The organism is Ornithinibacillus sp. 4-3, assembly GCF_040958695.1.
Lineage (GTDB): Bacteria > Bacillota > Bacilli > Bacillales > Amphibacillaceae > CALAMD01.
Map to the genome: position 1 here is coordinate 3,633,297 of NZ_CP162599.1, position 57,671 is coordinate 3,690,967.

The following is a 57,671-nucleotide window of genomic DNA, read 5'->3' on the forward strand; positions in this document are numbered from 1 at the left end:
TGTGATCGTCTCGCGCACTTTATTTATTAATCTGCTTCGTTCTGTTAGGATGGGGTCAAATGTCGGTTGAAAGTATCTCGTAAAGTGAATTGGTTTGTCCATCTCTTTAACAAAATAACTAGCTGCTTCTACCTGTTTAATCTCTGCTGTTAATGTATATGGGCTTGGAACATATTGATAAGTTAAATAATGCTGCAATGCATCTGTATCCATTGCTGATTCATCAGTGAGTGCTAATAAATTTTGCTTATCTGTTGCAAAGCTTATGTCTTTCTCATGATTGGTATAGTATAGAGATTCCATTCCGAAGCAATCTCTCGCTCCATATAATGTTTTTGTCTCACGATCCCAAATTAAGATGGCAAAAGCACCTCGAAGACGCGAAAACATTTGCACACCTTCTTGAATAAATAAGGCGCCAAGCACTTCTAAATCAGATCCTGTTTGACATGTAACTTCGCACTCCTCCAAGGAAGCGCGAAGTTCTGAAATATTATAAATTGTTCCATTAAATAAGAGAACATAACGATTCTGCTGAAAATGATATAGCTGATCCAACTCTTGAGAGCTGAACGCAATAGGTACATCAATATAATCTAAATTACTATCCTGGTTATCAGAATGGACTACTCTTAATTTCTTTTGCATATCTTCAAACATTTTTTCATTAAAGGGATAATCATTTTCATGTAATAAAGCTAGAAATCCACTCATTGTCTATTCATCCTTTGTCTGTTTTAATTTGGAACAACCTCAAATGTTTCTAACATATAATGAAATCTTGCCCCATGTCCCTCTTCTCCTATTTCGAAATACATCTGTTTAATAATGAATACTTGCCCATTTCCAGCTTCTGTCACATAGTAAACATGAACAGGGCTATCTGGTTCAGCTGGATTCCCTTGTTCTACTGCCCGAATACGTGTAGCTGTAAGAGGCTCTGTTACTTCTTCCGAATAATCGATTTCCATTCCTTCACTTGCAATCTCTTCCTCTACCTCAGCTAACGCACCTTCTAAGCTTTCTTGTGATGCTGGCTTGATTTCCATTGCCACTTCTGGATACATACCTTCTGGATCTCCAGTGAATTCAATTCTGTCAATACCTTCTCCTGGAACAAATTGATAACGCTCCATATCCACATAAATGATATAACGAAGTTCTTCATTTACTGCTAATTCCATCGTGACTTCTTCGGGAATTCCTTCAATTCCTATCTCTACTTCTATTTCCTGTTCAAACATATCCGCTAAGCTTTGTTCCGGTTCCTCAGTTTCATTAGGATCTTCCCTGTTATCATCTTCTGGCAAATCTGTATCTTCTCCCGGTATGATAACTTCTGTATCCTCACCTTCTCCTACTTCATTATTTCCATTCATAATATGGAGTAATAATGAAGTAAATATACCTAAAAGCAGGATGGAAGCTAACACTGGTAAGAACTTTAAACTTTTTCTTTTTCTAGGTGCTGATTGCTTTATTTCTGATAAGTTTATGGCTAATTTTTTTCTATTTTCTACTTGTCGTTCTTCTTTCCAATGCATCTGATGATTCAAATCAGATAATAATTGATCTATGTTATCATGACGTGCCATGCATAAAACCCCCTTTTACTAATTGTTTCTCTAAGGCGTGTAAAGCACGAAATAATGTTGATTTCACTTTGCTTTCTGACCAATTCAAAATACTTGCTGTATCAGCAATGGAAAACTCTTCTATTTTACGAAGTATGATCACTTGTTTATAGGCTGGCTTTAGCTTGCGTATCGCTAAAAACAACTCCTTTGATTCCTCACGCACTTCCATAATATCTTCTACAGAAGCTCCCTCATCCTTCGCAAATAGCTCCTTTACAAAATCAATTGGTTTTTGTTTCCGTAAATAATCAATTGTTACATTATGGGCAATACGAAATAAAAATGTCTTCGGATATTGAATTTGATTTTTCTCTATATATTGAAATGCTTTTAAAAAGGTTTCTTGCATAATATCTTCTGCTTGATAGCCGTCTTTTATCATACTCGCGATATACTTCACGATCAGGTCACTGTACTCGTCATACCAACTCAATATAAGTTCTCTATTTTCTGTTTGGATCGACATACATAGACCTCCTTCCTTTCCTGCTCTGTTCATTGTATAGACGGGACATCCATATGAAAGTTGCGTTTTTCGATTTATTTTTCACAAAAAAATCAAGCGAGGTAAAAAAGCTATAGATGCTTTTTACTCTCGCTTGATTTATTCTTTATCCATATTTGGCGGTTGGGTAATTTCCTCACGCACTTTATTATCATCAATATGCACTTGTGAGGTTATACCTTTACATACAAATTTAAATACTCCGTTATTAAAATCTGTTCCTATTTCCTTATAGAAAATACCTTCATATTCATTTCGCTTTGATCTAGTAAAGCTTAACTCATAGCCTTCTTCCGTATATTGCAGGAATCCACGAACTCCTTTTTCATATTGAGTATCCGAGTTACTCTTAATTGAACGATCCACTGAAACAATATGTAGATCAATAAATGAAGAAATTTCTCGCTGCAAAGCACTCACAAATGAACCTTTTGTAATTTCTTCCCAACGATTTATTGGTGTTTGCCCAATCACAATTTGTGTCACATGATGACTATAGGCCACTTCTTTAATGACTTTTACAGCTGGTCGTGACTCATTGTCCATTAAAATAAATTCATCAACTTCCAATTCCTCACATAGCTCTTTCCAACGGTCAATGTATTCAGCTTTTTCCGCATCAAACTCATCAAGCGGTAATGGATCAACGGTTAATACATACATTGGACAATTTATAAGCTGTGCCAATATGTGACCTCGTTTAATTAGTCGTTCCCCATTTGGACCATAGTACACACACACTAGAATACTCTCGTCCACATGGTCATTAAATTTGACCACTACTTGTTCACCTCTTCTATCCTTTGCATCTGTGAATCTTTCTCCCAGCTATGCATCTTTTTTGAGACTGAGTCAAAAGTTTTCTATGTTAGTTTTTCCAAACATAATTACTATAAACCCTCATTTTATTTGGGAATCGTTTGATTTTTAAACTAATGGTGTAGCTTTTGCTCTGTTCTCTTTTTTAACTTTCATTCTAGCATAATCTATTCTTTCTTATTTGACTAGGGGATTTTCAAAGAAAAAATTGGTTTCTTTATCGTATGAAGTGCATACATACCTTGTTTAGTATATAATTGAAAAAGAAAATTTTTCTATGATACCTTTATAGTTAAATACCTTCGACACCAATTCACAATTCCCTTTATTTTTTTGCATAATAATTAAAATTATAAATGCAAAAGAAAGTTTAGCTTACTAAACTTTCTTTAAACATGTAAAAAAACAATCCCCTCCCTGATTTGGGAAAAAATGGTTCTTGCTTTTTAGCAAAATATATTCATTGGAGGGTTGCCCTTGTTAACTATACATTTGGCTATTTTAATTCCATTTTTAGCCGCAATCTGTATTCCGATATTCCATAAACTAATCTCACGGATACATATCGGCTGGTTTATACTCATTATCCCAGCTAGTTTATTTATTGTTCTTGTTCGCTATATTCCATCCATAGCAAATGGAGATACTTTTTCACATACTATTCAGTGGATTCCTTCCTTTAGCATAAACTTTACAACTTACTTAGATGGCTTAAGCATGATTTTTGGATTGCTTATTACAGGGATTGGTGCGCTTGTTATTCTATATTCCATCTATTATATGTCCAAAGAAGAATCATTGAAGCATTTTTACTTCTATTTATTATTATTTATGGGAAGTATGCTCGGTGTAGTCTTCTCAGATAATATTTTTGTTTTATATGTGTTTTGGGAATTGACTAGTATTGCTTCTTTCTTATTAATTGCATTTTGGTATCAAAGAAAAGGCTCCAGATATGGGGCAAAAAAAGCACTACTTATTACGATGAGCGGTGGCTTTGCGATGCTCGTTGGATTTATCATGCTAGTTTATATGACAGGAACTACAAGTGTTCGGGAAATCATTGTAAGTGTGAGTACGTTGACAGACCATACTTTATTTGTGCCAGTCATGCTACTGATTCTCTTAGGTGCATTTACTAAATCCGCACAATTTCCATTCCATATTTGGCTGCCGGATGCGATGGAAGCACCGACACCTATTAGTGCGTATCTGCACTCGGCAACGATGGTTAAAGCAGGAATTTTCATTGTTGCACGATTTACACCTGCTTTCGGAGGGGAAGCTCTCTGGTTCTGGCTTGTCTGTGGAGTTGGTTTAACAACCTTATTTTGGGGATCCTTCCAAGCTGTCAGGCAAACTGATTTAAAAGCCTTACTTGCCTATTCAACAATAAGTCAGCTCGGGTTAATTATGAGTTTACTGGGTGTTAGTTCGCTTGCCTTCTATCACGGTCTTAGTGTAGAAAAAACGCTTTTAACACAGGCTGGTTTTGCAGCATTATTCCATTTAGTAAATCACTCTACATTTAAAGGTGCATTATTTATGATTGTCGGAATCCTTGATTTCCAAGTAGGGACAAGGGATGTTCGCCGCTTAGGTGGTTTAATGGCTATTATGCCTGTTTCATTTACGGTTGCGTTAATTGGTAGCTTTTCCATGGCAGGATTACCTCCATTTAATGGTTTTTTAAGTAAGGAAATGTTCTTTACAGCCATGCTACAAGTAAAACAACTGGAGTTCTTTTCCTTAGACTCATTTGGAGCATTATTACCAGTTGTCGCATGGGTAGCGAGTGTATTTACTTTCGTGTACAGCTTAATTATTGTTTTCCAAACATTCTTTGGGCCTCACCAGCAAGAAAAACTCGAAACAGAAACGAAAGAGGCTTCTATTGGGATGATCATTGCACCAGTGACTTTAGCTGCTTTAGTGGTTGGAATTTTCTTCTTCCCAAATGTACTTGGAGACAATATTATTCGCCCAGCGATGGCCAGTATCTTTGCAACATTACCTGCATCTGATTATTATATGAAACCTATTTCTGCATGGCATGGATTTAATACCGAGCTAATGATGACTATTGCTATTGTGATCGTTGGAGTTTCCTTGTATATGCTTTATAAATATTGGAGCAGAGTATATAGTTTCTTCCCGAAATCACGATCATTCGATGCTTTATATAATAATTTAGTTCTTTATATTGAAAAAATAACCTCACGAATTACGAATTCTTATATGACAGGATTTTTACGAGATTACTTTGTATATATATTCCTTTTCTTTATTTTCGTTTTAGGTGGTGCATTGTTATTTACTGACGCTATTTCCATTGATTTTTCTGGAGATACGCCTATTAGTACGTTCGTTTGGATTATTTCTGTTGTTATGGCATTAACAACGATAGCTATTTTATTTGTTAAATCACGCCTTTCTGCTATCGTTCTAACTGGTCTACTCGGGTTCGGGATGGGAATGCTATTCGTTTTGTTCCGAGCACCAGACCTAGCATTAACACAAATTATTGTTGAATCAGTAACAACAGCGCTATTTTTGCTATGTTTCACTTTCCTACCTAAATGGGAAACAGAAGTTCGCAAGCTTCGTACGAAAATACTTCATATAGCAATTTCCGTTTCTGTTGGAGCAATCTTCATCATTATTGCTTTAACAGTTAAGAGTGGGGCACTATTCGATTCCATTTCCGTCTATTTTGAAGATGCTTATGAGCTTGCTGGTGGGAAAAATATTGTTAACACTATTTTAGGAGATTTCCGTGCCTTTGATACAATGCTTGAGGCTGTTGTATTATTTATTGCTGGAATTGGTGTTTATACATTAACAAAATTTAAAAATGGCAAGGAGGCTAAAAATCTTGAAGATTAATGACGTCATTTTACAAACCATTACTCGAGTCGTTGTTTTCATTATTTTAACCTTAGCTATTTATTTGTTCTTCTCAGGTCATTATGATCCAGGGGGCGGGTTTATTGGCGGACTTGTCCTTGCTTCTGCAATTGTATTATTATTCTTAGCTTTTGATATTGAAACGGTGCGTATTGGTATTCCGATTAATTTTAGAGTTGTGGCTGCAATAGGGGCGTTTATTGTTGTAGCTACAGGAATAGGGGCAACCGTTTTTGGAACTCCTTTTTTGAACCAAGCATTTAAAACATTTAATATTCCCTTCTTTGGGGAAGTAGAGCTTTCTACTGTTACTCTCTTTGAAGCAGGAGTTGCTTTAGCAGTAGTTGGTGTCGTTGTAACCATTATTTTAAGTATAAGTAAGGATGGGTGATGTATGGAAACATTAATTATTATTTTGGCAGGCGTACTAGTATCAGTAGCAACCTATTTATTGTTGTCCAAAAATGTTATTCGCGTCATATTAGGTACAGCAATCCTCACCCATGCTGCACATTTACTATTAATGGCTATGGGAGGATTTCATAATAAAAGTGTACCAATTATTGATGGGAATGGAACGGACTATGTGGATGCTTTACCACAAGCATTGATTTTAACCTCTATTGTAATTAGCTTTGCTGTTACAGCATTTTTCCTTGTTTTAGCATATCGTGCATACCAGGAACTAGGTACAGATAATTTATATAAATTGCGAGGTAGTCGCAGATGAATAATATCATTGTATTCCCTATGGTCATTCCTGTTTTAACTGGTATCTTCCTATTATTTCTAAGACGACATATTATTTTGCAACGTTGGGTTATTATACTATCCTTACTTGCAACAATGATTATTAGCTTTATTATCCTTGGACAAATTCAAACAGAAGGAATTTTACGACTTGATTTCGGGGACTGGAAACCGCCTTTTGGTATTTTATTTGTGGCAGACTCCTTCTCCATGTTGCTTGTTCTAACAGCAAGCTTTGTAGCTACTGCTTGTTTAATTTATGCTTTCTTTTCCATTGGGGAAGCCTATGAAAAAATGTTTTTCTATCCATTCGTTAGTTTACTTATTGGTGGAGTAAATGGATCGTTTCTAACAGGCGACTTATTTAACCTCTTTGTCTGCTTTGAAGTAATGCTACTAGCTTCCTATGCACTTATTGCTTTAGGTGGGAAGAAGCTGCAGCTAAGAGAATCTATTAAATATATGGCGATTAATGTTGTATCATCATGGATTTTTCTAGTTGCCATTGCTTATTTATACGGAACACTTGGAACATTAAATATGGCTCATCTTTCTGTTCGTATTGCAGAAGTAGGGCAAACACCGATCTTAACGGTTATTAGTATTTTATTCTTAATTGTATTTTCTTTAAAAGCTGGACTATTGTTATATCAATGGTTACCTGGGTCCTATAGCGCTCCGCCTCCAGCTGTCGCTGCAATATTTGGTGCTTTGCTGACAAAGGTTGGTATTTATGCGTTATTCCGCATCTTTACACTCATGTTCTATCACGAGCCGTCGATTACACATACGATGATTGGAATCATGGCTGCTATTACGATTATTGGGGGTAGCATTGGGGCAATAGCTTATAATGACATTCGTCAAATCATCTCTTATAATGTCGTCATTGCTGTTGGATTCATTCTTATTGGTCTGGCAGTAGGAACAAACATTGCATTTGAAGGATCTATTTATTATTTAATCCATGATATGGTCGTAAAAGCATTGCTCTTCTTACTTGCTGGTACGATGATTATCTTAACAGGTACAGAGCAAATTAATCGAGTTAGTGGTTTAATCCGAAATTACCCTGTACTTGGTTGGCTATTCTTTGTCGTTATGCTTTCCTTAGCGGGAATTCCGCCGCTTAGCGGATTCCTTGGAAAAGTATTAGTCGGTCAAGGTGCTATAGAATCTGGATCTTATGTTCTACTTGCATTAGGATTTTTATCTACTTTGTTCGTGCTATATTCCTTATTACGTGTCTTCCTTAATAGTTTTTGGGGAGAAACAATGATTATGGTAGATGATGAAAAGCCATTACGAAAAGGCTTGGTCATCCCTTGCTTAATTCTTACTTTAGCAACTGTTGGATTAGGCGTTGGTGCAGAAGGAATATCTGTTTACGTAATCGACGCAGCAAAGACACTTTCTAATCCAGAAATTTATATTAATGCTGTACTTAATAATTAATAGACATTTACATAACGGTATTGTTGAATACACCTTGACCGTTGATATTTCGGAGGTGAAATAAATGTCTTTCCAATTTTTGTTGAATCTTTTTATCGCCTTTCTATGGGTTTTCTTCAATGATGAAAGCTATTTTCGATTTCAAACCTTTGTTGCTGGATTTCTAGTTGGAATTGTAATTGTATTTCTGATGCGACGATTTTTCGGTGGACGTTTTTATTTACACCGCCTGTTTTCAGTTATTAAATTAATTTATGTGTTTATTGTCGAAATGATATTATCTACCGTGGTAGTAATTAAAGAAATTATAAGTCCAAAAATAAATATAAAACCTGGGATTTTCCGCTATGAAACATGTTTACACAGTGATTGGGAAATAACAGCATTAGCTTTACTGCTGACGTTGACTCCTGGATCTGTTGTAATGGAAGTAACTCCTGAAGGAAATGTTTTTTACATTCATGCAATGGATATAGAAAGATTTCGCGGCGATTTAGAGCGCTCCTTAGCTCGATTTGAGAAAGCCATTATGGAGGTGACTAGATAATGATACAAATCATGCTTGTGACTTCACTGATCTTATTTGGAGTGGCTATAGCTATTACATTTATCCGTGTTGTTATTGGTCCAACATTTCCTGATCGAGTGGTTGCCATGGATACGATTGGTGTAAATTTAATTTCGGCAATTGCTATTGTTTCTATTTTATTTCAAACGAAAGCATTTCTTGAAGTAATTCTCATTTTAGGAATTCTAGCATTTATTAGTACGATTTCATTCTCGAAGTTTTTAGAAAGGGGCGTTATTATTGAGCGTAAGCGAGATTCTTGAATTTATTATCGCCCTGATCATTTTATTCGGTGGTGTTCTTAGTGTTCTTAGTGCCATTGGCATGATTCGTTTCCCTGATATATATACACGTGCCCATGCAGCAACAAAAACAACAACAGTAGCTGTTCTAATCACTTTAATTGGTGTATTTTTATATTTCTGGCTTACAGAAGGCTTTGTTAGTATTCGATTAATTCTCGGAATTGTTTTCGTATTCATTACTGCTCCAGTTGCCGGACATCTTATCTTACGTGCTGCCTATCGTGCGAAAGTTAAAATGACTGATGCAACGATAGAGGATGAATTAAAGGATTACTTAGCCCAAGAAGAAAAGTCTGAAGGATCATTAAAAAAAGAAAATGAAGTAATTGAATAATAAGGAAAACTCCAATTAACAGGATTTTAAGCCTTGTTAATTGGAGTTTTTAATTTACTATTTTTTAGCTGCTTGTTGCTTCTTTAATTGTTTGCTTCTTAATTGACCACAAGCCGCATCAATGTCTGCACCTTGCTCCCAACGAACACCGCAGTTAATTCCTCTTCCTTTTAATGTCTCATAAAACTTCTGGATGGACTCTTTCGTACTGCGTTGATATTGAATATGTTCATCGACTGTGTTATAAGGAATTAAATTCACATATGCTAAATGGCGATGATTATAAAGCAGGTTAGCTAATTGCTCTGCCTCCTGTTTATGATCATTCACATCCTGCAATAAAATATATTCATATGTGATACGACGATTTGTTTTATCTAAATAATACTTAACAGATTCCATTAATTTTTCAATAGAAAATGCACGATTGATTTTCATAATACTTGTGCGTAGCTCATTATTTGGCGCATGTAAGGAAATAGCCAGATTCACTTGAATATCCTTATCCGCAAACTCATAAATTTTATGTGCTAGCCCACTTGTTGAGACAGTAATATGTCTCGCACCAATATTTAGTCCTTGAGAGTCATTCATAATATAAAGGAAGTTCATTAAATGATCGAAATTATCAAATGGTTCGCCTATTCCCATAACCACGATATGGCTAACGCGCTCACCTTTTCCTTTTTCATCTAAAAACTTCTGTACATGCATGATTTGTTCCACAATTTCTCCTGCAGTTAAATCACGACTCTTAGTTAATAAACCACTTGCACAGAAGGAACATCCAATATTACAACCAACCTGTGTAGTTACACAAACAGAAAGACCATAATGAAAACGCATTAAGACCGTTTCAATAATATTTCCATCCGCTAATTTAAATAAAAATTTATTTGTTCCATCAGAAGATTCTTGACGGATTTCCTGCTCAAGTGTTGTCATATGAAAATGTGTCTCTAATAATTCGACACAGTCTTTATTTAAATTCTTCATCCCTGTAAAGCTATCTACACGCTTCTTATATAACCAATCCCACACTTGCTGTGCGCGAAATCGTAATTGACCATGTTCTACTAACCAAGCTTGTAATTCTGAAAACGTTAATCCATAAATGGATGTTTTACTCATTTTCTAATCCTCTTCTCTTCACTAATTCTGTTCCTACTATATAGAAGAATTCCTTATGTATCAACTAGTTTGTGAGAGATTTTTTGATATTTTTACTGGAAAGAGTGAAATCATCATCAGCTATTAGGTCAAAAGCAGATGATTGGACGTAATTGCTTGAAGCACGTATATTGACAGTTAAAAGAACCATCTGAATCTGATACATTTTTTAGATGGCGATAGATGAGGTGATAGGATGACTAGAACATTTCAAGGAACTCCACTATCTGTACTAGATTTAGCCCCTATTAATGAAGGGCATTCAGCTAGTGAGTCATTTCAAAATAGTGTACAGCTTGCTCAACATGTAGAAAAGTGGGGATTTAACCGCTATTGGTTAGCAGAACATCATAATATGCCAGGGATAGCAAGCTCAGCAACTTCTGTTGTCATTGGACATATTGCTGGAGCAACGAAGCATATTCGTGTTGGTGCAGGGGGAATTATGCTACCAAATCACGCAACACTTGTCATTGCAGAACAGTTCGGAACATTAGAGGCCATGTATCCCGGACGCATTGACCTTGGTTTAGGACGTGCTCCTGGTACAGATCAATATACGGCTTACGCTTTACGCCGAACATTAAACCAGCATGTGGAAGAATTTCCAACCCAAGTAGAAGAATTACAAAAGTATTTTGCAGGTGATCCCAATGCATATGTACGTGCAATTCCAGGTGAAGGTGCTGATGTTCCAATTTGGTTGCTAGGCTCTAGTGATTTTGGTGCTCGACTAGCGGCTAAGATGGGATTACCTTATGCTTTTGCTAGCCATTTTTCACCTGAATATACGATTCCAGCTTTACGCTTGTATAAAGAAAGATTCGAGCCTTCTGAAGTATTATCTGAGCCTTATGCGATGGTTGGCGTAAATGTTATTGCAGCAGATACTGTTGATCAAGCCAATTATGTTGCCACCTCCATGCAGCAGCAATTTTTAAATTTACGAAAAGGTAAACCTGCTAAACTACAGGCACCAATAGATAATATTGACATAGCCTGGTCCTTAGCTGATAAAGAAGCTACACAGAATCGAAGCAAATCCAATTCTACAATGATTGGTGATGCTGCAATGGTAAAAGAAAAGCTTGCAAAATTTATCGAGGAAACAGGTGCCAACGAAGTAATCATTAATTCACAAATATATCACCTAGAGGATCGTTTACGCTCTTATGAAATCATTTCAGAAATGATGGAGTAAACCAAGGAATAATCCATCTGTGGATAAGTTTTTTATCATTATATCCACAAGTGGATTATTTTTTATCTGTCTATGCTTTAAAATTATCTGGCATAACTACTGCTTCTACTACCCCTTTTGCACATTGTATATCCTCTGCGAAGACTTCAATATGTACACGCCAACGCTTTGGATGTACTTCCTCCAATGTCCCAACTGCTTTTAAGGTCGTATTGAGAGGAGTTGGTCTTAGGAAGTCTACATGTAAGGAAGCTGTTACAAATCTTGGTGGTTCTATTCCGTCACCAGGCTCATGCCCGTTTTTCCGATGTAGTGCAAGAGATGCTGATCCTGTTCCATGACAATCAATCAATGAAGCAAGTAAACCACCATAAACAAAACCAGGAATAGCTGTATGCTCTGCTCGAGGTTCGTAATAAGTTACAGTCTGTTCATCTTGCCACAATGTTTTAAAATGTAAGCCAGATTCATTTAATCTCCCACATCCATAACACCACGCATAATCATCTGCATAATCATTTTGAATCGCTACATGTTTTTTATTTTCCATCTTACGTCCCTCCACTTTCTTCGTAAGTATATCATAAGAAAAACTGTAAATCTGCCTCATCAATCTGATGATTTACAAAGTTCTTTCTTTTTTTGAGTGAAATGCAAGATTTTTTTAGTTATTTCTGATAATCTTTAAGTAAAATGTTACACTTTTGTAAAAATTTAGAGGCTTGCATAATCGGTTTACCGATTACATCGAGGAGTACTAAATCAAATATATGATTTAGGCTGAGACAGAAAGAAGGATAATAAATGGTAACAAAAGCAGCAAAACTCTCTAAACCGGGAGCACAAGGTCACACCGCATATGCCATTCTTTTCATTATCGGGTTATGTCATTTACTAGCAGACTCGATTACAGCTGTAATTCCGGCCATGTTTCCTATTTTGGAAGAATCACTTGGCTTAACATTTACACAGCTTGGTTTTATTGCATTCACTTTAAACATGATTTCATCTGTTGTTCAGCCAGTTATCGGGATGTATACAGATAAACGACCATCTCCATATGCCTTACCAATTAGTTTGACGATCTGTATGATTGGCCTCTTTGGCTTAGCCTTTGCCCCTGGATTTTGGTCTATTCTTATTTGTGTATTTTTTATTGGGCTAGGTTCAGCTATCTTCCACCCAGAGGGATCACGTGTAGCTTATTTAGCAGCTGGCCCTCGTCGTGGATTAGCACAATCCATTTATCAGGTAGGCGGAAATGGAGGACAAGCACTTGCTCCAGTGATCACTGCATTAATCCTTGTTCCTTTAGGACAATTCGGATCGATTTGGTTTACAATCATTGCTGCAATCGCTGTTATCTTTTTGATGTATATTGCTCGCTGGTATAAAGACCAAGTGAAAAGAATCATTTGGGATAGCAGTGCTACAAAAGATAAAGCTCCGAATCCAGGTGTTTCGACAGCAGTGAAATGGGCACTTGCCGTCCTTATTTTTCTCGTATTTGCCCGCTCTTGGTACGTCAGTGCGATTGGCAGCTTCTATTCTTTCTATGTTATTGATACATACAATTACTCAATTGCACAAGCTCAAATCTATATCTTTACCTTTTTACTTAGTGGAGCCATTGGAACTTTCTTTGGTGGACCATTAGCAGATCGTTTTGGAAGAAAAAATGTTATTTTCTTCTCCCTATTAGCACCAGCGCCACTTGCCTTAGCTCTACCTCATGTTGGTCCTGTAGTGGCTCTTATTATGCTAGCATGTATTGGATTTATGTTCCTGTCTAGTTTCTCAGTAACTGTAGTATATGCTCAGGAGCTTGTTCCAGGAAAAATTGGTACAATGTCTGGGTTAATCGTTGGTCTTGCGTTTGGTATGGGAGCAATTGGTGCTGTAGCACTAGGGACATTAATTGATTTAATTGGCTTGAAGCCAACTATGCTTGCTATTGCATTTCTACCATTTTTTGGTTTATTAACCTTCTTATTACCTTCGGATCGTAAGGTAAGAGAGTGGTATGTAGATTAATAAGTCAGGAGCAGAAGGATATAAGTAAACTTATCTTTCTGCTTTTTTCGAGAGAAATAAAGAGCTGATCTAATATTTTTCACATAATTCCTTTTGTAAAATCAACAGTCTTTCCTAGTTTTAAATGTTCTTTTTTGATAGTCTTAAACTAGAGACTGATATGTCAAAATTGGATATTTCTTATTTATTTAAATAAAGGTGGATATAACCATGAGAAAACTTGTTATTTTAGGTGGCGGCTATGGTGGAATGAAAATTTTACTTTCCTTATTAGACCAACATTTACCCGATGATTTAGAAATCATACTCATTGATAGAAATCCTTATCACTCTTTAAAAACAGAATTTTATACAATTGCAGCAGGAACAGTAGCAGATCGTGATGTTCGAACAGACTTTCCGAAAGATGACCGTGTTCGCTATGTATTCGGGGAAATTTCGGAAATTGATACAATTAATAAACAAGTCATTGTTAAAAACATTAGTCGCACTATTTTTTATGATTACTTAGTAATTGGGTTAGGCTGTGAGGATAATTATCATGGCATTCCAGGCGCTGAGGAATTTGCAGAAAGTGTTCAATCTTTTGCCCAAGCAAGAAAAGCAGGTCTAGCTGTTGGAAATGCAAAAGCATACGGGAAGATTTCTGTTGTTGGTGCAGGTCTAAGCGGAATTGAAGTTGCTTCTGAAATCCGAGAAAGTAGACCAGACCTTAATATTCGTCTGCTCGATCGTGGAAACGCTGTCTTAAAAGACTTTGATGATAAAATTCAGTCCTATGTAAAAGACTGGTTTATCCGTAATGATGTCGAAGTGGTTCATGGGGCAAATGTTGAATACGTGGAAAAAGACGGTGTTTGTAATAATGGGATTTGTTACATCAATGATGTAACCATTTGGACTGCTGGTATACAACCAAACCATCTGATCCATCAATTACCATTTGAAAAAGACCAATGGGATAAAGTAATTGTTAATGAATTCTATCAGGTGCCGACACATCCCAATGTGTATGTGGTCGGTGATTGTGCTTCTTCCTCTTATTCACCTAGCGCTCAGCTAGCTGGCCAACAAGGAGAGCAAATTGCTAAAATATTATTAGCAGTTTTACACGGAAAACAACCGAAAAAACCAGGGGAACTGAAATTAAAAGGGACTCTTGGCTCGCTTGGTAAATCAGATGGATTCGGAAATATGTTCCAACGACCAATGATTGGTTTAATGCCACGCCTGGCAAAATCAGGTGTATTATGGCTAAGTAAACGTCAATGAGCAAATTGCAGTGCCCTTGTAGATGATAACATATCCTACAAGGGCATTTATCATGCTCATACTTATTTTACAACGCGCCTTTCTACATATTTTCTAATTGGGACAACTTGTTTATCTTGATAGTTCTGTACTTGTTTACGAGTAGCTCCCTCCTGGAAGCGCTGTGTTTTATACCATTTAACCTCTTGTCTGAATACTACTCGCTTCATCTCTAAACATGCCGCATAGACAATTAATGTCAACCAAATTTGTGAATACATAAAATACATTAATAAAACAACAACTGCGTTTCTCGGAGTTAATTGCTTTTCTTCTATACTTAATGCTAATAACACCTCTGTAACAAAAAGAAGAAATCCTGTAATCAATAAAACAACGGATACATGCCCTATCGAAATTTCTAAGTCTACAAATAGATTCGTAATAAAAATAGTATGTGAAATTAGTATTCCTGCAAAAAATAAGAAATACGTAAAGAGGAAGTACATTAAATCAATAAAGATTTTCTTATTGTTTAGCTTGTGAAACTTGAATAGATATTTTCCAATCACATACATATTTCCTCGTGCCCATCTCGTCCGTTGTTTCCACCACACTCTCCAAAGTTCTGGTTCTTGTTCCCAAGTAATTGCTGATGGGTTCATACGAATATAATAATTTAGATGATATACACGAATACTTAATTCTGTATCCTCAGACAAGGCCTTTTCATCCCATCCACCTAGCTTATCTAAAATCGATCTGCGGATAGCAAAATTTGTACCAGGTATTGTTGTTAATTTAAACCAAAACCATCTTCCTGCCTGAGCCAACCATTGAAAAGTAATTGTTTCAATATTAATAAAACGTGTTAATAAATTTTTTTCGGCATTTATAACTCGAAACTTTCCTACAACAGCTCCTGCCTTTGGATCGTTTTGTAAGGTTAAAGCCAAATTTCGTACTGCATTTGGTTCTGGAGTATTATCTGCATCATAAACGATAATATATTCTCCTGTAGCAATCTTTAATCCAGCATTTAATGCACCTGATTTCCCCTTTCCTCCAACAGGGGGTTGATTATGAAGGACATGAACAAATGAATACTTACGTGCATAGCTATCTGCAATAATTCCCGTAGCATCAGAGGAATTATCATTAATGATAATCACCTCTAACTTTTGCTTTGGATAATTTAATTCAAGCATAGATTGAATTGTCTTTTCGATAACGACCTCTTCATTATGTGCTGGAATAAGAATACTTACAGTTGGTAAATCTCTTATCCTTTCTAACCACTGATTCCTTTCTAGCCAACGATTCATCTGCTTCTGATAGCGTAAGGAAAAATAATATCCTCCTTGAATTAACATCATGTGGTAGAACAACATCGCCCAAATTAGAAATATAGATACATATAGTAAATTATCAATCAATGGTATACCTCCTCTTTCTTAGAGTGAGAAAGCGTAGGCTTACGTAACATACTGTAAATCGTATGCCCAATAAAACTGATTACAGCAAATATGCCGATTCCAGCCATACACCAGAGGATAAAGGTGAGCACTTTATTGACATGATAGGTTATATATTCAAAAGAAGATCGAACCATGCCAATATAGTTTACCTCTGCAACTATTTCCCCTTCAATTGTGTAAATTTCAGCATATGTCGTCTGTACATGTGGATCTCGTTCTTTTAAATCAATCCAGTTTATATGTGGGTATGCCTCCAAGTTTTCAAGTAGTTTATTAAAACGCTTTACACCTAAATATGGATGGTAGAATCCTGCTACGAGGCCATCTCTTACAAATTGATTCTGCTCAGCTTTTTCCATCATTTGACTAATTGCTTGTAAATTATTAGGATCCACATACCCTATCGTTTCAGGTAATAACTCCATACCATGTAATATAGTCGGTTTTGAAATATACGGCACAGACGTCATCGTTTCCCAATCCTCATCACTTATTTGTAATTGACCTACATAGGTTGAGAAATAATCAGACAAAACCTGATAACCATTTTGTGACATTGTGTAATGGGGTGCTTCAAAAGCCAAAGGATATAGTCCGTAATTCGTCAACTCATGAATGCCTTTAACTACTCTTTCTTCTATATACTCTCGCTCAAAGGCCTTTTGCTTAGCAACATATTTTTCATATGCTCGTTTGCTTGCAAAATCTTCTTCTGTTTTTATAATGACTTCACTATCCGGCTCATGGTAAATAGGCATATCATGTTCCACATCCCAAAACTCAAAGCCCTCTCCTGTCTCACTTAGACGGAATTGGTGTGTATAGCCATGTAAGATAATACTCCCTCCATTATCCTGCATATACTTAAGTACTTTTAAAAGCTTTGGTGAATCCGACATTCGATATTGTTTTCCGGTTTCTGGATTGGTATAGATTGGAATCACAGCAATCATATAAGGAATTTGTTTCTCTTTAAGAATGTTTGCAATTTCCATTAATGGCTCTGGGTCAACTAAGGGGTGAATATCTTCTAAGCGAATATATCCCTGTATATTTTCTTCAAACGTGAGACCTCCTCGTTCAAACACAAAATGAAGACCTTCTGCAAAAAGAATAGAAAACGGATCTGTTAATAAATGATTAGCAAAATAAAAATCCTCTTGATGCCTTACAATTAGTGGAAATTTATTATCTTCCTTTGTTGCTGTTATTACTTCCTCTGTCTTTTCTGTTTCTACAATTTCTATATCATGGATATATTGCGGAATAAATTCCAGAGACTTTGTTGAATCATTTGTGATATATGCTTGATCTACGACAACTTTATCAGAGTTTGTTTCAAAGAAAGAAAAGCGCTCCAACTGTTCTACATTGAATCCAAATGCGACAACAGGGCCCGTAAAATTATTTATTAATTCCTTTGATAAATCAGGCAGCACCTCTTTTTTCTCTCCGTAATAGAAAAGATAATCCTTAGATTCTAAATCGCTTTTTGTAATCTCATTACTAGAAGTAAATTGAATGTTTTCGGAGAAATGGCCAAGCAGCATGTCTAATAAACGTTGATGTTCATTTATTTCTCCATCCTTAGCTGAATAAATAACTAGTAGATTAGGGGATTCCTGCTTCTGTTCAACCGCGTCTAGATGAGGGGATTCTATTGACAACATAAAACATATAAGTGCAATCATGACAAAAAATTTAATAGCTAAGCTTCTGCTCATTTTCTTCCTCCTCATATGTCATTTCTTTAAAAGCACAATTTTGTTCTATTTAGAGAACAAAGAAGGAATAAGAATAGAAGACTATGAAAAAGTCATAATCTATATAAAAAACCCTCTTTAATTAGGTTGTACGCTATTCAAGAAATGTGCTTTAATAACTTCTTCTGTTGGCATATCTAATGGAGAATAATCTAAATCAACTTTATTTACATCTAGCGTAATACACCACCAATAAAGTCCACTCACTTTCTTATCCCAGGCTCTAAATGTTGCTTCATAATAATTAACTTGTGTCTGTGGATCAGCTACTCCGTTAGCATATTCCCAACGATAAGGAGTGCGATGTGATCCCCTTATTGGTAAGGTTCCCACTTCTGTCAATACAATGGATTGGTCTTTAAAAATATTTTGATATCTATCAATCCAAGCTTGCCATGCTACGATTAAATCGTCTACACTGGCATCATCCGCTACATTTAGTGGAAAATATGCATCAACACCTATAAAGTCCAATGATTTTGCAAAATTACTTGTAGGAATATATTGAATTACATTCCAATTAAAAGAGTAGGTTAATTCTCCAGAATAAACATTCCGAATTTCTCTTATTAATTTCTTCCACCTTTTATCATAATTTCTTTCCAATGAATTAAGCTCTGTTCCAATATTAAGTACATCCAATTTTGTTCTTTCTCCAAGTTCAGCGTATGTAAACATTAGTTCACGATAGCTTTCAAACCAAGCATCTGGATTTGATGGTTGAATACTTCCACGCCAATGACCGGTTTTAACTATACTTTCTTCATCTAAAATAGGTCTTAACATCACACGCATTCCAAATTGATGAGCCGATTCAATCAATAAGAGAAGTTCATCCACAGTTGGTGTTAGCTCGGCGTCTGGTAATATCTCATTTGCCTGCCAATCTTCCTGAAATACTGGAAATACTATAGCAATACTATCTACACCTAGGTCTTGTAAATAACGAAATTTATCTATTGCTTCTCGTATATTGGGATGACCATAGATTAGTATGTTCATACCAGCATGATAATCATCACCTTTCTTTGTATGATCATTTTTTTTAAATAACACAGGGTAATCTTTTGGTACTTCTCTCATTACGTCACCTTCCCGTGCAATAAATCGTTCTATTTGACTTAAATTTTTCGCTCCTAATTTTCCATCAGCTCCATCAGCAAATAGAATCGGTATAAAAAATAATAAAATTATCTTTCCAAATAGAAATAAAAATTTCATTACACCGCCGCCCCTTTATTTAGAGGGTTAAATGATCATCTAATTTATCTTTGATTGTCTGATGTTTTTGTTTCATTCTTCCTTTTGTTCATTTTAAAGAACATTAAATTCCAAAAAATATAAATACCTCTTTTATTTATTTTATAATCTCTATTCAAATAACCCTCCAATCAATAATGATCATCTAAACACCCTATTTAAGGCCAGAATTTTCTGCATAAGTAAAATGAAATAATTGTCAAAATATTTCTACCAATTATTATATTTCTTTATAACGAACATGTCAAGTGAGTTTTAGATAAAAAAGATCCTAGATGTCATCTAGGATCTGCAAAATATACTTATGATCTGTTTTGTTTTGCTTCTAAGCGAGATTTTACTTCTTCCCATTCTGATTCAATAATACTGAAATAAACAGAATCTCGATAAGTTCCATCCTGTCGAATTTTTTGGTTTCGTAAAATACCTTCTTTTTTTGCACCTAATCTAGCAATTGCCGTTTGAGAGCGAACATTTAATATATCTGTTTTAAATTGTACACGAATATATTTTAATTCCTCAAAGCAATACTGCAATAATAAATACTTACATTCTGTATTCACACTTGTTCGCCATACAGATGGATTTAACCAAGTAAAACCTATTTCAATACCCTTATTTTCCCTATCAATTTCTAAAAAACGTGTAGAACCAATAGCCTTACCAGTTTCTCGATGGAAAATAATAAAGGGGAATTGGGAGCCTGTTGCTTTAATTTCTAACGCTTCGTCAATAAAAGCTTTTGCATCTTCCAATGTTTCTACCTTTTTCGGCATATGTGCCCAAATCTCTGGAGCTTTTGACGCTTCATATAACGCTTCCAAATGATTTGCTTCTAAAGGAATTAATTCTACATTTTTCCCAACTAGCTTCTCTTTCCGAAAAACCATACATAACTTCTCCCATCTTATTTACTTAAGTCATAATCATATACTTTCCAGCCTGGGGCATTGCCACCTGTCTTATCATATAATTTCTGGGCAATCACATTATCTGCAGCTGTTAGTAAGCGCATGAGTGGATATCCTTTGTCTTTTGCAAGCTGAATTGTAGCTTCCATTAATTGCTTTCCGGCTCCATTCACGCGTTGTTCTGGATCGACAAATAGATCATTTAACAGGCCTATTTTCTGCATACGTGTTGTACTCCATAATGGATTTAATGTTGTAAAACCAATTAACTTCCCGTCTACCTCTGCCACCAGTTGTGTACCGTCCTCTGGATGATGAATAAGATGTATGATAGCATCCTTTATTTGTTGTTCTGGCATTTCTGGACGATTATAAAAGTCTAAATAACCTTTTACAAGCACATATAATTCAGGTAAATCCGTTTCCTCTGCTGGGCGAATATGTATATTTACCATGATAAACCTCCATTCCAATATTTAGAATTGTATAACTTATTTATACCATAATCCTTGCATAGATAGTATTGATTTCAGAAATTGTCGAATGTTAATTATTTAAGTTTCTTTTAATTTAAAGATTCTATTTTTTATAAAATAAAGCAGATATCAAAACTAAACATCGAAATGAAGATAGAAATTAATCTAAAATAGGCAAACTACTTCTTTCTTTTCCTGTTACATAAGGGATACTACTTGTATAAATCCCTCTTTTCATTCACAATAATAACAAATCAATTGGTTATAAAGGGGTGTTAAAATGAATACACCAAATAATGATGGGCTTTGTCCATGTGGAAGTGGAAAAACACATCATAATTGTTGCGGAGCACCAAATGTCATTGCTTTAAATCCTCAAAAATATAATGATGAACTTGAATCTATTCATGATGAGCTGATTGATTTCGCCTTGAGTAATTATGAAGAAACATTCATTCGTCAAGTAGAAGAAGGCTTACAAGATTCCATGATGGACGAAACAACAGCAGATACTTATTTCTCTGGAATTACAGCTTGGGGTATTTTTCAGATATCTGTTGCTAAAAATAAATTAACTATTTTTGATATCTTTCTAAAAAATATTAAACAAAAAAGTATTCGTAAACGTACAAGAAAAATACTCGAGGAATGGAGACAAGCACTCCCCTCTGTATATATCATTACATCCTTAGAGGAAAATGGAATGGAGCTTCAAGATATTCAATCCAAAGAAAACTACTGGGTGCCAATTTTCGAGGATGAAAATATTCCAACTGGTGGAGTTTTAATTGGTACATTGCTCCCGTTCATTGGTTATCATCGCTTCTTCTTTTCAAGCATTGAAGCTGATGAGGATATCATGCCAAATATTGAGAAATTATTAGCACAGTACCAGGAAGGATTTCAAACAAGCTTTCCTGATTTCCTCAATGATCTGTTAATGTTAGATACAAAATCTGGTATAGAATGGGAACATCCAGCACAAGAAGAAGTTGCCGAGCTATTAATCCAAAAGAATTTGGAAAAGGAAACAGACCCTGAATTAACGGGACTAGGAATCATGGTATGGCATCAATTCTGTTTAACCTATCATCCAAAGATTCAAAAAATTAATACCTATGCAGCTGCATTAGACTATTTTATGCAAATGTATATCGCTGATAATGATGAAGCAACTCAAAAGAAAATTGCTGAAGAGTATAGTACAACAACCGCTTCTATTTCAGCACATTATCCAAAGTTTATTGACTTATTTGAGGAAATTATAATGGCAGCTGATCTTCATAGATCTAATCAAAATGCATCTACTTCTAATCCATTTGGTAATCGAAAAGATTCACTAGAAACATCACCAAAGGAACAGGCTTTTTTACTTTTATCTCAAGCCGATCATGCTACCGGTTCAAAACGTAATAAATTAATTAAGCAAGCCCTAGCGGTTTATCCTAATTGTTTGGAAGCCTATTTAATGTTAGCTGAGTCAGCACAGTCTCTTGAGGAAAAATCTGATCTTATCCTCCAAGCAATACAGGCTGGTGAGAATGAATTAGGAACAGAATTTTTCCAAGAAAATGAGGGAGAGTTCGGGTTTCATCCTGAAGCAAAAAATTATTTGTATGCAAATGAAATCTATATGATACATCTTGCTGCTATGGGAGAGCTAGAAGATGCAATCATCCAAGGTGAAATGCTGTTGCATTTAAATAACATGGATAATCAAGGAATTCGCTATCAGCTACTAACTCTTTATTTAGAAGCAGAACAGTTTGAATATGCACAGCTATTATTAGAGAAATATGCAGAAGATGAAACTGCTAGCTTCCTTTATAATAAAGCATTGTTATCCTATCACATGAATGGTTTAACCAAAGAAACAAAGGAATTGCTCAATATCGCCAAACAACAGAATCCATATGTTGCAGACTTTTTAACAGATAGAAAAGAAGTTCCTATGGATGAGCCAGAATTTATTATGATTGGTGAAGAATCGGAAGCCATTGCATATGCACAAGATAACTATCATTTATGGATTGATGAAAAAATACTTCAAGAACTGTAATAAAAGAAGCTCACACTTATACTTCTGGTGTGAGCTTCTTCATTTCCCTATTTGCGATATTTCACATTACCATCAATAATGGTCATTTCAATTTCCATATCTAGTAATTCATCAGGATTATTCATTTCAAATGGATTTGCCGAATAAACGGTCATATCTGCTAGTTTTCCTCGAGTGATTGTTCCTTTAATTGTCTGTTCATTTGTCGGGTAGGCACCCATTTTCGTGAATAGTTTAAATGCTTCATGCATAGAAAGCTTTTCCTTTTGATTATATCCATCATGTGTTTCTCCAGGCTTCCTGCGTGTTACTGCTGCGTGAATACCTAATAATGGGTCCACTGGTTCTACAGGCGCATCAGATCCCCCAGCACACACCACACCCATATCAATTAGCTTCTTCCAAGCATAAGAAATTTTAGTTCTCTCTTCACCAATTCGGTCCATTACCCAAGGAAAATCACCAGCAACAAAACGTGGCTGAATATCAGCAATACGATTTGGATGAACAAGACGAGGATACAAGGACTCCTTCATAACTTGAACATGAATAAGGCGATCTGGATAAGCGACTGCTGGGAATTGATCTAATATATCTAATACATTTTCAAGTGCTTTATCTCCAATGGTATGTACTGCAATTGGCATCGATATATCACGAGAACGGCGAATAATATCATGAAGTGTTTCTAACTCATACATCGCATCTCCATAGACTCCTGGTGCATCAGAATATGGTTCTGATAATAACGCAGTACGGCGCCCCATTGCACCATCTACAAAAATTTTCACCGCACCAATTTGTAATGTTTTATTTCCATAGCCTGCATACATGCCACTTTCCTTTAAATCATTTAAAAATTCATGATTAATCAATAAATTACAACGCAAACCTAGCTGCTCACCAATTAATAATTCATCATACACTCGGTACGTTTTTTCCAAACTACCAATCATAGCTGGATCATTCGTATGTGCACCTGTTAATCCTTTTTCCATAGCAAATTGAATTGCCTGACGCATCGACTTTTTCAAATCCTCATATGAACGTTCAGGAATATGTTTTGTAACAATTCGAGATGCTACCTCAAGCAATAAACCAGTAGGCTGTTTTGTATTTTTATCTAAAACAACTGTACCTCCCTCTGGAATTGCCATATTTGGATGATAATTACTAACCTCTAAAGCTTTAGAATTCACAAGTGAGGCATGTCCGCAAATTCTCGGTATGAATAACGGACAATGGGGAGCAACATGATCTAGCTCTTGAATCGTTGGGATCGTTCCATCCGTAAATAGATTCTCATCCCATCCACGACCGACGAGCCATTCTCCTTCATTTAGTGTATTTGCTCTTGTACGAATCATTTCTAGCATCTCATGCTTTGAAGTGACACCGGTTACATCTAAATCTAAGAAATTTCCTGCAATTCCCGAGAGATGTAAATGACTATCGATTAAGCCAGGTGTTACTGTTTTACCTTCTAAATCAATTATGTCTACATCCGCACGTCCCCATTGGGTTAACATGTCTTCAGAAGATCCAAGATCAATAAAACGACCATTCTCAATAACTACTGCTTCTACTACAGGCTTTGCTTCGTCAAAAGTATAAAATTTTCCATTCGTATAAATCCTCTTCATCTTCTTCGTTTCCTCTCCCATCCCTTAGTCATTGCTTTCATTATATATTGAATTACTTGCTCTTAGTATATCATGGCCAGCTTTCACTTGTAAGCGTTTACTATAATCAAATGAAATTTACTACCCATTTTGATGATATAAGAAAAAACAAGAAAAATACTTGGTCTTTAAAATAGAAATGTTCTTGCCATGAAGATGTCCGTTGCAGGAAATCGCTTTCTACGGGCAATGCTTCAGCTTCTTCGAAAGAATGCTCCTAACAGCGGAAGTGTATTTCTGTAGTGACCACTTCTAGCCACTTTTCGTTATACTTTCTTCTCTCTTCAAGTAAAAGAGGTGTCTTTCATTAAGGTATTTGTTACACTGTTAAGCGTAGATACTGTCTTTATAATCTGATATATCTATATGCCTATCTGGAAAAAAGGAGGTTATCTTATGTCACAAGCACCTGTTCCAATGACAGAAAACGAATTAACAACAGCCATCATTCAAATGTTAAAGGAAGGAAAAGTGTATGAATTCCAACAGATGATTGATGAATTCCAACCTTTTGATTTAGCTCGATTGTATACGTTATTACCAGAAAAGCATCATTATAAATATTTATTACATCTATCCATTGATCAAATAACAGATATGATTCAAGAATTAGACCAGGAACAACAGCTCGATATTATTCATAAGCTTGGTACAGAAAAGTCGACACTCATTCTTGATTTGATGGAAAATGATGATCTTGCAACCTTATTAAAGGACTTGGACCAAGAAAAAATTGATGAATTACTTTCAGAAATGAAGCAAGAGGAATCTAGTATCATTCAAAGTATGATGAACTATCCAGTAGAAACAGCTGGTCGAATCATGAACGATCGCTATGTGTGGATACCTCAACATTATACAGTCCAAGAGGCAATCGATAAATTAAAGCATTTTGCAGATCTCGCAGAATACCTAAACTATTTATATGTTATTGACGAAGAAAGACATTTACTTGGTGTTATTTCTTATAAAGATTTATTATTAAATGATCCAAATGAAACTGTTGATGAAATCATGTATACACGAATTGTAAAAGCAGATGTATATACAGATCAAGAGGAAGTAGCAAAGATTATTACACGTTATAATTTCGTTTCCTTACCAATTACAGATGAAAATAATCAGCTGCGTGGGGTTATTACAGTTGATGATATTTTAGATGTTATTATTAGTGAGGCAAATGAAGATATTGAAAAACTATCTGCTTCGGGTAAAGATATTACCTTCCAAACCAAGCCATTTATTGCAGCTTATCGCCGTTTACCATGGCTGATTCTATTATTATTTATTGGACTGGTTTCTGGAAGTATTATTAGTGGATTTGAAGCAACATTAGAGCAAGTTGTCGCATTAGCTTTCTTTATGCCAATGATTGCAGGAATGACAGGAAATACCGGAACTCAGTCCCTCGCTGTAGTCGTGCGTGGATTAATAGCTGAAGATCTAGATTTCAAACAAGGATTGAAACTTATTTCCCGGGAATTAAAAGTAGGAATAATTATTGGAATTACCTGTGGAATCCTTATATCAATTATTGCTTATTTTTGGAAGGGGAGTGTTGCGCTTGGATTAATTGTCGGCTCTTCACTTCTTTTGACATTAATTATCGGTACATTAGCAGGTACAATTATTCCACTTATTCTTTATAAATTAAAGATTGACCCTGCAATTGCATCTGGTCCATTAATTACTACAATTAATGACATCTTATCCCTACTTATTTATTTTGGTATCGCAACTGCGTTTATTACCAAACTACTGTAAATTAAAACATAGGTTATAGGATTTATTTCTCCTATAACCTATGTTTTAATTTTAGCTATACGAAACACCTGATGCTAAGCTAAGCATTACCATTAGTGCACGATAAGCTTCTGCCATATTCTTTGCTTCATAACGTACGATGGTTGAATTTTTCTCTACTTCACATCCTGGCATAATAGCAGCACTTTCTGCTTGGCCATAGTTATTAAACTCTACTCTTAATATAGGTTTTTCTGGTGGAGTAAGTGGTTTTACGTTTTCCATATTTTGAATTGCCTCAGCAACTTTATCTTTTAAAAGTAGTTTTGCTTTTTCAGGATGCATTGTCTTTGCTGCTGAACGGGAGATTGCTTCTTTTACAGTAGCTGTTGTAACACCTGGAATTAATTCCTCTATTTCTCGACAAGCACAGTCATCTCCTGCAAGCATGATAACTGGTACATTATAGTATCCGGCCATATATGCATTCATACCAATCTCACCAATTTGTACATCATTCAAAAAGATATTACGAATATATAATGTCATGGTATGACTCATTACACCTGGCTGACCAGCACGTGAATGATAGCCAGCAAAAATAGCTGCATCATAAGTAGAATCTAGAGATTGTACCATGGAAAAGGGCTTCCTACCACCTGTAATTAAAGATGCTTCTGGATGTAATTCCTCTACTAATAAATTATTCATACTAGAGTGGCTATCATTTACGAGAATATCTTTAGCGCCATGCTGAAAAGCAGATTCAATAATTGCATTTGCCTCTTGAGTCATAATACGACGAGAACGCTCATAATTATTCTTTGATTCTGATACAAATGATGGGTCAGGCAATCCTGTAATTCCTTCCATATCTACAGATAAAAACAATTTCATTTTCTTACTCCTCTCGTTCCATCTCTAATGTAATTGAACATATAATCTCATCATAGTCTATATTTTGGAATTTATCAAATAATCTTTAAATTCATGTTTTCTTTTTAATAAATTTATTATTTCCTGGGAAATATCGATATTAGAGCATTATATTGTCGCATTCTACTCCTTACACACAAAAAATCGTCGAGTAAAAAATTTCCCGACGATTTTAGTGTTATTAGAACAAAAAGCGCAGAGCGCCTGCTTAAAAACGTAAGATTGGAGTGGCGCAACCGAGATAAAGGAAACATGCTCCTTTAGGAAGAAAAACTGTTTTTTCGTCTTACTAATCGAATTAGCTTTGCATATTGTGTAGATTAGCAAACAGACCATTTTTTGCAACAAGTTCTTCATGTGTTCCTTCTTCTTCAATTCCATTCTTCGTAACTACCATAATACGATCTGCATTACGAATAGTTGCTAAACGGTGAGCAATAATAAGTGTTGTACGATCTTGGGCAAGTTCTGTTAGTGCTTTTTGAATAATTGATTCTGTTTCTGTATCAAGTGCCGAAGTAGCCTCATCTAAAATTAAAATTGGAGGATTCTTAAGGAACATACGAGCAATTGCGATACGCTGCTTCTGTCCTCCTGAAAGCTTCAGCCCTCTTTCTCCTACTTGAGTTTGATAGCCATCAGGTAAGCTTGAAATGAATTCTTCTAAATGTGCTCTACGAGCGGCCTCTTTAATTTCTGCATCAGACGCATGTAAATCTCCATATGCAATATTTTCATAAAGTGTTCCTGTAAACAAGAAAACATCTTGTTGTACAATCCCTATTTGCTTTCTTAATGAACGCTTTGTCATATCACGTAAATCTAAACCATCAATTGTAATACTACCTTTATCTACATCGTAGAATCTAGGAATTAAAGAACAGATGGTTGTCTTCCCTGCTCCGGATGGCCCAACAAAAGCGATTGTTTCGCCTGATTTTATATTAAAGCTTAAATCCTTAATTACAGGTTGTTGTGTTTTTTCATAGCTAAATGTAACATCTTGAAAAGCAATATTTCCTTCCAATGACTCTACTTCTTTAGCACCTTTTTTATCTACAATTTCTGGTTTCTGGCTTAGCAGATTAGAAAAACGACGAAATCCTGCCATTCCCTTTGGATACAATTCTAATAAAGCACTAATTTTTTCAATTGGTTTGAAAAGTACATTTACAAATAACACAAATGCTACTAGTTCACCATACGACAATTCATCATTGAAGCTTAACCATGCTCCAACTACTAATACTAATAATGTCATTAAACGCATCAGTAAATACATATTTGATAGTACAAGCGCCATAACACGGTATGCACCTAGTTTTGTTTTTCTTAATAGATTGTTATTTACTTGGAAACGTTCCTTTTCATAATTTTCATTTGTAAAAGATTGAACAACGCGTGACCCAGATACAGAATCTTCAATTCGAGCATTTATGTCAGCGATATTCCTATACATATGCCTCCATGCTTTACTCATCTTAATATTACCGTATGTAATGAAGAAAATTAAAAATGGTACAGTGAATAAAATAATAAGCGCTAATTGAACATTAATAGTGAACATAATCCATAATGCACCCGTAAATGTCATAGCAGCTATAAATAAATCTTCTGGCCCATGGTGTGCCAACTCTCCTATATCAAATAAATCATTTGTTATCCGACTCATGATATGCCCTGTCTTGGTATTATCAAAGAAACGGAATGATTGCCCTTGAACATGGAAGAATAAGTCCTCACGCATATCTGTCTCGATGTTGATTCCCAATTTATGTCCCCAGTATGCAACGACATATTGTAAAAATGTACTAAATAAATAAATCAATAATAGCCCGATACTCACTTTTACAATAAGGTCCCAATCATTACCAGGAAGTAGATCATCAATAAACCACTGGACAGCAACTGGAAATGCTAGTTCTAATATCGCTACAATAACTGCACTAGTGAAATCGATGATAAATAGTCTTCTATGTGGCCTATAATATGAGAAAAAACGACGTAACATCTATTCTACCCCCTTTAATAGTGTCATTTGCGATTATAAGCATTATTGTAAATAAACGCAATATAGATGACTTAAGAATCATTATCATCTATCTATTAGGAATATTCAAATAAGAAAGTATTTTGGTAATCCCCGTTTATTATATTTACGATATCATTTGTTGAAATTTTAGAGATAACCAAGTGGTTTACTAATTTCAACATACCCATAAACCTTAATCACATCATTAAATACCTCTCCTGGAACATGAATGGTACTAAGTATTTTTATAATATCATCCCTTATTTCTTCAGTTTCTGACCTTATCTCTAGCCATTCAATATTTTTGTAACCGCCACTTTTAAAATGATAATACCATTCACCTTCCCAAGGACAAGCGTAGCCTGTTTCCATATCTTTTGTTCTCCATTGGTGATTATTGGGGTAATCATACATTGCTAACCTAATCTCTTCCCACTTTGTATCATTCATTACCTGCTGGTATTGATTATAATCCATTTTTTCACCACAAATTTATAATAATGTCCTTCTTCAACTAAACTGTCAGTAGTTGAAGAAAAAAATTTTAACCTTCTCATCTTCTAAAAAGGTTAAAAAATATGATTTATTAACAAAATATACCCAAAAAACATTCAAATTTCATAGTTATCCCCAGGTTTATACACATATGCACAAATGTTCGCAGCTATTTTGTGTTTTATAGCATCTTTTTTTCTATATATTGAATCTGTTCAGTTTATCTATTTATACTGTGCATAAGCTTACCTTTTTGTGGACGAATTGTGGATACTAAGTTTATATCACTATTTAACCTTTACATCCCATCCCAATTTTTGTAGGCGAACAATATAAAAAATGAAGCCAAGACAACCAGCAAAAATAAAATACAACTAGGAGAAGAAAAACTCCTATTTTTGTCTTTTACATTTTTCTCTGGCTGTCTAAGCTTCTTAAATGGAGACTTATGGTTGTGTACCAAGTGTTATCGTTGTTTGCTGTAGCTGTCCATCACGATAGAAGATTACATGAAGTTCATCTCCAACGTTTTTCTCTTGATAAAGTATTTTTCGCAAATCGATCGTATCGTGAATTTCATGACCATCTAATTCCGTAATAACATCTAATCGTTTTAAACCGCCTTGCTCAGCTGGGGATAGTTGATCTACCCGCCAAACATATACTCCTCCAACAACATCTTGAGGTAGCTGTAACGTTCGATTCCATTCTACTTGTGGGACTTCTTCTAACGAATATACCTCTACTCCTAAATATGCTCGAGTAACTGTACCTGTTTGCTCTAATTCTTCAATAATTGGACGAGCTGTATCGATTGGAATAGCAAAACCAATTCCTTCTACAGCCGCTTCATTAATTTTCATTGAATTAATTCCTATTAATTGACCATGAATATTAATAAGTGCGCCTCCACTATTACCTGGATTAATTGCTGCATCTGTCTGAATAACATCTGCTTGCCAATCTGGATAACCATCTTGGTTTAAATCTACAGGAATTGTACGTTCCTTACTACTAATGACTCCAAATGTTACTGTTCCGGAAAACATATGACCTAACGGATTTCCAATAGCAATAGCAGGCTCTCCTACTTTAATACTTGAAGAGGTTCCCATTTCTATTGGCCCTTCTACATGCTGTACGTCCATACGTAAAACTGCTAAATCTGTAAAAATATCACTACCAAGAATATTAGCTTCAACAGTTGTCTCATCTGATAACACTACTTCTATAGCATCTGCTCCTTCAATCACATGGTGATTTGTTACAACATATGCGTAATTATCATCTGTTTTGTATACTACCCCAGACCCTGTTCCTGTTTCATTTCCATCATTTTGTTCCCAGAAGTTTGTTTGAATTTGAATATTCGTGACTCCAACAACTGCGTGAGACACATTTTCCACTACCTCTGTTACTTGGGTCGTAACATCTACTTGAAGAACTTGTGATGGATTATCTGGTGCTGGCTCATTTGTTCCCTGGTTATTTTCTATTTGTTCATTCTCGGTTGGTTCAGAGGAATCAAAGAGCGGGGTATCGAAGCTAACCATAATAGCTACTCCAATAATAATTCCTATTAACATAGGTAAAATCCAAAAAAGCATTCCCTTTGATTGTTTTTGCTCCTGAGGTTCTTCTAACTCTGCTGATGGTGTCACATGATAATTATTTTCTTTTTCCTCGATGGAACTTGAATCATCTGTATGTTCTATCAAGTCTCCAGCAGGCAGTTCTTGTTCTAAATGGTTCTGTTCTGCCAATTTATACATCGATTCTTCATCTTGTAATGGATCTGGGCTGTTGTCTTCTATTGTATTTTCTGTCTGTTTTTCCTCATCATCTAACGGCTCTGGCGATTGTTCTATTTCTTCTTCCTCACCAGTATGATCCTCTTCCGGAACATATCCGTCCTTCTTTGGGAACTGCTCATTATCATCTTTCATTACCACCATCCCCTTCGTTATTTTTCACTAACCCACTTCATATAAAGCTGTTGAAGTGACAGGATCTGTATCATAAAGGTCAATTTCAATTCCTCGTTCTCGAAGAATATCTCCAACGGACATGCGCGCAAGATCCTTCATATTATTATCTTGACTTAAATGTGCTAAATAAATACGCTTTGTACGATTACTAATAATGTCAGATAAGGCTAATCCACAATCCTCATTGGATACATGTCCAGAATCACCTAGAATTCGACGTTTAACACTCCATGGATAACGTCCCATACGCAACATATTCACATCATGATTCGCCTCAAATATGTACGCATCTGCATTTTCTACAATTTTTTTAATACGATCAGAAACATAGCCTAGATCAGTAACTAACGCTACTTTTTTATCCCCTTGATGAAAAGTATAAAACATTGGTTCTGCGGCATCATGTGAGACACCAAAGGACTGTACATCCATATCACCAAATGTTTTTTCCTCTTCTACATCAAACAAAAACTTTTGTTCCACAGATAGCTTGCCGAGTCCCGATTCCATCGCCTTCCATGTTTTCTCATTTGCATAAATAGGCAATTGGTATTTTCTTGCGATTATACCTAAGCCTTTTACATGATCACTATGTTCATGTGTCACCAAAATTCGTGTTAATGTGCTTGGATCTACTTGAATCTCGCCAAAAAGACGATCCATTTCTTTTCCACTCAAACCTACATCCACTAAAATCCTTTCTTTCTCTGATTCAATAAAGAAAGCATTTCCCGTACTTCCAGATGCTAAAACGCTAAAACGTAGTGTCATTCTTATTCTCCCCAATTCAGTAACTCCAACTTTTTCTCAAACATTGCTAAAATTTCTTCTTTTAACTTTGATTCTGACATCGTTGATCGGACACGATCTGCGTCCTGAGTAATAACTTGCTCTAAAAATTCGAGTTCATTACTTGGAAAAATATGCCCTTCTATCGCATTAACAAAGAAGCTCTTATCATCATTTACAGACACTTTCCAAGCAGGAACAAATACTTGCACTCCATCAGATAATGGAACTCTAGAATGAAGCCCAATTTCTACTTGTGTAATCTCATCACCAGATGTTAGCTCATTTGCATTATATAGCTCCTCAATTGCTTTCAATGGTTCAATTAAGGGGTTCTTATCCTGTCTATATTCCGCTTCACCTAGCATTGTTTGTGTTAAAAACTCTACTTCATTTTTATCATTTAGGAACAATAAAATCATTCCACTTTGATTATAAAAAATAGTACGTTCATTTATTTGTTGGAAAAACATTAATATATTTAGCTCTTCATTCCAGTCCCAAAAACGATATTCCTCTGCGTAAAGAAGCTTATCAGCCAATACCTCTTCTATCTCACTGGTAGAAGCATCCTCTGGAATTTTAATTTTGTCATCCATAAAGGAAACAAGAAACGTATTTGTCACTAATGACGGGCGTTGCTTTCCTAATCCTGCTAGTTCCCTTTCATCGTCTTCTGTAAAGCTTTTCTGTCTTACAGAGACAAATGGTTCTTTATCTAGCTCCTCTGTTGGTAAGTTCTCAAGGGTAATATTTTCATCTTCTAAAATTTGTTCAATCGTTGATTCTTCTCTTTCTAACATAGAAAGATTAGACTGCTGTTTTTTCTCATAGAACTGAATAAATAAGAAAATATTTAGAATAAAGAAGGTGAGGATAAATAAGGTTTTTATCTGACTCCATTGCATCCTCTATTCCCCTCCTCTTTCCATTTCTTCCACATCTGTAAAACGCATTGCTTGCCATTCATCCCTGTACTTAATAAACCAGGCAGGATAAAGAATTACACTATATGACGCTCTATCTAAATAATTTAATCGATAACCAAGCGCAAGATCTGTTACATAAGATAAATCATAGTTACCTTCATTTAATAATGCGTTTATTACATCTTCTCCTGACTTCAGCTTAATATTGTCACTACCTAATAAATTATTTAATTTAAATAGAGGACGAATGTATTGAAATCGTTCATTATCGCGCCACTGCTGCTCTATCCTTGTTAGCCCTAAGCGATGGTATACTGGATAGCCATCATAATGCATGCGATATTGAATCAAATTTTCAGTTAAATCAATATTCTCTAGACGAAAATCATCTGTCCATCCTTTATGATCATTCACATCTAAAATACTAAGATCAATTAATTCCAATGGATTCCTATTTCGTTTATTTGAATGAACGGGATTAATATATTCTATACCTAGTCCATTCTGCAGAACCTGCATTCCTCGTTGACCATCTGTAAAATATGCCTCACCAACATTTGAACTGATTAATGATTGATTTGGAAATAGAGCCTCTAATAACTTTGGAGGCGGAATTGTTTCTATTGCTAAAGAACGGATTGTCATCTCAATAGAATCTTCTGGAATATATATAGGTTGATTATTTGGACCATACTTAATAAATGACACAAGCTCTTGTTTCGTCTGAACAAAATTCCATAGCTGTGTATACATCGAAGCATTATTAATCGTAAATTTCACTTGTTCCGTTCCATCTACAGACGGAAAATATATATTCAAGGACGAATAAGATTGATTAAATGTAATATATGCACGACGGAAGGACCAATCAGGTAATTGCTCATTTTCCTTCAAGACAAAAAGGCTTTGTATCACACTTACTGGTATCTCATTGGGAAAGATAACCTCCACTTGATTGTCGTTTTCAAAAGCACCTTTTTGATCTTCTCTAATAAAATCTGATAAAACCCATTCTTGCATATCTTGGAATAATAAGTCTTGCTCTAGTGGATTACTAAATCCATAATATTGACCTTCCGAATGAAAAATAATAGAACTTGGCTTAATAATACTTCGTTTCGTTTCCTCCTTACCTCCTAAATCAACCTCATTTAAATAATTTGTATTCGTGGTGACTTGAAGGTCTTCATTCGGCTGATAATTCCATAATCCAAAGGTAAGTAATAAACTTGTGATGACTAAAATAATCAATACCGTTGTTTTTAACGTTTCAAATTTCACTTTTCACCCCTCCGCTTCTGATTCATGAGCGGAAGTGTAAAGAGAATTGTAGTCCCTTTACCTTCGATACTTTCTACCCAAATCTTTCCATAATGTGCTTCTACTAACTCTTTCGTGATTGCCAACCCTAAACCGGATCCGCCTAACTTACGCGTTCTAGCACGATCTACTCGGTAGAAGCGATCAAATATTTTATCGCGCATTTCAAATGGAATACCTAAACCACGGTCTTCTATACTAACTAATAGCTGACGGTTATCCAGCTTCTCGACACGACAGCTTATCATGCCGCCTTCTGGTGAATATTTAATTGCATTAGAGATAATATTATCAAGAATTTGTGTCATCTTATCCTCATCCATCCATACAAACAATTTTCCTTTTGGCAATTGTCTCTCTATCGTTATATTATCCGTAATATTCATTTCAAAACGGTCGATAATATGGTGAAAATAGGAAATAAATTCTGTTCGCTTTCTATTCAGTGCATATTCCTTACTATCCATTCGTGACAGCTGCAGGAGATCATTTACAAGACGAATCATACGCTCTGTCTCATCCTGAGCTACTTTTAAAAATTTTGGTGCTAGCTCTTTATTATCAATGGCACCATCTGATAATGCTTCTACATAACTACGCATTGTTGTAAGTGGTGTTCGAAGCTCATGAGAAACATTAGAAACAAATTCTCGACGCTCCATTTCCATTTTTTCCTGCTCTGTAACATCACTTAATACGGTAATAAATCCTGTTATCTCATCATTATCATCAAAAATAGTTGAGAAATTTGCGCGAATAAGAAATGTCTCATCCTCACTCAAATCAATGATCATGGATCCTGTTTTCGGTAATTCAGAAATATCAACAACACGATCCTCTAGCTGTAAGAAATCTAATAGAAATTCTCCTTTTATAATGCCCGGATTACGCCCGATTAATTTCCCAGCCGCTTCATTCATCAATGTAATTTCCCCAGCTTTATCTGTCGCAATAACACCTTCACTCATATTGGCTAATACAGAGCTTAGCTTTTGTTGTTCTTTTTCTGTTGAAGCAATGGAATGCTTTAATTTATCATTTAAATCATTAAACGCTTCAGCTAAATGGCTAATTTCATCTGATCCATACACATTAACCTTTTGTGAGAAATCTCCCCGTGCCATTTTCTGGGCTTGTCGGCGCATCTCAATAATAGGTTTTGTAATGGTTCGTGCAACTAAAATACCGATAAATGCGGATACAGCAATTGCTAAAATAGATCCTTGTAAGAAGATACTATTGATTTTCTGCACTTGCCCATAAACACCTTCTAAAGATGTTTCTAAATAAATAACACCTACAACATTACCCTCTATATTAAAAATGGGCTGTGCTTTTACATACACCCTATTCTGTGTTTGTGTGTCTAGCATCGTATTCTCTCGCGGCAACTCATACAACAGAGCATCTCTCACCGTACTATCTGTCGTTCTTTTTCCAATAATATCACGCCTTGAGAAATCATTTGTCGCAAGAACTCGACTTTGACTATTAATAACCTGCAAATTTGTAATGGAAGTGGTATCAATATCTGTCACAATTTTTTGTACTTCTTCTTCCAATGATTGCTCCTCTTCCGAGCCTGTTCGCGGTTTATTAAATGCCTGTTCTAGGTTATAGTTCAATAAGTCAACGCGATTATTAATAGATTCCTCAAAGGTATCCATTAACTCAATTTCTATTTGCCTTGCAAAATAAGACCCAATCACTTGAATAGCAACAAGGAGTAATAAAATATAAATGATAATAAATTTTAAGTGAATGGATCGAAAGAAACCTACTTTATTCATAAAAATTACTCCTGTTCAGGATTACGTAAATAATAACCTACACCTCGGCGTGTAATAATCCATGTTGGATTACTTGGATTTTCTTCAATTTTTTCACGCAATCTTCTTACTGTTACATCGACTGTTCGAACGTCACCAAAATAATCATAACCCCAAACAGTTTCTAATAAGTGTTCACGTGTCATCACTTGACCAATATGTCTTGCTAAGTAATGTAGTAGCTCGTATTCGCGATGTGTTAGGTCAATCTCCACACCATCACGAGAAACTGCATATGCATCTGGATGAATAACAAGGTTTTCAATGATAATATCTTTTGATTCCTTTGTTGATTCAACAGGAACTTGCTGTCTACGTAGATTTGCCTTTACACGTGCGATTAATTCTCGATTACTGAATGGCTTCGTCACATAATCATCTGCACCTAATTCTAAACCGAGTACTTTATCAATCTCTGAATCCTTTGCTGTTAACATAATAATTGGCATGGATTGTGTTTTACGTACTTCACGACAAACTTCATATCCATCTTTTTTCGGTAACATAATATCTAATAAGATTAAATCTGGCTGTTCATTTTCTGCTAAACGAATTGCTTCCTCCCCATCGTAAGCTACAACAACTTCATAACCTTCTTTTTCTAAATTAAATTGTAATATATCTGCAATTGGTTGTTCGTCATCTACTACTAAAATTTTTGAACTCATCAACTTTCACACCTCTCTATTTTATCGGTAAATCAATTATGTCTCAGCGTAATGATGTTTAAAATTCCTCGAATCTATTAGACAGTCATAAAAAGCTACGAAATACGCTGGAGGCTTTATCTGCAAAATTTCATGTCTCTCATCTTCTAATTAGAGACAGTATCTAGCTGTTAAAATCAAAATAAATTTTTCCATATATCAAAAATATATTCTAAATGGTACCTCTATAATTAAGCATAGCCTTCTTGTACATTTTATCGCATTTTCATAGAAATGTCTTTACTTGGAACTTTTTAACAGTGGGGATTCTATTCCCTGAAAAAACAGCGATTTCCAGTCCTTCTAATGCGTGTTCAAAAAGTTTGAGAAAAAGGATCGTCATCGGTTAAGTTCGCAACGTTACGAAAGCAACATCTGCACTAGTATATCCTGTAGTCGTGTGCGTCGGAAGTTCGAGGGTAGCGCAGCTTTGAGTAGCGGACTTGCATGTGTTTGTGATGACTTCGATATTCGACACAGGGCGTGTCGGAACTTAGTCGAAGTTCCTTTGTTTGATGTGTCATTTTTATTAGACTTTTTGAACAACCTCTTCTATAGAAAAATAAACCTTAAAAGGGAATTATCTCCTTTTCAAGGTTTATCAAACTTGGATTGGTTCAGGTGGAATATCGTTTGTATCATAACGATCATTGATATCAACAAATTTATTAAATTCTTTAAGAAAGGCTAATTCTACTGTCCCTGTTGGACCATTACGTTGCTTAGAAAGGATAATTTCAATAATGTTTTGTTTTTCCGTCTCTGCATTATAATAATCATCACGATATAAAAACCCTACAATATCAGCATCTTGCTCGATACTTCCTGATTCACGAAGGTCTGACATCATTGGACGCTTATCTTGTCGTTGTTCCACACCACGAGAAAGCTGTGATAATGCAATAAGTGGAACATTTAATTCACGAGCGAGACCCTTTAAGGAACGAGATATTTCAGATACTTCCTGCTGTCTATTTTCTCTAGAAGATCCACTACCTTGTATAAGTTGTAAATAATCAATAATAATCATTCCAAGGCCGTGCTCCTGCTTTAATCTACGGCATTTTGAACGAATATCACTTACACGAATACCAGGAGCATCATCAATAAAGATACCAGCATCTGATAAAGACCCCATTGCCATGGTCAACTTACCCCAATCATCAGCTTCCAGTTTACCAGTACGTAAGCGTTGTGCATCAATATTTCCCTCTGCACAAAGCATACGTGAAACAAGTTGATCTGCCCCCATCTCCAAGCTGAAAATAGCAACGTTTTCATCCGTCTTCGTCGCAACATTCTGCGCAATATTTAGCGCAAATGCTGTCTTACCTACAGATGGTCGAGCTGCAATAATAATCAAATCGTTACGCTGGAACCCGGAGGTTATCCGGTCCAAGTCTCTGAACCCTGTAGGCACACCTGTTACATCACCATTATTTTGATGTAATTTCTCTATATTATCATAAACATCAATTAACACATCTTTAATCGCTTTAAATGCTCCTGCATTACTTCGATTAGAAACTTCAAGAATTTGCTTCTCAGCATCGTTTAAAGCGTCTTCTACAGCATCTTCCATTCCATACGTCATATTGACGATGCCAGTTGCGGTAGAAATTAAACGTCGTAACAATGCTTTTTCTTCAACAATTTTACTATAATAAGCAATATTTGCTGCTGTTGGGACACTTTCTGCTAAAGCAGTTAAGTAGGATACACCACCAGCTTCTTCTAATATCTTTTTATTTGTTAGCTCTGTTGTCACTGTTATAATATCTATTGGCTCACCTAGATCGGAAAGCCTTGTCATTACTTCAAAGATACGTTGGTGAGCCGCTTTGTAAAAATCCTCTGGAAATAATATTTCTGAAGCAGTAGAAAATGCTTCTGGTTCCAAAAATATGGCTCCAAGCACAGCCTGTTCTGCATCAATATTATGTGGTGGCCTCCGGTCATGCTCATTCCATGTTTGGCTCATTTCCTACCCTCCTACAAAGAAAATAATTCCAGCTCTTTAAGCTTCTTTTACGTGAACTTTAATTGTTCCAGATACATCTGGATGTAATTTAACTGGAATATTTGTATGCCCTAAAGCACGAATTGGTTGATCCAGGTCAATTTTTCTACGATCTACATCAATGCCCTCTGCTTTTTTAAGTTCTTCAGCAATTTGTTTACTTGTAATAGAACCAAATAAACGTCCGCCTTCACCGGCTTTAGCAGTAATGGTAACTACAATATCTTCCAGCTTCACTTTTAATTGTTCTGCCTTTTCTTTTTCTGCTTCTTCAGCTTGAGCCGCCTTACGTTTTTGTGCTTTTACAGCCTTTAAGTTTCCTGGAGTTGCCTCGTGCGCAAGTTTATTTTTAAATAAAAAGTTATTCGCATATCCAACAGGCACATCCACAATGTCACCTTTTTTTCCTTTACCTTTTACGTCCTGTAATAAAATGACCTTCATTGATTAATCTCTCCCCTCAAAATATTCATCTAATAAATCCTTTAACAACGCCTCTGTTTCTTCCGTTGTTGTATCACTTATTTGTGTTGCTGCATTTGTTAAATGCCCTCCACCATTCATTTTCTCCATAATGATTTGTACATTGACATCACCTAATGAACGAGCACTCACTCCTATTTTTCCTGAAGCAAGTGGAGAAATTACGAAAGAAGCAATAACACCACTCATGGTCAATAAGGTATCTGCTGCTTGAGCAATAATAACCTGATCAAAAATTTCTTCACTATCTGATTTTGTAATAGCGATAGAATCACGATAAAAATATGTTTTCTCAATTAGTTTACTACGTTTCACATATACATCTAAATCTTCCTTCATAAAGCGCTGAACTAATACAGTATCTGCACCTTTTGAACGCAAGTAAGAAGCGGCATCGAAAGTTCTTGAGCCTGTTCGCAATGTGAAGCTCTTTGTATCTACAATAATTCCAGCTAATAATGCTGTCGCTTCTAGCATTTTTAGTTTTATCTTACTCGGCTGATACTCTAATAACTCTGTAACGAGCTCTGCTGTCGAAGATGCATATGGTTCCATATATACTAATGTTGGATTTTCGATAAAATCTTCACCTCGACGATGATGATCAATAATCACTTTATACTCTGATTTATATAACAGGCTTTCACTAGCCACCATAGATGGTTTATGTGTATCTACAACAACAATTAAGCTTCGTGGTGTAATAAGGTCTTCTGCTTCTTCAGAGCTAATAAATTGTCGCCATAAGCTTTCTTCCTTTGTCAAAGCCTCAATAATACGTTGTACCCCAGTAATATTATCATCCTCATCAAATACAATATAACCTTGAACATCATTAGCTCTAGCAATATTTAAAATACCGATAGAAGAACCCAGTGAATCCATATCTGGAGAACGATGCCCCATAATAATTACCTTGTCACTAGCTCTTACTAATTCCGTTAACGCATGGGAAATCACTCGCGCTCGTACTCGTGTTCGTTTTTCCATTGGACTTGTTTTTCCACCATAGAAACGAACCTTTCCTTGATCATCTTTAATAACTACTTGGTCACCCCCGCGCCCAAGCGCTAAATCGAGACCTGATTGAGCTAATTCACCAATAGGTTGTAAACCTAAATCACCATAGCCTACTCCAATACTTAAAGTAATTGGGTTTTTTAACTTATGTTCAATTTCTAATTCACGCACTTTATCTAAAATCTCAAACTTTGTTCCTTCTAATTGTTGCAAAATCTTTTTCGTTGCAACTGCTAAAAAGCGATCCTGAGAAGTTCGCTTTAAATAAATTCCATAGTCATTAGACCAATTATTTAATAAAGAAGTAACTTTGGAGTTTAACATACTTTTTACTGTATCGTCCATATTTTGAGTAATTTCCTCATAATTATCTAAGAAGATAATTGCCATTACTGTCTGATCTTCCTCATATGATTTTTGTAAGGCATATTGTTCTGTACGATCGAATAAATAAAGCAAGTGCTCTTCTAAATTAATTGTAACCTCAAATTCATAATCTCCTAGGCGCACCCAGCCCTCTGTCTTATTTTCATGCATCATTTGATCTAACTTTTCCGATAAACGATGTAATGGTGTGCCAACTAAAGAGTCCTCTTCCGCAAATTTATTCATATACGGATTGGTCCATTCAATTTTCAACTTTTCATCATATAAAATAATCCCAATAGGCATTTTTAAAAGTGCAACCTCTGCTACTTTCTCTATGCGATGAGACAGAGACAAAATATAATCCTGTTGTTTTTTAAATAGTTTCTGCTCGATTTGTAAGCTATAGAAAAAGGAAATAATCAGCAGGATTGCCATAATGATTCCTAGCCACAATTGGTAATATGTAACAGCAGCAACTGAAACGGCTGATATTACATAGACAAGCCATACATGGCGATTCATAAATCCTCTTTTGTTTGAATTGGGCATATAACTTCAGCTCCCACTGTTTCTATTATTTATCCTCATTAGATAGTCGTTTTCGTAGATTAAATCCTAAGTCAATTATACCTAAGATTCGAACGAAATAAAGCAGAAGAACTGGAAAAATCACAGTTAAAACAACGACTACAATTGGTAATACATTTGATTTTTGCTTATAATGCGCATAATAAAACAGAAAAGATAAACCTTGTAGCACTAATAATAAACCTGTAAATGTCATGACATTATTGATAACCATGTTGAAGTTTGTATTTGGATCCTCCATGAACAGAGTAATAATAATTCCGAGGAAATAAATCCAAATTAATGCTAAAGGAAATTGTAGCTTACGAAATGGCGGAAAACGTAAATGTTTCCTTTCTATACGACTGATGATTCGATAGCTAATCCATTGAGACAAAAATGCAGAAAACATTGCTGAAATAGCAATCCCTACTGGAACAAGTGTCATCATTTGTGTAATCGAGCGATCAATTAATTCCAAATTCTCCTCTGTACCTGTGTTAATACCAACCTGTTCCATTATTTCTGAGCTAAACTGTACAGATTCCCGCATCATCGTTTCAAACTCTGCAATAATATTTACTTGAAAAACAAATTGGCTATATAAAAGCATAAGGACAAATCCTATGACAAAGCCTATTGTTCCTCTTGCCCAAGTTTCATACGGGCTTAAACGCCCCCGAATTGCTTCCCCTACCATAATTCCACTAATACCAGCTATTGCAGTAAGTGGAATAGCTATTGCTGGCTGGATGAAAAACGATATAAGCATTGTCACTACAAGCATAATGAGCCCTGATTGCCAATTATGTTTAGCTACATACATAATAAAAGGTACAGGTAATACAAAAATCGCTACCATTAATAGCATTGGAATAAATAAAGATAAAATCATTAATATAATATATATTCCTGCTAGCATGGCACCTTCAGAAATTTTTTTAGATTGATCCATTAGTCCACCTCTAGTAAATTAACTTAAGTCTCATATATTTATTACATTTTAAATCTTCATTGATATACAGATTTATAAATATCAAATTTTACTACATGAGAGACTTTTTCTAAAATGTTTATTTTTTAGCTATAAAAGAAAAGCCTTTAATCTCGTAATATTTTTACTTTCAACTAAATAGTTTAAAAGCTAAGTTACGAAAAAAGTCTTATTTCTTATTTTTACCTAAAAATACACATATGATTATTATACACTTATTCCTTTTTAAACTATAATGATAGGATAAATGATAGAAGGATGAATGAAATGATTTTTATAAAAACGTTCTTAGAAAGTTTGAAATTACCTAATAAACAGGCTTTATTCCGCTTAAATCGAGTAGGTATGGATATCGTTGTAATTTATATGTTTATTCTAATTCTACTTGCATCCGTTCCTTCACTAGTAAGTCAAATAGAGGCAAACAGCGTATCAGATATGAATATGAATGTTTTCTTTCTATTAATTTACTTCTTTATTTTTTACTATTTACCTGTGACAGTTTTTATTTTCGGGCTACTCTCATTAGTTGCATACGCTGGAGTTGGAATTGCTAATTTATTAAAAAGAAAATTAAGATTCGCGATTTTGTGGAAAATGACAGCTTTCACTTCTACTATTCCACTTATTCTTTTCACTATTTTAACATTTTTCCTAGATATTCCGACATACTTCTTTTGGATAGCAATCATTTATATACTCATTATGCTTGTTAGAATGATTACCATTTATCCAAAACGAGTACAAAAGTAATTTATTCTTAATGAAAAATTTATATAGACTCCTATTGATGGATTATCCAAATTATAATCGTTATTTAGCAAATTTATTCTTAAAAAACAAGCTCCTAAGCAAAATTAGCTTAGAAGCTTGTTTTTTACACCCTTACATATTCTCTAGTTATTCCTCTGTTGTTACCATTCCAAACTAAACTGCATTAGAAGGATATAGACTTCCTTCTTTATAGGCTTGTACCTGTGCCTTATAGGTTGTTCCCGGCATTAATCCATCAATAACGATGTGATTATCAGAACTACTGTATGATTGATTATCTATAGAAATCTCATATTTCACATATTTATTATCACTAAAACCTAATACAACTTTTTGAGGAGTGGCTTCCACGATTATATTAGCTAAAACAGGAATCATCAGATCCAGCAATTGCCTATTTCTACAACCATATCATTTACATTAAAGTATGACCATTTCTCTGTGAGTGAACTCTTAATGGATTATCATAAACAGTGACAGGCTTTGTGGGTGATTGACTAATAGAATGAGATTCTATAAAATGACAACCATAGATATCTTAATATTTCAACTTATTAGACAGGAAGATTGTAGATATTTAAGAATTGAAAGGGATGGTATAGATGAAAGCTTATATTTTACCGAAAATGACATGGCCTGAAGTTGAGAAATCATTGAAGGATGTAAAAGTGGCGATCGTACCTATTGGGGCACAGGAGCAACATGGTCCTCATATAGCGGAAGGGTGCGACTCATATCGATCTGAGAAATTTAGTGAATTATTGGCTGAGAAATGCTTTCCGCATGTCATCGTAACGCCAACTGTAACATACGGTGTTTCCCCACACCACATGGATTTTCCAGGCACTATTTCACTGCGACCAGAAACATTAATGGCGATTTTAGAAGATATTGTATCAAGCTTGAAGCAACATGGCATCGAGAAATTTCTATTTATTAATGGACATGGCGGAAATAGTGCAACGATCTCTGTTTCAGCCAATATTTTGACACGCAAATATGATGTAGAGATTGCATCAAGTGATTTTATAAATGCAGCTGTAAATACAACGAAAGAAGAGGTGCATTCGGAGCATTTTGGGCATGCCTGTGAGCGTGAAACTTCGGAAAGTATGTATTTAGCGCCAGAAATTGTTCGTACAGATAAGATTCAAGCAGGAGATATGAACATGGACTCTTTCGCTATGAAGTACCGTAAAAAGCCATATATCAGTATTGTTAACCAGTTTAAAGAAATTACAAATAGCGGTAATATTGGCGATGGGAAGAAAGGAAGCTATGAATTAGGAGAGAAGATGATCAACGAGGCACTGGATAACATAAGTGAATTTATACTAGATTTTATGAAAACTAAACGGTAGAGACAGAGAAGATTCTTTAAATGAGATAACTGTGATTGTTATGATTGCTTCACCAAGCTGCTCTACACTTATGCTAAATATAGCTATTACTAAAAAAATAAGCTCCCAAGCCAAATTGGCTTAGGAGCTTAATATTTTTACTCACTTACATATGGTAATAATGCCATTGTACGAGCACGTTTAATTGCTGTAGTTAATTTACGTTGATATTTAGCAGAAGTTCCAGTTACACGGCGTGGTAAAATTGTTCCACGCTCAGAAATGAAACGTTTTAATAAATCAACATCTTTATAATCGATATGTGTAATGCCATTTGCAGTGAAATAACATACTTTACGACGTCTTGGACGACCGCGACGAGCTGCCATGTGAAATCCTCCTTCTAATTCATTTTCTATTTATCCATTAGCCTGATAAACAGGCTTCCATTCAATTAAAACGGTAAATCATCGTCAGAAATATCGACTGGGCCACCATCATTTTGGAAAGGACCATCATCGTATTTAACTGGTGAGGGTTGAGTTGGATATGGATTCTGGTTATAGTCTTGATTTGGCTGATATCCTGATTGACCTTGTCCTGAAACAGCACCTGCTCCTCTAGATTCAAGGAATTGTACGCTATCTGCGACAACCTCTGTTATATAAACCATTTTACCATCTTGTCCTTCATAACTACGAGATTGTAGACGTCCATCTACACCAACAAGATTTCCCTTTTTCATATAATTAGCAAGGTTTTCTGCTGGCCTACGCCAAACGACACAGTTAATAAAATCTGCATCTCGATTACCTTGTTGATTTGTAAAAGGTCGGTTTACTGCCAACGTGAAGTTTGCTACAGCTACACCACTAGGCGTATAGCGTAAATCAGGATCTCTTGTCAATCTACCGACAAGCACAACTCGATTTAACATCAGAACCTCTCCTTATAATTAGTCTTCTACGCGAACTGCGATATGACGAATAATATCTTCTGAATACTTAGCTTGACGTTCGAATTCATTGATTGCTTCTTCTCCACTTGCAAAGTTAACTAATACATAGTAACCATCGCGATGGTCTTCGATTTCGTAAGCAAGCCTCTTTTTACCTTTTTCTTCTACTTTTTCAATCTCCGCGCCATTATCTGTTAAAACGCTATTAAAACGTTCAATTAGAGCTTTTTGAGCCTCTTCTTCGATATTTGGGCGGATGATGTACATAATTTCGTATTTTCTCATCCGTTACACCTCCTTTTGGTCTTAGCGGCCCCTAATTTATTTAGGAGCAAGGAGTAATTGTTAATAGTTAATAATTACTCACAATGCCAAATTATATCATGAAAACTACCATAACACAACTCAAACTATGAAATTCCTCACTTAGTTAATTTATATAGAACATATGTTCTATACGTTGAATCGGAAAAGAATGATATCTCCATCTTTTACAATATATTCTTTCCCTTCTGACCGAACTTTTCCATTCTCTTTAGCTTGTCCCATTGAACCAGCTGCCATCAGATCATCATATGAAACTGTTTCAGCTCGAATAAATCCTCTTTCAAAGTCAGTATGAATAATTCCTGCTGCTTGAGGAGCTTTCATTCCATTGCGGAACGTCCATGCACGTACTTCTTTTTCTCCAGCAGTAAAATACGTTCCTAAACCTAACAAGCTATAAGCTGCTTTAATAAGCTTATCAAGACCCGATTCATTGATTCCTAACTCTTCTAGAAACATGGCTTTTTCTTCTTGATCTAATTCAGAAATTTCAGCTTCTATATTTGCACAAATTACTACAACCTCTGCATTTTCTTTCACTGCAAATTCTTTTAGCTTTTGTACATTTTCATTGTCCTCTGGATTAGCAATATCATCTTCTCCAACATTTGCTACATATAATACAGGCTTACTTGTTAATAAATGAAGTTGTTTAACAATTTTCTTCTCTTCATCTTTATATTCTAAAGCACGAGCAGGTGTATCATTTTCTAAGCCTTCTTTAATTCTTATTAATACATCATGTTCAGCAATTGCTGCTTCATCACGTTGTCTCACTAATTTTTGAACTCGATCAATACGCTTATTAACAGCCTCTAGGTCTGCTAAATTTAATTCTAAATTTATTACTTCAGCATCATCAATAGGATCTACTTGCCCTGAAACATGTGTAATATTTTCATCATCGAAGCAACGTACCACATGACAAATAGCATCTACTTGACGAATATGAGATAGAAACTGATTTCCTAAACCTTCGCCCTTACTAGCACCTTTTACAATTCCTGCTATATCTGTAAATTCAAATGCAGTTGGGATTGTTTTTTTTGGCTTTACTACTTCTGTTAATTTATTTAATCGCTCATCAGGTACTTCTACAATACCTACGTTAGGATCAATTGTGCAGAATGGATAATTTGCTGATTCTGCTCCAGCTTGCGTAATCGCATTAAATAATGTTGATTTACCTACGTTTGGCAAACCAACAATTCCTGCTGTTAATGACATGTATTTCCACTCCTTAAGGATTTAATTCATATGAACCTGGCTGTCACATCAATTATAGATAGTCATAAGTAAATTGACAAGCATAGAAAAAGGAAAAACAAACATGTTTTTAATGCTTATTTTCCCTTTTCTCTATACCATTTTCATTTTTTATAAATAGCAGCTCTTCAAATACTTATATTTGGTTATTCTTCATGCTTTTCAATAATTCTTTTTACTTTCTTTACAAACTCTCGACGTGGAATAAGTACACTATGTTCGCAACCTTGACATTTGATTCGTATATCCATTCCCATACGAATAATCTTCCAACGATTTTCTCCACATGGATGTTGTTTTTTCATTTCAACAATATCATTCAAACCAAAATCTTTATTATTCGCCATTTTAATCCTCCCTCAACACATATTGTACTTCATTACGTATGATGGACAGTAATTCCATTAGAATTAAGCTTTTCTTTAATTTCTTTACGAATAACTCTTGATATCATTACCTGGTGATTAGGCAACGTTTCTGCAATAATTCTAATAACAACATGTGATAACTCTAATGCTTCAATTCCTTCTATAGTTGGTTTAGCAAGAACCTCCTTATATCTACCCGGTAAATCCTCCAAAATCATTTCAATTAACTTTTCAGCTTGCTCCACATCTGCTTCGTAGGAAAGATTAATATCTACTATAGCTAATCCATTATGTATCGAATAATTCGTTACTTGTGTAATGTTTCCATTAGGTATAATTTGTTGTTCTCCTGTATAACTCTTCAATTTTGTAGTTCGTAAACCTATTTCCTCTACTGTTCCTTCGATACCCAATATATCAACATAGTCTCCAACAGAAAATTGATCTTCAAATATTATAAAGAAACCAGAGATAATATCTTTTACTAAGCTTTGAGCTCCAAAACCAATTGCAAGACCTACAACTCCTGCCCCAGCTATTAATGGCATAATTTCAAAACCAAAAGCAGACAATATCATGATAAAAGCAACGAAATAAACAATGTATGTGACTACACTTTTCAGTAATTTTGTTAATGTATTCTCTCTTCTCTCAGATATACTAATTTTCCGATGATGCCTCTGCTTAACAAATAATCGATCAATAATTTTACGACTAAGCTTTATAACAATCCCAGCTAAAAGAAGAATTAAGAAAATATGTAATGCTTTTTCTCCGATAGAAAGCCAGAATTCGGAATTCATTATATGTTCCTTTATATTTTCCAAATGTAGAACCTCCTCTTTCTCTTATGTTCTTTTGGAATATCTATAGTAAATATTACACCATTCTGCTTTTTAGTAAAAGAAATTATAATTTTAATCCATTTAAAAATGCAGAAGGTTCTATGGATGAATTCACCCACTCCCCTTCTACACTTATTTAAAAAAACATATAATATATGTAGTAAATCACACAAACAGTTAGAATTGATGGTAATAAATTCCCTATACGTATTTGGGTGATTTTTAAAATATTCAAACCGATTGCAACAATCATTAGTCCCCCTACTGCTGTTAATTCGGTAATTAAACCATTCATAAAGGCCTCTGGTATCCATCTTTCAATTTGTGTTGCTAGTAATGCTATTGATCCTTGATAAAGGATAACGGGAATAACAGAAAGAATCACGCCAATTCCTAATGTTGTTGTTAATACAAGAGACATAAAACCATCAAGAATTCCTTTTGTAATTAAAACTTCATGATCACCACGTACCCCACTATCAAGAGCACCTAGAATAGCCATTGCCCCAACTACAAAAATAAGTGTTGCCGTTACAAATCCTTGAGAAATACTCCCTTTACCATTAGCGGATTGAAACTTACTTCCAATCCAGTTTCCAAAACGATTTAAAATATCCTCAATACGGAAAAGCTCACCTAATATTGCTCCAGATAATAAACTAAGTAAAACAACAATAATTAACTCTGTAGAAAATGCCATTTGTAGTCCAATCAATATAACAGATAGTCCAATTCCATGTAGTGCTGTTTCCTTAAAGCGTTCGGGAATTTTAGTAAAAAACAACCCTAGTATGCTTCCAATAATGATACATAATCCATTAACTAATGTTCCTGTAAGTGCCATTTATCCATCTCCAATTTATGTATAACCCGAATCTTCTTTTGTTATAACTATTTATATATTTTCATACGCATCAATAATCTGCTGTATTGCTTGAAGGAAAATCTCAATTTCCCCTTCTGTATTATACATGTTTATACTTGCTCTTACTACACCTTGTTCTAATGTATTCAAAGTTTGATGAGCCAAAGGACTACAATGCAATCCCCCACGAACTGCGATTTGGTAATGTGAATCCAATATCATTGATAATTCTTGTGAGGAAATATCCTTTACATTAAATGCTACAATCGGTATTTGCTTCGGTTGTTTATCTGTCCAGTAAACTTGCACATCATGTATCTGCTTCAAACCATTATACAATTTCTGAATTAAAATTGTTTCACGTGGAACAATTTCTGTTTTATTTTTCTCATAATGTTTTAATGCTGCAAGTAAACCTGCTATACCTGGCGTATTTAATGTACCACTTTCATATTTTTCTGGCCATGCTTCTGGTTGCTCTATGGATTCAGAGTAATTTCCTGTACCTCCATGATGAATGGGAGATAATAAGACTTCCCCTTCTACTAATAACATTCCTGTACCTTGTGGACCTAGTAAAGCTTTATGTCCAGGAAAAACAAGCATATCAATTCCTTGTTTTTTCATATTAATTGGCAAATGTCCAGCAGTTTGCGAAGCATCCACTAATGTTAAAATTCCCTTCAGATGTGCTATCTCTAAAATAGCATCTATAGGTATTAATGAACCTGTTACATTAGAGGCATGTGTTATTGCAATCAGCTTTGTATTCTCTTTAATTTCTTGTTGAAAAGATTGTATAAATTGCTCATCATTTTCCTGCCAATCAATATAGCTTACATCTACTCCAAAATTGTTTCTAATATATTCCAGTGGTCTTCTCAATGAATTATGTTCCATTGAAGTAGCAATCACATGGTCTCCCTTTTGCCAATTCAATCCTTTTATTGCTTGATTTAAAGCAATTGTTGCATTTGGATAAAATAAACATTGTTTTGGGTTTGTACATCCAAATAAAGCTGCTGCTTTATTTCTAGTCTCATTAATAATCATATCTGCTTTTCTTGCAAGTTGGTGCCCTCCCCTACCAGGGTTTGCACCCAAATGAGTTACTACATCAATCATTTGATCAACAACTTCTTTTGGTTTTGGGAAAGAAGATGCTGCTTGGTCAAAATAAATCATATGCTCTCACCTCATTTTCTGCTTAAACACTTACTATTATTCCATATAGAGTAATAGAAATTTAGCTCAGAATAAAGTAAGAAGACTGACAAGTAAATTGTCAGCCTGTGCCATTACTTTTATTCAGATAAAATTTCAATGAGTCTTTCTAAATCTTCATCAGAGTAAAATTCAATCTCAATCTTCCCTTTTTTCTTTCCTCGTTGAATATTTACTGCTGTACCAAACTGTTCTCTTAATCTTGTTTCTGTGTTTTGAATGAAAATATCTTTTTTCGGTTTTTCTTTCTTCTTATTTGACTCTTTATTTATTTGTTGGATTAATTGCTCTACTTGACGTACATTTAACTTTTCCTTGCGAATCTTAGTTACAAGTTCTAGCAATTGATCTTCATTTTTAACAGAAAGTAAAGCTCTGCCATGGCCCATGGATAATTCACCATTATTAATATAGGCAATGACTTGTTCTGGTAAAGATAGTAAACGCATCATATTCGCAATATGAGAACGGCTTTTTCCTAATCGTTTGGATAATTCTTCTTGAGTAATTTTTAACTCGGTTAATAAATTATCATATGCTGTCGCTTCCTCTATTGGTGTTAAATCTTCACGTTGTAAATTTTCTAATAGAGCAATTTCCATCATTTTATGATCTGTCAAATCTTTGACAATAACAGGTATTACTTCTAAACCTGCTTCTTTTGCAGCCCGGAATCTTCTCTCCCCTACTACAATTTCATAGCCTTTTATACTTTGACGAACAATCAATGGCTGGATAATACCATATTCTAAGATAGATTCTTTTAATTCCTCAATGGCATCTGCTTGGAAGGTTTTTCTTGGTTGATATGGATTTGGTCGACATTGATTAATTTGTATTTCCTGGATTGAGTCTTCTGATTCGTTCATATCAGGGAGCAATGCGTCTAAGCCTTTACCTAACCTTTTCACTTTCGATCACTTCCTTTGCTAATTCAAGATACACTTCTGCACCTTTCGATCTAGGATCATAAATAATAATTGGTTTCCCATGGCTAGGTGCTTCACCAAGTCGAATATTTCTTGGAATAATAGAGCGATATACTTTATCCTGAAAATATTTTTTAACTTCTTCAATTACTTGAATTCCTAAATTTGTTCTTGCATCAAGCATTGTTAAAAGAACGCCTTCGATCATTAAACTTTTATTTAAATGCTTTTGTACAAGACGAATAGTATTCAATAATTGACTTAATCCTTCTAATGCATAAAACTCACATTGTACAGGAATAATTACTGAATCAGATGCAGTTAAAGCATTAATTGTTAATAGACCTAATGAAGGTGGGCAATCGACAATAATATAATCATAATTATTTTTTATATGATCTAATGCTCGTTTTAAACGAATTTCTCTTGAAATAGTTGGAACGAGTTCAATCTCTGCTCCAGCTAATTGAATAGTAGCTGGAATGATATCTAATCCTTCTACAGCAGTAGAGACACATACTTCTTCTGCTGGTAAATCTTCCACAAGGATATTGTAAATACAATTATCCATATCTCCTTTATTAATACCTACCCCACTTGTTGCGTTGCCTTGTGGGTCTATATCAACAATTAGTACTTTTTTTCCTAATAATGCTAAGCAAGCACTCAAATTCACGGATGAAGTTGTCTTTCCAACACCACCTTTTTGATTTGCTACAGCTATAATTTTCCCCATTATTTCACCTACTTATCTCGTAAACACTTCGAATGTGACTAAGTTGCAATTTCAATCGTACTTTAGTGATAAAATTTTCTTCTTTTTCAATAGAAGTTTGAGCTTATTCATGTTTATTCCTTAAAAATCAACTATAAACAATTCTATTAAATTAAAAACCTGTCTTTTATATAATATCATTTTATACATAGGAAATAACTATAAAAATACTTTTTGTTAAAAGAATGTAATTAACCTTCTTAAACTTAAGTTGGGTTACTTCATATAAACTATTAAATGGAATAGTAGAAAAGGATAAAATTACCTTCTTATTTAGTGAGATAAATGCTTGTTTTTAAATTGGACGAGGATAAAGTTAATCGCAATATTTTAATAATCTAGCTATTTTCCATAGATTATTAAAATATTGGACGAAAGTTTATGAACGAAAGTGCCCATCAAAATTGATGGGCATCACATTAGGTATGATAAGATAATATTATTTCTTTTTTGGAATTTTTATAGTGAACTGATAATAATCTTCTAACTCTTCTTCATCTGACTCTATTTCTATACCAGTTTTTGTAACCATACTCAAAGATTGACGTATAGTATTCATTGCGATACGAATATCTTTATTAACTCCCTTTATTCGGTTCTGCTTTTTTTCTTTTGGTTGTTCTGGTTCTAAAAGTTTTTGAATAAGTGCCTCTGTCTGCTTCACATTTAAATCATTTTCAATTATTTCTTCAAGTGCACGAAGCTGTATTACTTCATCTTTTAATCCAATAAGCGCCCTAGCATGTCGCTCAGTTATTGTTTTTAGAAATAATGCATTTTGTACATCTTCTGGTAACTTTAAAAGGCGAAGCTTATTCGCAATAGTAGATTGGCTCTTTCCTAGTCTTTGTGCTAGTGCTTCTTGCGTCAAAGAATGTAATTCTAATAATTTTGCATACGCTTGCGCTTCCTCGATTACAGTTAATTCTTCACGCTGTAAGTTCTCTATTAATGCTACAGATGCTGTCTCCGCATCATTCATATCACGTATAATTGCCGGGATTGTCTCCCACTCTAATGTTTGTACAGCACGCCATCTACGCTCACCTGCAATTAATTCATACATCTCATCATCCATTTTACGAACAACAATAGGTTGAATCATTCCGTGAGTATGTATTGTTTGTGCTAATTCTTTTATTTTATCTTCATTAAAAACCGCTCTTGGTTGGTAACGGTTAGGAGTAATTTGGCTAATTGGTAATTTAATTACCTCATCCGTATGTTCTCCATCTTTTTGTTTTTCACCAAGTCCAAAAATCCGATTAAAAGGTTGCAGCATGATTAGACACCACCTTTCTCCTATTCCTTTTCTACATCATTGGAATATATTTAATGGAAAAACGATTTAGAAAACTTACATCATCTATTCTTTTTCAAAAATATGTAGTTTCTCTTATTTTCCCCTAATTTGTAAAAATGTTCCACGTGAAACATTTTTACTCCATCTATATAAAATCACATATACCTTATACATATATGTGATAAAAATCTACATATGTAATTCTATTTTACCATATTCATACAAATAAGAATATGACATAACAAAGATATTTTTATTTACAGTTAAATAGTTTGAATCTTCTGAAATATATTGGTTCCTCTCTCACTTCCATGAATTAGTAAGAGAGGCATGCCTCCTCTACTGAATCGGATTTCGATTTGGCATACCTGGCTTTCTTGGATATTTTTTAGGTGTCTGTCTAACTTTATCAATAATGACAATAGAACGTTCACTATCTTCCATTGGTAATGTAAAGCTTTCATTACCAACAACCTCTCCCCCTAGTATATGGATAGCTGCTTTTGAATCAGCCAATTCTTCTATAGATTGTGCCCCTTTTAATGCTATAAAAGATCCAGTTACTTTACATAGAGGTAGACAAAGTTCACTTAAAACAGACATACGTGCTACAGCTCGAGCTATAACAATATCAAATTTCTCACGAAACTCTTTATTTCTTCCAAAATCTTCTGCACGACTATGATGAAAATGAACATCTTTCAATTTCAATGCAGTAGCAAGCTCATTTAAAAACTTAATTCGCTTCTGTAAGGAATCAACAATAGTTATTTCTAAATGAGGGAAACAAATCTTCAAAGGAATACTTGGAAAACCTGCTCCTGCCCCTACATCACAAATATGTTTTGGCAATGTTAAATCATAATAAAATGCGGCTGAAATAGAATCATAAAAATGTTTTAAATATACTTCTTTTTCTTCTGTAATAGCTGTTAAATTAATCTTCTCATTCCATTCTACCAACATCTGATAGTAAATAGAAAATTGTTCCATTTGCTCTTCTGATAATTCAATATGGTATTTTTGTAATGCTTGTTTAAATTGTTCTGGATTCAATAGAATGTCTCCTTATTGAATAATGTTTAAAACTGCTCTTTTAATTAGCAACACGAGCAATTTTCCCTTGTTCGATATAAATAATTAAAATGGATACATCTGATGGAGTTACTCCAGCAGTACGCGAAGCCTGACCAACAGATAATGGTCGTACTTTCTTTAATCGTTCACGTGATTCAATAGATAAGCCTTTGATTGCATCATAATCAATATCTGCTGGTATTTTCTTATCTTCTAATTTTAACATTCTTGCTACCTGATCTTTTGCCTTTTTAATATAACCTGCATATTTAACTTGAATTTCAACTTGTTCTTTTACTTCTTCTGATAGCTTTTTACTTGCAGCCATCATTTTTTCAATCGTCGCATACTTAATTTCTGGACGTTTTAATAATTCAATTGCATGTGTAGCATCCTTTAATGGTGTTGAATTGGCTTCCGTTAATACTTGCTGGATATGTGGCTCCATCTTAATTACTAACTTTGTCAAACGTTGTATTTCGTCTTCAACTAATGCTTTTTTCTCAACAAATTTTTGATATCTCTCTTCCGTAATTAAACCTAATTGATATCCTAGCTCTGTTAAGCGTAAATCTGCATTATCATGACGAAGTAATAAACGATATTCTGCACGCGAAGTAAGTAAACGATATGGTTCACGTGTACCCTTTGTGACAAGATCATCAATCATAACACCAATATACGCCTGAGATCTGTCTAAAATAAACGGATCTTTTCCTAATACTTTTGCTGCTGCATTAATTCCTGCCATCATCCCTTGACCAGCCGCTTCTTCATAACCTGATGTTCCATTAATTTGGCCAGCTGTATATAGACCTGGAACTTTTTTCGTTTCTAAAGTTGGCCATAATTGCGTCGGGATTACCGCATCATATTCAATAGCATAGCCTGGACGCATAATTTGCGCATTTTCCAATCCTGGAACAGTTTTTAATAAATCCTCTTGAATATATTCTGGTAAAGATGTGGATAATCCTTGTACATATACTTCTTCTGTATCTCTACCTTCTGGTTCTAAAAATACTTGGTGACGTGGTTTATCATGAAAACGTACTATTTTATCTTCAATGGAAGGACAATATCTTGGCCCTGTTCCTACTTCTTTACCCGAATACATTGCTGATTGAGTTAAATTATTATTAATAATTTGATGTGTTTTTTCATTTGTATATGTTAACCAACAAGGTAGTTGATCAGTAATAAAACTTGTTGTTTCATAAGAAAAGGCTCGCTTATCTTCGTCCCCTGGCTGTATCTCTGTTTTTGAATAATCAATCGTACTATTTAATACGCGTGGTGGTGTGCCTGTTTTCAAACGTATTAAATCAAAACCAAGCTCCTCTAGGTGCTCAGATAACTTAATAGATACGCGTTGATTATTTGGACCACTTTCATATTCAATATCTCCCATGAGAACTTTTCCACGCATAAAGGTTCCTGTCGTAATAATTACTGCATCTGCACGGTATGCTGCTTTTGTTTCTGTAATTACCCCTTTGCATACACCATCTTCAATAATAAGACGATCAACCATGCCTTGACGTAAAGTAATATTTGGCTCGTTCTCCAGTACTTTCTTCATTTCTTGAATGTAAATAGGTTTATCTGCTTGTGCTCTTAATGCCTGCACTGCCGGACCTTTACGTGTGTTTAACATGCGCATTTGGATATAAGATTTGTCAATTACCTTCCCCATTACACCACCTAACGCATCAATTTCACGAATAACAATACCTTTAGCTGGTCCTCCAAGTGAAGGATTACAAGGCATAAAGGCAACTAAATCTAAATTTAAAGTTAACATTAAAGTTTTTGCACCCATTCGAGCTGAAGCAACACTAGCTTCACAACCTGCATGACCTGCTCCTATAACAATAACGTCATAATGGCCTGCTTCATATATCATGTGTTTATTCCTTTCTTTATTTTAATTTTCATAATGAAGGTACAGCTGGAAATGCTATCTAAACTATAAAATTTGAGAAAAATATACAGTGCCTATTTTTATTTCCCTAAACAAAACTGTGAAAATAATTGATCAATCAAACTATCGCTAGCTGTATCTCCAATAATTTCTCCTAAAAATTCCCATGTTCTAGTAACATCAATCTGTACAATATCTAATGGCATACCAAATTCTAAACTATTCATCGCGTCCTCTAAAGCTTCTTTTGCTTGACGAAGTAAATGAATATGCCTCACATTCGATACAAATGCAGATTCATTACTATCGATGTGACCAGCATAGAAAATAGTTGCTATTGCTTTTTCTAACTCTTCTACTCCACGTTCTTCTATTATTGATAAAGAAATAATTGGTTGTCCTTCTGCCAATGCTTCTACTTTTTCCATATCTAGCTTTGTAGGCAAATCTGTTTTATTAATAATGACAATATATTCTAATCCCTTTACTGCTGCAAATAACTGCAAATCATCTGTTGTTAATGCTTCATTATTATTTAATACAAACAATAATAAATCAGATTCAGATAGAACTTGACGCGAACGTTCCACACCCATTCGCTCTACAATATCCTCTGTCTCACGAATTCCTGCTGTATCTACTAAGCGCAGAGGGACTCCACGAACATTCACATACTCTTCTATAATATCACGAGTTGTACCAGGAATATCTGTAACAATTGCTTTATTTTCTTGAACTAATACATTCATCAGGGAGGATTTCCCTACATTTGGGCGACCAATAATCCCTGTATTTATACCTTCTCTTAAGATTTTCCCTTGTTTTGCAACCTGTAGTAAAGATTCTATTTCTGCATGAACTTTTTTCGTTCTTTTTTGCATCATTCCTTGTGTCATTTCTTCTACATCAT

54 protein-coding genes (2 of these 54 cut by a window edge) are annotated in these 57,671 nt (G+C 34.9%); 14 read left to right on the plus strand and 40 right to left on the minus strand.

The genetic code is table 11. The annotated features are described in order from the left end of the window. The 4 genes from asnB to AB4Y30_RS17395 form a co-directional block, all read right to left on the minus strand. On the minus strand, positions 1 to 714 hold the 5' end (the start) of the coding sequence (gene asnB, locus AB4Y30_RS17380; protein WP_368653445.1) for an asparagine synthase (glutamine-hydrolyzing). 1,149 nt of this gene lie to the left of the window's left edge; only the first 714 of its 1,863 coding nucleotides appear in the window; the start codon lies at positions 712 to 714; the stop codon falls past the left edge of the window. 23 nt (positions 715 to 737) lie between these two features. After that, positions 738 to 1,595 (minus strand): hypothetical protein, encoded by an 858-nt coding sequence (locus tag AB4Y30_RS17385; RefSeq protein WP_368653446.1) that lies wholly within the window; start codon positions 1,593 to 1,595, stop codon positions 738 to 740. Then, the gene (locus AB4Y30_RS17390; protein ID WP_368653447.1) at positions 1,582 to 2,103 is read right to left on the minus strand and encodes an RNA polymerase sigma factor; all 522 of its coding nucleotides are present in this window, start codon (positions 2,101 to 2,103) and stop codon (positions 1,582 to 1,584) included. The genes AB4Y30_RS17385 and AB4Y30_RS17390 overlap by 14 nt, the downstream gene beginning before the upstream one ends. Before the next feature lie 138 nt (positions 2,104 to 2,241). After that, on the minus strand, positions 2,242 to 2,922 hold the full coding sequence (locus tag AB4Y30_RS17395; protein WP_368653448.1) for a histidine kinase: 681 nt from the start codon (positions 2,920 to 2,922) through the stop codon (positions 2,242 to 2,244). 516 nt (positions 2,923 to 3,438) lie between these two features. Here AB4Y30_RS17395 and AB4Y30_RS17400 point away from each other — a divergent pair. From AB4Y30_RS17400 to AB4Y30_RS17430, 7 genes are all read left to right on the plus strand, one after another. Continuing rightward, positions 3,439 to 5,847, plus strand: coding sequence for a Na+/H+ antiporter subunit A (locus tag AB4Y30_RS17400; RefSeq protein WP_368653449.1), 2,409 nt, complete (start codon positions 3,439 to 3,441; stop codon positions 5,845 to 5,847). Continuing rightward, the gene (locus tag AB4Y30_RS17405) at positions 5,837 to 6,259 is read left to right on the plus strand and encodes a Na(+)/H(+) antiporter subunit B (RefSeq protein ID WP_368653450.1); all 423 of its coding nucleotides are present in this window, start codon (positions 5,837 to 5,839) and stop codon (positions 6,257 to 6,259) included. The genes AB4Y30_RS17400 and AB4Y30_RS17405 overlap by 11 nt, the downstream gene beginning before the upstream one ends. A 3-nt stretch (positions 6,260 to 6,262) precedes the next feature. Continuing rightward, positions 6,263 to 6,598: a Na(+)/H(+) antiporter subunit C gene (locus tag AB4Y30_RS17410; RefSeq protein WP_368653451.1), complete on the plus strand. Its 336-nt coding sequence runs from the start codon at positions 6,263 to 6,265 to the stop codon at positions 6,596 to 6,598. Then, complete coding sequence (locus AB4Y30_RS17415) at positions 6,595 to 8,073, plus strand: Na+/H+ antiporter subunit D (RefSeq protein ID WP_368653452.1); 1,479 nt, start codon at positions 6,595 to 6,597, stop codon at positions 8,071 to 8,073. The genes AB4Y30_RS17410 and AB4Y30_RS17415 overlap by 4 nt, the downstream gene beginning before the upstream one ends. Positions 8,074 to 8,137: 64 nt before the next feature. Then, a complete protein-coding gene (locus AB4Y30_RS17420; protein WP_368653453.1) occupies positions 8,138 to 8,620 on the plus strand; it encodes a Na+/H+ antiporter subunit E in 483 nt (160 codons plus the stop codon). Continuing rightward, on the plus strand, positions 8,620 to 8,904 hold the full coding sequence (locus tag AB4Y30_RS17425) for a Na(+)/H(+) antiporter subunit F1 (RefSeq protein WP_368653454.1): 285 nt from the start codon (positions 8,620 to 8,622) through the stop codon (positions 8,902 to 8,904). The genes AB4Y30_RS17420 and AB4Y30_RS17425 overlap by 1 nt, the downstream gene beginning before the upstream one ends. Next, on the plus strand, positions 8,882 to 9,280 hold the full coding sequence (locus tag AB4Y30_RS17430) for a Na+/H+ antiporter subunit G (protein WP_368653455.1): 399 nt from the start codon (positions 8,882 to 8,884) through the stop codon (positions 9,278 to 9,280). The genes AB4Y30_RS17425 and AB4Y30_RS17430 overlap by 23 nt, the downstream gene beginning before the upstream one ends. Positions 9,281 to 9,337: 57 nt before the next feature. Here AB4Y30_RS17430 and rlmN read toward each other — a convergent pair whose 3' ends face one another. Then, entirely contained in the window at positions 9,338 to 10,411 is a 1,074-nt protein-coding gene (rlmN, locus tag AB4Y30_RS17435) for a 23S rRNA (adenine(2503)-C(2))-methyltransferase RlmN (RefSeq protein ID WP_368653456.1), read from the minus strand. Positions 10,412 to 10,646: 235 nt separating this feature from the next. Between rlmN and AB4Y30_RS17440 the strand changes: the two genes are divergently transcribed. Then, positions 10,647 to 11,651, plus strand: a complete 1,005-nt coding sequence (locus tag AB4Y30_RS17440) for an LLM class flavin-dependent oxidoreductase (RefSeq protein WP_368653457.1) — start codon at positions 10,647 to 10,649, stop codon at positions 11,649 to 11,651. Between the two features lie 70 nt (positions 11,652 to 11,721). Here AB4Y30_RS17440 and AB4Y30_RS17445 read toward each other — a convergent pair whose 3' ends face one another. After that, a complete protein-coding gene (locus AB4Y30_RS17445) occupies positions 11,722 to 12,201 on the minus strand; it encodes a PaaI family thioesterase (RefSeq protein ID WP_368653458.1) in 480 nt (159 codons plus the stop codon). A 254-nt stretch (positions 12,202 to 12,455) separates the two neighbouring features. On the opposite strand from AB4Y30_RS17445, the gene AB4Y30_RS17450 reads away from it, so the two are divergent. Together AB4Y30_RS17450 and AB4Y30_RS17455 are read left to right on the plus strand one after the other, a co-directional pair. Next, positions 12,456 to 13,685, plus strand: a complete 1,230-nt coding sequence (locus AB4Y30_RS17450; protein ID WP_368653459.1) for an MFS transporter — start codon at positions 12,456 to 12,458, stop codon at positions 13,683 to 13,685. Between the two features lie 210 nt (positions 13,686 to 13,895). After that, positions 13,896 to 14,957, plus strand: coding sequence for an NAD(P)/FAD-dependent oxidoreductase (locus AB4Y30_RS17455; RefSeq protein WP_368653460.1), 1,062 nt, complete (start codon positions 13,896 to 13,898; stop codon positions 14,955 to 14,957). A gap of 62 nt (positions 14,958 to 15,019) precedes the next feature. On the opposite strand, the gene AB4Y30_RS17460 is transcribed toward AB4Y30_RS17455, so the two are convergent. The 5 genes from AB4Y30_RS17460 to AB4Y30_RS17480 all read right to left on the minus strand — a co-directional run bounded on the left by AB4Y30_RS17460 (position 15,020) and on the right by AB4Y30_RS17480 (position 20,803). Next, a complete protein-coding gene (locus AB4Y30_RS17460; RefSeq protein ID WP_368653461.1) occupies positions 15,020 to 16,372 on the minus strand; it encodes a glycosyltransferase in 1,353 nt (450 codons plus the stop codon). Beyond that, the gene (locus AB4Y30_RS17465; protein ID WP_368653462.1) at positions 16,369 to 18,138 is read right to left on the minus strand and encodes a DUF2334 domain-containing protein; all 1,770 of its coding nucleotides are present in this window, start codon (positions 18,136 to 18,138) and stop codon (positions 16,369 to 16,371) included. The genes AB4Y30_RS17460 and AB4Y30_RS17465 overlap by 4 nt, the downstream gene beginning before the upstream one ends. Positions 18,139 to 18,255: 117 nt before the next feature. Beyond that, positions 18,256 to 19,398: a hypothetical protein gene (locus AB4Y30_RS17470; protein WP_368653463.1), complete on the minus strand. Its 1,143-nt coding sequence runs from the start codon at positions 19,396 to 19,398 to the stop codon at positions 18,256 to 18,258. Between the two features lie 341 nt (positions 19,399 to 19,739). Beyond that, positions 19,740 to 20,327, minus strand: a complete 588-nt coding sequence (locus AB4Y30_RS17475) for a GNAT family N-acetyltransferase (RefSeq protein WP_368653464.1) — start codon at positions 20,325 to 20,327, stop codon at positions 19,740 to 19,742. A 17-nt stretch (positions 20,328 to 20,344) separates the two neighbouring features. Then, positions 20,345 to 20,803, minus strand: coding sequence for an N-acetyltransferase family protein (locus tag AB4Y30_RS17480; RefSeq protein WP_368653465.1), 459 nt, complete (start codon positions 20,801 to 20,803; stop codon positions 20,345 to 20,347). A 301-nt stretch (positions 20,804 to 21,104) separates the two neighbouring features. Between AB4Y30_RS17480 and AB4Y30_RS17485 the strand changes: the two genes are divergently transcribed. Then, positions 21,105 to 22,883 (plus strand): hypothetical protein, encoded by a 1,779-nt coding sequence (locus AB4Y30_RS17485; RefSeq protein ID WP_368653466.1) that lies wholly within the window; start codon positions 21,105 to 21,107, stop codon positions 22,881 to 22,883. 47 nt (positions 22,884 to 22,930) lie between these two features. Here the strand turns inward: AB4Y30_RS17485 and AB4Y30_RS17490 are convergent, their stop codons facing one another. Then, on the minus strand, positions 22,931 to 24,526 hold the full coding sequence (locus AB4Y30_RS17490; protein WP_368653467.1) for an amidohydrolase: 1,596 nt from the start codon (positions 24,524 to 24,526) through the stop codon (positions 22,931 to 22,933). A 435-nt stretch (positions 24,527 to 24,961) separates the two neighbouring features. Here AB4Y30_RS17490 and mgtE point away from each other — a divergent pair, with 435 nt between their 5' ends. Next, the gene (mgtE, locus tag AB4Y30_RS17495) at positions 24,962 to 26,329 is read left to right on the plus strand and encodes a magnesium transporter (RefSeq protein WP_368653468.1); all 1,368 of its coding nucleotides are present in this window, start codon (positions 24,962 to 24,964) and stop codon (positions 26,327 to 26,329) included. A gap of 51 nt (positions 26,330 to 26,380) precedes the next feature. Here mgtE and AB4Y30_RS17500 read toward each other — a convergent pair whose 3' ends face one another. The 13 genes from AB4Y30_RS17500 to AB4Y30_RS17560 form a co-directional block, all read right to left on the minus strand. Continuing rightward, positions 26,381 to 27,205 carry a M55 family metallopeptidase gene (locus AB4Y30_RS17500; RefSeq protein WP_368653469.1) on the minus strand — a complete coding sequence of 275 codons (825 nt, stop codon included), beginning with the start codon at positions 27,203 to 27,205 and terminating at the stop codon, positions 26,381 to 26,383. A 337-nt stretch (positions 27,206 to 27,542) separates the two neighbouring features. After that, the gene (locus AB4Y30_RS17505; RefSeq protein WP_368653470.1) at positions 27,543 to 29,255 is read right to left on the minus strand and encodes an ABC transporter ATP-binding protein; all 1,713 of its coding nucleotides are present in this window, start codon (positions 29,253 to 29,255) and stop codon (positions 27,543 to 27,545) included. A gap of 168 nt (positions 29,256 to 29,423) precedes the next feature. Next, entirely contained in the window at positions 29,424 to 29,753 is a 330-nt protein-coding gene (locus AB4Y30_RS17510; protein WP_368653471.1) for a DUF6678 family protein, read from the minus strand. A gap of 464 nt (positions 29,754 to 30,217) precedes the next feature. Further along, a complete protein-coding gene (locus tag AB4Y30_RS17515; RefSeq protein ID WP_368655251.1) occupies positions 30,218 to 31,378 on the minus strand; it encodes a S1C family serine protease in 1,161 nt (386 codons plus the stop codon). Positions 31,379 to 31,744: 366 nt separating this feature from the next. After that, complete coding sequence (locus tag AB4Y30_RS17520; protein ID WP_368653472.1) at positions 31,745 to 32,530, minus strand: MBL fold metallo-hydrolase; 786 nt, start codon at positions 32,528 to 32,530, stop codon at positions 31,745 to 31,747. A gap of 2 nt (positions 32,531 to 32,532) precedes the next feature. Beyond that, complete coding sequence (locus tag AB4Y30_RS17525) at positions 32,533 to 33,456, minus strand: two-component system regulatory protein YycI (RefSeq protein WP_368653473.1); 924 nt, start codon at positions 33,454 to 33,456, stop codon at positions 32,533 to 32,535. A gap of 3 nt (positions 33,457 to 33,459) precedes the next feature. Further along, the gene (locus tag AB4Y30_RS17530; RefSeq protein ID WP_368653474.1) at positions 33,460 to 34,758 is read right to left on the minus strand and encodes a YycH family regulatory protein; all 1,299 of its coding nucleotides are present in this window, start codon (positions 34,756 to 34,758) and stop codon (positions 33,460 to 33,462) included. Next, positions 34,755 to 36,587, minus strand: a complete 1,833-nt coding sequence (walK, locus tag AB4Y30_RS17535) for a cell wall metabolism sensor histidine kinase WalK (protein ID WP_368653475.1) — start codon at positions 36,585 to 36,587, stop codon at positions 34,755 to 34,757. Before walK ends, AB4Y30_RS17530 begins: the two co-directional genes overlap by 4 nt. Positions 36,588 to 36,592: 5 nt before the next feature. Beyond that, positions 36,593 to 37,294 (minus strand): response regulator YycF, encoded by a 702-nt coding sequence (yycF, locus tag AB4Y30_RS17540; protein ID WP_368653476.1) that lies wholly within the window; start codon positions 37,292 to 37,294, stop codon positions 36,593 to 36,595. A 640-nt stretch (positions 37,295 to 37,934) separates the two neighbouring features. After that, positions 37,935 to 39,314, minus strand: a complete 1,380-nt coding sequence (gene dnaB, locus AB4Y30_RS17545) for a replicative DNA helicase (protein ID WP_368653477.1) — start codon at positions 39,312 to 39,314, stop codon at positions 37,935 to 37,937. A gap of 36 nt (positions 39,315 to 39,350) precedes the next feature. Beyond that, positions 39,351 to 39,797, minus strand: a complete 447-nt coding sequence (rplI, locus tag AB4Y30_RS17550) for a 50S ribosomal protein L9 (protein ID WP_368653478.1) — start codon at positions 39,795 to 39,797, stop codon at positions 39,351 to 39,353. Positions 39,798 to 39,800: 3 nt separating this feature from the next. After that, the gene (locus AB4Y30_RS17555) at positions 39,801 to 41,774 is read right to left on the minus strand and encodes a DHH family phosphoesterase (RefSeq protein ID WP_368653479.1); all 1,974 of its coding nucleotides are present in this window, start codon (positions 41,772 to 41,774) and stop codon (positions 39,801 to 39,803) included. A 25-nt stretch (positions 41,775 to 41,799) separates the two neighbouring features. Continuing rightward, positions 41,800 to 42,747: a YybS family protein gene (locus AB4Y30_RS17560; RefSeq protein WP_368653480.1), complete on the minus strand. Its 948-nt coding sequence runs from the start codon at positions 42,745 to 42,747 to the stop codon at positions 41,800 to 41,802. A gap of 306 nt (positions 42,748 to 43,053) precedes the next feature. On the opposite strand from AB4Y30_RS17560, the gene AB4Y30_RS17565 reads away from it, so the two are divergent. Next, positions 43,054 to 43,539 (plus strand): DUF1189 family protein, encoded by a 486-nt coding sequence (locus AB4Y30_RS17565; RefSeq protein ID WP_368653481.1) that lies wholly within the window; start codon positions 43,054 to 43,056, stop codon positions 43,537 to 43,539. Between the two features lie 174 nt (positions 43,540 to 43,713). On the opposite strand, the gene AB4Y30_RS17570 is transcribed toward AB4Y30_RS17565, so the two are convergent. Continuing rightward, positions 43,714 to 43,950, minus strand: a complete 237-nt coding sequence (locus AB4Y30_RS17570) for a fibronectin type III domain-containing protein (RefSeq protein WP_368653482.1) — start codon at positions 43,948 to 43,950, stop codon at positions 43,714 to 43,716. A 212-nt stretch (positions 43,951 to 44,162) separates the two neighbouring features. Here AB4Y30_RS17570 and AB4Y30_RS17575 point away from each other — a divergent pair, with 212 nt between their 5' ends. Beyond that, entirely contained in the window at positions 44,163 to 44,921 is a 759-nt protein-coding gene (locus AB4Y30_RS17575; RefSeq protein WP_368653483.1) for a creatininase family protein, read from the plus strand. Between the two features lie 137 nt (positions 44,922 to 45,058). Here the strand turns inward: AB4Y30_RS17575 and rpsR are convergent, their stop codons facing one another. The 14 genes from rpsR to mnmE all read right to left on the minus strand — a co-directional run. After that, a complete protein-coding gene (rpsR, locus tag AB4Y30_RS17580) occupies positions 45,059 to 45,289 on the minus strand; it encodes a 30S ribosomal protein S18 (RefSeq protein WP_368653484.1) in 231 nt (76 codons plus the stop codon). Between the two features lie 65 nt (positions 45,290 to 45,354). Beyond that, positions 45,355 to 45,837, minus strand: a complete 483-nt coding sequence (ssb, locus tag AB4Y30_RS17585) for a single-stranded DNA-binding protein (RefSeq protein ID WP_368653485.1) — start codon at positions 45,835 to 45,837, stop codon at positions 45,355 to 45,357. Between the two features lie 18 nt (positions 45,838 to 45,855). Further along, positions 45,856 to 46,143, minus strand: coding sequence for a 30S ribosomal protein S6 (rpsF, locus tag AB4Y30_RS17590; RefSeq protein ID WP_368653486.1), 288 nt, complete (start codon positions 46,141 to 46,143; stop codon positions 45,856 to 45,858). A gap of 168 nt (positions 46,144 to 46,311) precedes the next feature. Continuing rightward, positions 46,312 to 47,412, minus strand: a complete 1,101-nt coding sequence (gene ychF / locus AB4Y30_RS17595) for a redox-regulated ATPase YchF (protein ID WP_368653487.1) — start codon at positions 47,410 to 47,412, stop codon at positions 46,312 to 46,314. Positions 47,413 to 47,597: 185 nt separating this feature from the next. Then, complete coding sequence (locus tag AB4Y30_RS17600) at positions 47,598 to 47,798, minus strand: DUF951 domain-containing protein (protein ID WP_368653488.1); 201 nt, start codon at positions 47,796 to 47,798, stop codon at positions 47,598 to 47,600. Between the two features lie 32 nt (positions 47,799 to 47,830). Further along, the gene (locus AB4Y30_RS17605) at positions 47,831 to 48,646 is read right to left on the minus strand and encodes a mechanosensitive ion channel family protein (RefSeq protein WP_368653489.1); all 816 of its coding nucleotides are present in this window, start codon (positions 48,644 to 48,646) and stop codon (positions 47,831 to 47,833) included. A 154-nt stretch (positions 48,647 to 48,800) separates the two neighbouring features. After that, a complete protein-coding gene (locus AB4Y30_RS17610) occupies positions 48,801 to 49,508 on the minus strand; it encodes a DUF554 domain-containing protein (RefSeq protein WP_368653490.1) in 708 nt (235 codons plus the stop codon). A 51-nt stretch (positions 49,509 to 49,559) separates the two neighbouring features. Beyond that, positions 49,560 to 50,714 (minus strand): aminotransferase class V-fold PLP-dependent enzyme, encoded by a 1,155-nt coding sequence (locus tag AB4Y30_RS17615; RefSeq protein WP_368653491.1) that lies wholly within the window; start codon positions 50,712 to 50,714, stop codon positions 49,560 to 49,562. A 119-nt stretch (positions 50,715 to 50,833) separates the two neighbouring features. Further along, a complete protein-coding gene (locus AB4Y30_RS17620) occupies positions 50,834 to 51,622 on the minus strand; it encodes a ParB/RepB/Spo0J family partition protein (RefSeq protein ID WP_368655252.1) in 789 nt (262 codons plus the stop codon). A gap of 25 nt (positions 51,623 to 51,647) precedes the next feature. Beyond that, positions 51,648 to 52,418 carry a ParA family protein gene (locus AB4Y30_RS17625; protein ID WP_368653492.1) on the minus strand — a complete coding sequence of 257 codons (771 nt, stop codon included), beginning with the start codon at positions 52,416 to 52,418 and terminating at the stop codon, positions 51,648 to 51,650. A gap of 478 nt (positions 52,419 to 52,896) precedes the next feature. Continuing rightward, complete coding sequence (gene noc, locus AB4Y30_RS17630; protein WP_368653493.1) at positions 52,897 to 53,739, minus strand: nucleoid occlusion protein; 843 nt, start codon at positions 53,737 to 53,739, stop codon at positions 52,897 to 52,899. 360 nt (positions 53,740 to 54,099) lie between these two features. Next, positions 54,100 to 54,816, minus strand: a complete 717-nt coding sequence (gene rsmG / locus AB4Y30_RS17635) for a 16S rRNA (guanine(527)-N(7))-methyltransferase RsmG (protein WP_368653494.1) — start codon at positions 54,814 to 54,816, stop codon at positions 54,100 to 54,102. A gap of 40 nt (positions 54,817 to 54,856) precedes the next feature. Beyond that, entirely contained in the window at positions 54,857 to 56,743 is a 1,887-nt protein-coding gene (mnmG, locus tag AB4Y30_RS17640; RefSeq protein ID WP_368653495.1) for a tRNA uridine-5-carboxymethylaminomethyl(34) synthesis enzyme MnmG, read from the minus strand. A gap of 98 nt (positions 56,744 to 56,841) precedes the next feature. Next, on the minus strand, positions 56,842 to 57,671 hold the 3' portion of the coding sequence (mnmE, locus tag AB4Y30_RS17645) for a tRNA uridine-5-carboxymethylaminomethyl(34) synthesis GTPase MnmE (RefSeq protein WP_368653496.1). It continues 547 nt past the right edge of the window; the window shows 830 of its 1,377 coding nt (coding positions 548-1,377); its start codon lies beyond the right edge, outside the window; the stop codon is at positions 56,842 to 56,844.

What these genes read in the sequence shown, in the direction of transcription:
- AB4Y30_RS17385 (WP_368653446.1), bottom strand. Translation starts at nt 1,595, where the DNA reads ATGGCACGTCATGATAACATAGATCAATTATTATCTGATTTGAATCAT.
- AB4Y30_RS17390 (WP_368653447.1), bottom strand. Translation starts at nt 2,103, where the DNA reads ATGTCGATCCAAACAGAAAATAGAGAACTTATATTGAGTTGGTATGAC.
- AB4Y30_RS17410 (WP_368653451.1), top strand. Translation starts at nt 6,263, where the DNA reads ATGGAAACATTAATTATTATTTTGGCAGGCGTACTAGTATCAGTAGCA.
- AB4Y30_RS17415 (WP_368653452.1), top strand. Translation starts at nt 6,595, where the DNA reads ATGAATAATATCATTGTATTCCCTATGGTCATTCCTGTTTTAACTGGT.
- AB4Y30_RS17420 (WP_368653453.1), top strand. Translation starts at nt 8,138, where the DNA reads ATGTCTTTCCAATTTTTGTTGAATCTTTTTATCGCCTTTCTATGGGTT.
- AB4Y30_RS17425 (WP_368653454.1), top strand. Translation starts at nt 8,620, where the DNA reads ATGATACAAATCATGCTTGTGACTTCACTGATCTTATTTGGAGTGGCT.
- rlmN (WP_368653456.1), bottom strand. Translation starts at nt 10,411, where the DNA reads ATGAGTAAAACATCCATTTATGGATTAACGTTTTCAGAATTACAAGCT.
- AB4Y30_RS17440 (WP_368653457.1), top strand. Translation starts at nt 10,647, where the DNA reads ATGACTAGAACATTTCAAGGAACTCCACTATCTGTACTAGATTTAGCC.
- AB4Y30_RS17445 (WP_368653458.1), bottom strand. Translation starts at nt 12,201, where the DNA reads ATGGAAAATAAAAAACATGTAGCGATTCAAAATGATTATGCAGATGAT.
- AB4Y30_RS17450 (WP_368653459.1), top strand. Translation starts at nt 12,456, where the DNA reads ATGGTAACAAAAGCAGCAAAACTCTCTAAACCGGGAGCACAAGGTCAC.
- AB4Y30_RS17455 (WP_368653460.1), top strand. Translation starts at nt 13,896, where the DNA reads ATGAGAAAACTTGTTATTTTAGGTGGCGGCTATGGTGGAATGAAAATT.
- AB4Y30_RS17465 (WP_368653462.1), bottom strand. Translation starts at nt 18,138, where the DNA reads ATGAGCAGAAGCTTAGCTATTAAATTTTTTGTCATGATTGCACTTATA.
- AB4Y30_RS17470 (WP_368653463.1), bottom strand. Translation starts at nt 19,398, where the DNA reads ATGAAATTTTTATTTCTATTTGGAAAGATAATTTTATTATTTTTTATA.
- AB4Y30_RS17475 (WP_368653464.1), bottom strand. Translation starts at nt 20,327, where the DNA reads ATGGTTTTTCGGAAAGAGAAGCTAGTTGGGAAAAATGTAGAATTAATT.
- AB4Y30_RS17480 (WP_368653465.1), bottom strand. Translation starts at nt 20,803, where the DNA reads ATGGTAAATATACATATTCGCCCAGCAGAGGAAACGGATTTACCTGAA.
- AB4Y30_RS17485 (WP_368653466.1), top strand. Translation starts at nt 21,105, where the DNA reads ATGAATACACCAAATAATGATGGGCTTTGTCCATGTGGAAGTGGAAAA.
- AB4Y30_RS17490 (WP_368653467.1), bottom strand. Translation starts at nt 24,526, where the DNA reads ATGAAGAGGATTTATACGAATGGAAAATTTTATACTTTTGACGAAGCA.
- mgtE (WP_368653468.1), top strand. Translation starts at nt 24,962, where the DNA reads ATGTCACAAGCACCTGTTCCAATGACAGAAAACGAATTAACAACAGCC.
- AB4Y30_RS17500 (WP_368653469.1), bottom strand. Translation starts at nt 27,205, where the DNA reads ATGAAATTGTTTTTATCTGTAGATATGGAAGGAATTACAGGATTGCCT.
- AB4Y30_RS17505 (WP_368653470.1), bottom strand. Translation starts at nt 29,255, where the DNA reads ATGTTACGTCGTTTTTTCTCATATTATAGGCCACATAGAAGACTATTT.
- AB4Y30_RS17510 (WP_368653471.1), bottom strand. Translation starts at nt 29,753, where the DNA reads ATGGATTATAATCAATACCAGCAGGTAATGAATGATACAAAGTGGGAA.
- AB4Y30_RS17515 (WP_368655251.1), bottom strand. Translation starts at nt 31,378, where the DNA reads ATGCTTTTTTGGATTTTACCTATGTTAATAGGAATTATTATTGGAGTA.
- AB4Y30_RS17520 (WP_368653472.1), bottom strand. Translation starts at nt 32,530, where the DNA reads ATGACACTACGTTTTAGCGTTTTAGCATCTGGAAGTACGGGAAATGCT.
- AB4Y30_RS17525 (WP_368653473.1), bottom strand. Translation starts at nt 33,456, where the DNA reads ATGCAATGGAGTCAGATAAAAACCTTATTTATCCTCACCTTCTTTATT.
- walK (WP_368653475.1), bottom strand. Translation starts at nt 36,587, where the DNA reads ATGAATAAAGTAGGTTTCTTTCGATCCATTCACTTAAAATTTATTATC.
- yycF (WP_368653476.1), bottom strand. Translation starts at nt 37,294, where the DNA reads ATGAGTTCAAAAATTTTAGTAGTAGATGACGAACAACCAATTGCAGAT.
- dnaB (WP_368653477.1), bottom strand. Translation starts at nt 39,314, where the DNA reads ATGAGCCAAACATGGAATGAGCATGACCGGAGGCCACCACATAATATT.
- rplI (WP_368653478.1), bottom strand. Translation starts at nt 39,797, where the DNA reads ATGAAGGTCATTTTATTACAGGACGTAAAAGGTAAAGGAAAAAAAGGT.
- AB4Y30_RS17555 (WP_368653479.1), bottom strand. Translation starts at nt 41,774, where the DNA reads ATGCCCAATTCAAACAAAAGAGGATTTATGAATCGCCATGTATGGCTT.
- AB4Y30_RS17560 (WP_368653480.1), bottom strand. Translation starts at nt 42,747, where the DNA reads ATGGATCAATCTAAAAAAATTTCTGAAGGTGCCATGCTAGCAGGAATA.
- AB4Y30_RS17565 (WP_368653481.1), top strand. Translation starts at nt 43,054, where the DNA reads ATGATTTTTATAAAAACGTTCTTAGAAAGTTTGAAATTACCTAATAAA.
- AB4Y30_RS17575 (WP_368653483.1), top strand. Translation starts at nt 44,163, where the DNA reads ATGAAAGCTTATATTTTACCGAAAATGACATGGCCTGAAGTTGAGAAA.
- rpsR (WP_368653484.1), bottom strand. Translation starts at nt 45,289, where the DNA reads ATGGCAGCTCGTCGCGGTCGTCCAAGACGTCGTAAAGTATGTTATTTC.
- ssb (WP_368653485.1), bottom strand. Translation starts at nt 45,837, where the DNA reads ATGTTAAATCGAGTTGTGCTTGTCGGTAGATTGACAAGAGATCCTGAT.
- rpsF (WP_368653486.1), bottom strand. Translation starts at nt 46,143, where the DNA reads ATGAGAAAATACGAAATTATGTACATCATCCGCCCAAATATCGAAGAA.
- ychF (WP_368653487.1), bottom strand. Translation starts at nt 47,412, where the DNA reads ATGTCATTAACAGCAGGAATTGTTGGTTTGCCAAACGTAGGTAAATCA.
- AB4Y30_RS17600 (WP_368653488.1), bottom strand. Translation starts at nt 47,798, where the DNA reads ATGGCGAATAATAAAGATTTTGGTTTGAATGATATTGTTGAAATGAAA.
- AB4Y30_RS17610 (WP_368653490.1), bottom strand. Translation starts at nt 49,508, where the DNA reads ATGGCACTTACAGGAACATTAGTTAATGGATTATGTATCATTATTGGA.
- AB4Y30_RS17615 (WP_368653491.1), bottom strand. Translation starts at nt 50,714, where the DNA reads ATGATTTATTTTGACCAAGCAGCATCTTCTTTCCCAAAACCAAAAGAA.
- AB4Y30_RS17620 (WP_368655252.1), bottom strand. Translation starts at nt 51,622, where the DNA reads ATGAACGAATCAGAAGACTCAATCCAGGAAATACAAATTAATCAATGT.
- AB4Y30_RS17625 (WP_368653492.1), bottom strand. Translation starts at nt 52,418, where the DNA reads ATGGGGAAAATTATAGCTGTAGCAAATCAAAAAGGTGGTGTTGGAAAG.
- noc (WP_368653493.1), bottom strand. Translation starts at nt 53,739, where the DNA reads ATGCTGCAACCTTTTAATCGGATTTTTGGACTTGGTGAAAAACAAAAA.
- mnmG (WP_368653495.1), bottom strand. Translation starts at nt 56,743, where the DNA reads ATGATATATGAAGCAGGCCATTATGACGTTATTGTTATAGGAGCAGGT.